The sequence below is a fragment of the Micromonospora sp. NPDC047465 genome, from assembly GCF_040643125.1.
Classification (GTDB): Bacteria; Actinomycetota; Actinomycetes; order Mycobacteriales; family Micromonosporaceae; genus Micromonospora.
Genome location: NZ_JBEYTP010000023.1, coordinates 55,971 through 113,641 on the forward strand (window position 1 = coordinate 55,971; position 57,671 = coordinate 113,641).

Sequence of the window (57,671 nt, forward strand, 5' to 3'; positions counted from 1 at the left end):
CGTTGCATCCTCATCGTGGATCTCCTTGTGTTGGTCGCCCGGCGGGCAGCGGTCTCGGGTCACCGCCGCGACGGTGCGCCTGGCCCTCGGCCGGTCACGGACTACCGGTCGCGGGCGGCGCCGCACGAGGCCCGGATCGCCAGGCGTGGTTGCAGTTGGGTCTGGTGCACGGGGGCCGAGGCGCCCTGCTCGATGCGTCGCAGCAGGACCTCGGCGGCGAGCTTGCCCACCTCGGTCTTCGGAGGGGAGATGGCGGTGAGCGGCACCTCGCCGAGGTCGGCGACCTCGTCGTCGTAGGCGATCACCGCCATCCGGTCCGGCACGGTCAGCCCGAGCCGGCGCGCGTGGGGCAGCAGTCCCGCGGCGTCCCGGTCGCCGAGGCAGAACACCGCGGTGATGTCGTTGTCCCTGCAGACCTGTGCGTACGCAGCGAGCTGGTCGGACGTCCATTCCTCACGTCGGACCGCGGCCGCCGGGAGACGAGGCAGGCCGAAGTCTGCGACCGCGCGGTCGAAGCCCTCCGCCACCATGTCGGCCGTCGCGGTCCGGATCCGGCCGAGGTGGCCGATCCGCTTGTGCCCCAACTCGACGAAGTGCCGTACCGCGGCGTAGCCCCCGCCGAGATGGTTGGTGCAGACGTACGGCGTCGCGTCGTCCGGCGCGGGAGCCGGCGGCCGCCGTTCCACGAGCACGTACGGGACCGGTAGCCGGTGCAGTTGGTCGACGTACTGCTGGGGCTTCTCGATCAGGTGCAGGTTGGGCACGAGCAGCAGGCCGTCGACGTCTGCGGCGAGCAGTTGGTTGATCTGCTGCGCCTCCAGATCCGGGTCGTACTCGGAGCTGGAAAGGATGATCCGGACGCCGGCGGTGGTCATCACCCGCTCGATGCCCTCGATCACCCGTGGGTAGAAGTACGAGGTGGACGGTACGAGCACCCCGACGAAGCGGGCGCTACGCCCGACCTGCGCTGGTATCGCCACCACGTAGGTGCCGGAGCCCTGGCGACGACGTACCAGCCCCTCGTCCACCAGCAGGTTGATCGCGCGGCGGACCGTGTTGATCCCCACCTCGTGGGTGTGGGCGAACTCCTGCTCGGTGGGCAGGCGTGCGTCGACCGACCACCGACCTTCGGCGATCTGTTGCCGAAGGTAGGCCGCCAGGGCTCGGAATTTCGTCCCATGAGGGAATGAATCCAAACCATCAATGCCGGTCATGGCTGAGGATTCTTGAGCAGCAGACATACCTCCGTCAATCCCTCCCGGCAAGAATTTTCCCTGCTTTACGCGGCTCGCCGGGCAGGTATGCTCCGGATTGCCATCGACTAGCGGGAATGAATTCATTCCCAAATAGATGCCACGGAAGGTGGGGTACGGCATGCCGACTCTCGGGCCCGAGCGCACCGGGGCACTGAACGGTCTCGTCGTGGAGCGGGTGGAGACCTTCGTGGTCGAACTCCCGACGATCCGTTCGTTCGAGATCGCCGGAGGGACCGTCGCGACCGTCGGGCAGCCCAGCCGGCGGGTGCTGGTGAAGGTGACCGCAGGCGGAGTCGTCGGCTGGGGCGAAGCCACCCCGACGCCGTCCTGGACCTACGAAACCACCGAGAGCATCGTCACCACCATCGATCGCTACCTCGCGCCCGCGATCCTCGGCGCACCGGCGTGGAACCTCGACGCGGTCACGGCAACCTTCGACCGGGTCATCAACCGCGGCTTCACCATCGGTGCGCCGATCGCGAAGTCCGCGATCGACATCGCGCTGCACGACCTCGTCGGACGGGCGGTCGGCGTCCCGCTCGGAGTGCTCTGGGGGCAACGCCGCGTCGGACGGATCCCACTCGGCTGGATCATCTCCGCCAAGACCCCCGAGGCGGTCGCCGACAGCGTCACGGAGGGCCACGCCCTCGGGTACACGGCCTTCAAAGTCAAGATCGGGCTGGCCGAGATCGACCAGGACCTCGCGTTCGTCGAGGCGGTACGCCAAGCGGCGCCGAAGGCGGCGATCTGGGTGGACGCCAACCAGGCGTACCAGGTCGACGAGGCACTACAGGTGGCCCGCCGGCTCGCCGAACTCGACGTCGCCGCGTTCGAGCAGCCGCTGCCGGCCAACCAGATCGCCGGGCTGCAACGGCTGCGGGACCACTCCCCCGTGCCGGTCGCGCTCGACGAGAGCCTGCGCCACCCCAGCGACCTCGCCACCTTCGTACGCCTGAACGCGGTCGATGTCGCGATCGCCAAGGTGCAGCGCAGCGGCGGCCTCACCCTGTCCCGGCGGATGTGCGCCCTCGCCGAGGACAGCGGGGTACGCCTGATGGGCTCCGGCCTCACCGACTCCGACCTCGGCTTCGCCGCCTCGCTACACCTGTTCTCGGCGTTCGGCATCGACACGCCCGTCGACCTCAACGGCCGGCAGTTCATCGAGTCCGCCTACGTCGGCGGGCACACGGTCGAGGTACGCGACGGGGAGGCGGCAGTACCCACCGGCCCCGGCCTGGGCGTTGACGTGGACGAAGCCGCGGTACGCGCCTTGGCCGTCGACGTGCTCCGCGCCGATCCGCCGGTCAGGATCCCACCGAAGTCGGGCAGGTGATGCCGAGTAGGTCCAGGCCGGGTCCGACGACTTGGGGTGCCCGTGCCCGCCGGCCACAGCGCCGCCCAGGTCCGCGACGCGCTCATCACCGCACCTGCGAGTCGGCCGGGCCATTACGGCATCTCGATCGTCCAGTCCAGGCGGCCGCCGGCATTGACGACCGGGCGGTAATGCTGCATGTAGGGATCGCCAGTCTCCAACGACCGCGCCACACCCTCCAAGAGCTCCGCGATCGACGCGGGCCAACCGTCGAAGCCGGTGCCCTCCTCGGGATAGAACTCGCCCACCCTGCCATGCCCGCCGGGACGCACGTCGACCAGCAGACAGCCGCCGTCGCCCGCCGTCGCGAACGGCACGAAAGCCTGGTGCCACCAGTCATCATCCATTGGTCCGCCTGCCAGGACGGAACAGGTCGCCTCCCAGTCGCCCACGATCTCGTCGAGTGGCAGCGGTCGGTAGAACGGTGGCAGATCAAAGCCGTCAAGGGCCGCGACTCCGTCATGCCGCCGCAGCGACGCCACCAGATCAGCCGGGAAGGCGACCGACATCCGTGCCTGTAGCGCGGCGATCCGCTCCGGTGGCGCGGGCGGCCGCAGCGAAGCCCGCGTGCGGGGCGCGTGCGTCGCTAGCCATTTCTCGATGCGTTTCCAGGCAGCGTTGACCCGGGCGGTGGTCGCCGCGTCGGGCTCGACGGCGACCACGGTCCCGGCATTTTGCGGGCAGACCTGGGCGGCCGAAGGCCGGGATGGCACGTCCGCACGGCCTGTGCTGGGAACAACGCGCTCGGACGGCACCGGCCGGCGTTCGGAAGCCACCGGACCCGGGTCGACGGACCCGGTCGCGTCGCCGACGCTTCTGCCCGCCGGTCTCAGGTTGGTGACGGCGCAGAGCAGCAACACCAGCAGGAGAAAAACCGCGAGCAGGGCTATCAGCAGCCGCTTGCCGATGGTCGTCGAGCGTGGCGCTTCTTCGTCACGCGTCGCCGCTGGCGCCGCGTCATCGGGCCGCTCGGCTGCGGCAGGCCGGGAGGGCGCGTCCTGGGCAGCCGCCGTCGTACCGCCGGTCGCCTGCAGCAACGGGGCGAGCCAGCCCGCCGCCTCCGCGCGAAACCGTTGAGGCTGGTCAGCGGCGCTGTCGGGAATTCGACCGGCCAGCCTGACCGGCAATCCTGAGAAGCCATCGGCGTCGCCGTCGCCGTCGCCGATGGCGATGACGCAGGCGGGTAGGCCACGGCCGGCGAGCGCATCGAGCGCGAGCGTGGTGTGATTGATCGAGTCCGCTCCAGAGCCGGTCACCACGACGACCGGTGCCTGTAGTGCCCAGGCCAGGTCTGCGAGGGTCCAGCCATCGCGACCCAGCGGAACGAGAAGGCCGTGGGCTGCGCTTACCAGGACTAGGTCATGGTTCCGTGCCAGGGCCCGGGTGATCCCGACGAGGTCGTCGGGCCGTGGCGCGCCCGCCCCACCGGCATGCACCTCGACGTACGTTGCGAGGCTTTCCCTCAGCAGTTGAGAAGGGGCTCTGCCGTCATGTTTGCGTTCGGCGACATGAAGCACCGCCACCCGCGCCTTCGACGCCGCGGAAATGGCCGCCGCGGCCACCTCCCACCTCGCGTTCGTCGAGGTAGCGGCAACTATCCACGCGCCAACGCCCGGCCAGGACAAGGACCCTCCCCATGATCACGCCAAGCCTACCGACCCGACCTTTGGGGATGGGCTCCGCCCAACCGATCAAGATCTGCGCGGTGTGATCTCCGTTGCCTCCCGGCCCGCGGGGGAAGGGACCAAGCGCCTGATGGAGGCGGTGCTACGCGACGACGCGGCGGTCGCCAGGGCCCTCCTGCGCGTCGGAGCGGACCCCAACGCGGCCGACCGCGAGGGCACGGCGTATGTGCAATAGAAGGTGCCGTAGCCGATGTTCGAGGTGATGGCGGGGGCGGCGACGATGCGCCACCCGTGGTGCCCGCCGACCGGCGGGTCGGCGGGCACCATCGTGGAGGTGGTCATCAGCTGGCGCAGCAGCCGCCGGTCTGGCCGCTGGTCGGGGTGTCGAGGCTGATCAGGTTCAGCGGTGTGGACAGCAGGCTGCCGGAGATTCCGGTGGCGAGGCCCCTGCCGGCCGGCCGGGTTGCCGGGGTGGTCCCGCAGCAGCTGTCGGTGCCCGTCGAGTCGGCGGGGTTGCTGTTGCACACGCCGGTTTCGGGCAGGTCGAGCTGGACGTCGCGGGCGGCGGTCCAATCGCCGGCGAGGGCGGCGACGACGGAGCGGACCTGCTCGTAGCCGGTGGCCATGAGGAAGGTGGGGGCGCGGCCGTAGCTCTTCATGCCGACGGCGTAGTAGCCGGTCTCGGGGTGGGCGAGTTCGTCGACGCCGTGCGGTGGGACAGTGCCGCAGGAGTGCTCGTTCGGGTCGATCAGCGGGGCGAGTGCCCGGGTGGCGCCCATGACCGGGTCCAGGTCGAGCCGTAGTTCGGCGGCGATCGAGTGGTCCGGGCGGAAGCCGGTTGCGGCAACGATCCGGTCGACGATCACCTGCTCCTCGCTGCCGTCGCCGTGGCGGACGAGCACCGCGACGCGGCCGTCGGTTGGGGTGAGGGTGTGGACGGAGAAGCCAGTGAGCAGTCGGATCCGGTCGGCGTCGACGTGCTCACGCAGCCGGGAGCCGAGTGCGCCGCGCGCGGGCAGCGCGTCGGCGTCTCCGCCGCCGTAGGTGCGGGCCGGGCTCGCCGAGCGGATCGCCCAGGTCACCTCCGTGCCCGCCTCCGTAGCGGCCAGCTCAGCCAGGGAGAGCAGGGTGTTGGCGGCGGAATGGCCGGCGCCGACAACGAGGGTGTGCCGGCCGGCGAAGCGGTCCCGGTCCGTGCCGAGCACGTCCGGCAGGGCATGCTCCAGGTACGCGCCGGCCTCCTTTTCTCCCCGGGCGGGCAGGCCGGAGGCACCGAGGACGTTGGGGGTGCCCCAGGTGCCGGATGCGTCAATGACGGCCCGGGCCAGCATTTCGTCACCGTTGGCGAGGCGGATCAGGAACGGCGTCTGCTCGCGGCCGGCAGTGCGCAGCCGGTCCAGGCCGAGGCGGCTGATGGCCTCGACGCGCGCGCCGTAGTACAGGTGGGGCTTGATCTGCGGCAGTCCCGCGAAGGGCTGGAGGTAGTCGGCGAGCAGCTCCGCGCCGGTGGGCAGGGCGTCCTCGGCCGGGGCGACCCAGCCGGCCTCATCGAGTAGCCGGCGCGTGGCCGGGTCGATGTTGTACCGCCACGGGGAAAACACCCGCACGTGCCCCCATTGCTGCACCGCCGCGCCAGCGGTGTCTGCGGCCTCAAGGACGAGGAAGGGCAGGCCACGCTCGTGCAGGTGGGCGGCGGCGGCCAGGCCCACCGGTCCTGCGCCGATCACCACGACGGGCAGCTCGTCCCGGACGCTCATCGAAAACTCCTCTATATTGACAGATATCGAATCAAGAAGGTGTAGTTGCTCTTGGGCGGGCAAAGCCCAAGGGGTTCAGATAACGGGGCTGCGGCGCTCGAGCAGGACGACGTCGCGCCACCGACCGTGGTGCCGTCCGATCCGCTCGCGGGTGCCTATGACGCGGAAGCCGACCTGCTGGTGCAGGGCGAGACTGGCGTTGTTCTCCGGGAAGACGCCGGACTGGATGGTCCAGATGCCGGCCGCCTCGGTCGAGGCGATCAGCGCGTTCAGCAGCAGCCGGGCCACCCCTCGGCCCTGGGCGCCCGGGTCCACGTAGACCGAGTGCTCGACCACCCCGGCGTAAACCGCCCGGCTCGACGTGGGCGAGACCGCCACCCACCCGACCACGGCGTCGTCCGCATCGACGGCTACGAGGCGGTGGTCAGGCGACTTGCCTGCATCGAATGCCGCCCAGGTCGGTGCGACGGTCTCGAAGCTGGCGTTGCCGCCGTCCAGGCCTGCCTGGTAAATCGTCAGCACCCGGTGCGCGTCGTCGGCTGTCATCGAGCGGAGGGTGATGTCGGCCATCAGCAGGCTCCAATCGGGTTGGGGGCAGTCGGCCCAGGACGACGTCGGGAGTGGACGGGAAGCAGCCGACGCAGCGCGTCGTTGATGCGGCGGTCGTGGCGGGCGGTGCCGAGCGGCTCGACGAGCACGAACCGCACTGGGGTGAGGATCTTCAGGGTTGTTGGGCGACGGTGGACTGGGCGAGCCCGACGGCGGGGACGAGCTCTCCCACGCTCATCTGGCGGGCGTGCCGGGCCAGGTACTCCACAGATGCGCACCTGGGTCGGCCGGGTTCGGAACCACGAGGCGTAGGTCTGTGCGGTTGCCCGGTCGAGCCGTTCGCCCACCACCACTCCTCCTATCGTTTTTCGCCGGCTTGCGATGAAGGCCTGACAGGAGCCGCCCCGGTGAGGTGGGCGGTGGTGACGACGAGGTGGGCGATCGCGGTCAAGGTGGCGGGGTCGACGCGGTCGGGGGTGTCGGCAGGGCTGTGGTAGCCGCCCATTCCTGCGCCAATGCCGACGGCGGCGAGGCCTGCTCCGCCGTAGCGGCGGTTGTCCGAGGCCATCGGTCCTGCAGCGAGCGGGACGCCGGTGTGCCGGCCGGCCTGGTCGAGCAGAGCCAGGAGGCGGTGTGCGGGACCGCCGGCCTCGACCGCCGCAGCCCCATCCGAGCGGCCGGCTCCGTCGACGTTGACCACCAGGGGTGCGGCGCCCTGATCGCGCAGCTGCGCGGCGTGGTGGGCCGAGCCGAGCGCACCGACCTCCTCGCCGTCGAGCAGGGCGACGCAGAGCCCGACGCCGTCGGGAAGTCCGCGGGCGAGGATGCGGGCGGCTTCGAGGACCACCGCGACGCCGCTGGCGTTGTCCGAGGCTCCTGGGTGACGGAGCCCGGGGTGGTCGCCGACGCCGTCGTAGTGGGCGGTCAGGAGCAGCTCCGTCCCGCCGGGAACGGCCCGCCGGAGTTGGGCGTGGATGTTGGTACCGGTGACGTCGTCGCGGCGAAGTGGCGTGGCACCGGCGAACCAGCTGGCGCTGCCGGTTGCGGCGGCGAGGACAGTGCGGTGGGTGTCAGGGTCTAGGGACAGAACGGGCAGCGGTCCCGGGTCCGGTCCGGCGAGGGTGGTGAACTGCCAGCCGTCGGCGTCGACAGCTCGACGGACGAGCAACCCGGCCGCGCCGAGGATGTCCTGGTAGGCGTCGAACAGGCTCATCTCCGCCGGCACCACGAGCCACCGCCCGGCCGGGTCGTGGGCGCCGGCGACGCCGAGCCGGCTGCGGCGGGTCTCGGCGGCGTCGACGGAGGCGGGATGGATCGCGACCTGCCGACCGAAAACCAGCCGTGTGGAGCGGTTCGCGTCGCCCCAGGTTGCCGTCACCGCCTCATACACCTGTGGCACCGCCCGGACCTGGAACTTCTCAGTCCAGACCGCGGCGCCGATAGCGTCGAGCTGCGTGATCAGCCACGCGCGGGCTGCCGCGCCGCCGGCTGATCCGACCCGCCGTCCTGCCATGCGGTCGGAGGCGAGGGTGGCGACGGTCGCGGCCATCCGGTCGGCACTGACTTCGCTAAGAAGGATCGCGAGGTCGTCTGGGATGGTCATCCGCAGCATCCCTGTCCCGTGGCCACGGCGTCGGCCTTGGCCTGTGTGCCGCAGCACGAGCCGGCGGCTTGCGCGGCTTCCTGCGTGCCGCAGCATGGGCCGGCGCTCGCGGCCTCGCCGGCTGGCGGCAGGATCGAGCCCACGGCCTGGGCGGGGCTGCCGCAGCAGGCGCCGGAGCCGGTGACCCGCAGGGCAGCGGTCGGGTCGCCCGCGAAACCGCCGGTGGTCTGGGTGTTATCGCTCATCACAGGTCCTCTCGTCAGCGAAGGCTGATCATGGTGTAGACGGCGGTGCGGGCGCGGTCGTAGCGGCGCTGCGCACGCTGGGCGGCCGTGGACACCTGGGCGCAGGAGTCACAGAACCGGATGCCGGCAAGAGGTGCTGGTGCACGGCGGGTACCGAGCATGGTGTTTCCCCTTCCTCCAGACGCCTGTCTTGACGTCCGTCTAAGCAGACAGTTGCATGTTGATTAGAGAAATGTCAACCTAGAGGCATGTCGAAGCAACAGGCGCCGCTCCCCCTCGTCGACCTCGACGCCGACGCGCCGTGCTGCCCCCCGCTGGCGCAGCGCCGGGTTCCGGCCGAGACGGCTGCGGTCCTCGCGCCCGCGTTCAAGGCCCTCGGCGACCCGGTGCGGCTACAGCTGATGTCGATGATCGCTTCCGCCGAGGGCGGCGAGGCGTGCGTGTGCGATCTGACGCCGGCGTTCAACCTGACCGGGCCGACGATCTCGCACCACCTCAAGACACTGCGCGAGGCGGGCCTGGTGGACGCCGATCGGCGGGGCACCTGGGTCTACTACCGGGCGCGTCCGGGGATCCTGCGCCAGTTGGCGGCTCTACTCACCGTCGCGCCAGCCGAGTCGTAACGCCACCTGACGCCGTACGCGACCGCCGCCGGGCGGTCAGCGCAATCTGCCAGCCGTGCTGCCGCTGGGCGCGGACGCCGGGGCACCTGCCAGGCGCGGCGGCCTGCGGCGCCCGGACAGGTGTGCAGCGAGGGCGCGCATCACGTGGGTGGCATCGCGACTGACGCCGCGCAGCGTGTTCGAGGCGAAGGATCGCTGAAACTCCAGCCCCACGTAGGCCAGCCCTTGATGGCTGGTGGAGAGCCCGCTCACCTGCCGGGGCATACCCTGCGCGAGGGCGCCGAGGGGCTCCAGGTAGCCCAGGTCCGGGCGGTAGCCGGTGGCGAAGATGACCGCGTCGACGGGCTCGATGGCGCCGTCGCCCCAGACGACGCCGTCGGGGGTGAAGGCAGTGAACATGCCCCGGCGCGCGAGCTGCCCGGAGGTGATGGCCCGGTGGTAGACACCGGTGTCGAGCACGATGGCGCGCCGAATCAGGCGGGTGAGGATGCGCCGAGGGAGGCGGTCCGCGCCGCTGACGCGCAGCCAGTGGTGTAGGTCGCGCCCGCCGATGCGCTGCGGCAGAAACCGGACGGTTTCCCGGGTGGCGAGGGTGACGTGCGCGTGCGCCGCGAGCTCGTAGGCGACCTGCACAGCAGAGTTGCCCGCCCCGACGACGATGACCCGCTTGCCGGCGTAGGGGCCGGGCCGACGGTAGTCGGCGACATGCCGTAGGTCGCCGGTGAAGTCGCCCCGCCCGGGCAGGTCGGGCAGGTACGGGTTACCGAAGGACCCGCTGGCGGCGACGACACCGGCCGCGGCGATCTGGTCACCGGCGTCGGCGCGGATGAGGTATCCGCCGCCGTCTCGCGGGTGGACCTCGGCGACGCGCACGCCGGTGCGGATCTCGGCGTCGAGAGTGCCGGCGTAGCGGCGCAGGTAGGCGACGACCTCGTCACGGTGGGGGTAGTGGTCGGGGTCCACGTCGAGAGCCATCCCGGGCATGACGCTGTAGCGGGCGGGCGAGAACAGGGTCAGGCTGTCGTAGTAGTCCGGCCAGGAACCAGCCGGGGAGTCACCGGCATGCAGGACAACCGGACGCAGGCCGACGGCGAGGGCGGCGCGGGCAGCAGCGAGGCCGGACTGGCCGCCGCCGATGATGATCACGGGATCAGCTCGAGCGGTCACGCTGACGATCATATCGACATTTTATTGAATGACAATATGATGGTGGCAAGGAAAGGTGTGACCATGAGCCAGACCGCCGCCGACCAGTCGACCGGGCCACAGAGCGACGCCCCGCCGGGTCTTGCGCCGCAGACACAGGACTTCCTCAAGGCCCTCGGCAGCCCCACCCGGCAGCGGATCATGCTGCTGTTCGCCCGCGGCGCCGAAATGTCCGTGGGCGAAGTGGCCGAGCGGATCGGCATCAGCCAGGCCACGGCGTCGCAGCAGTTGACGCTGCTGCGACGCGGCGGAGTGGCCACCTCGCGCCGCGACGGAAAGACGGTGTTCTACCGGGCCGACCGCGACGGCACCCTCGCCGCCCTGACGGACCTGCAGTCCTACCTGACGACCTGCTGCTGATCAGCCCAAACCCCTCACTCCGCAGGATCAGCTTGACTCCCAAAGCGTCACTCAGCGACCATTGAGTCAATGAACGCTGAGCCTTCCTCTCTCGCGCGGCGAGCCAGGATCCACGCCGCGCTCGGCGACCCGGCCCGCCTGGCGATCGTGGACGCACTCACCCTCGGCGACGCCTCCCCCGGCGAGATCGCCCACACCCTCGACATGCCGACGAACCTGGTCGCCCACCACGTCAAGGTCCTCACCGACTCCGGCCTGGTCATCAAGGGCCGCTCCGAGGGCGACCGCCGCCGCACCTACCTGCGGCTACGACCCGAGGCGCTTGCCGCCCTCGCCACTCCACGCCTTACCGGCGTCGGCCGAGTGGTGTTCGTGTGCACCCACAACTCGGCGCGCTCCCAACTGGCCGCCGCCTTGTGGAAGCAGCGAAAGAACAGCGAGGTCGCCTCCGCCGGAACCAAGCCCGCCGCCCGGGTGCACCCTCGCGCTGTGGCGGTGGCCCACCGCCATCACCTCGACCTCGACCCGGCCGCCACCGCCCACGTCACCGACGTCGTCCGCCGAGGTGACCTGGTGGTCGCCGTGTGCGACAACGCCCACGAGGAGCTGACCGGTCCGGTCCGGCCCGGCCTGCACTGGTCCGTACCCGACCCCGTACGCGTCAACACCGACGAGGCGTTCGAAGCCGCCTATGCCGACCTCGCCGATCGAGTCGACCGGCTCGCCCCCGCCATCCTGCCCGACAGTCCTCCATGACCGACGCGACCGCTAACTGTCATGCCCGCCCACCGGCATCCCTCGCATCACGGAAGAGAACGCACTGATGACCATCGCACTCCGGCGGCGCCTTCTGGCCGAGTTCGTCGGCACCGCTTTGCTGGTCACCGCCGTGGTCGGCTCCGGCATCATGGCCACCATCCTCTCCCCCGGCGACATCGGCCTCCAACTGCTGGAGAACTCGATCGCCACCGCGTTCGCCCTCGGTGCGCTGATCCTGATGTTCGGCCCGGTCTCCGGGGCTCACTTCAACCCGGTCGTCTCGGCGGCCGACTGGTTCCTCGGCCGCCGCGCCGGCACCGGCCTCACCGCCCGCGACCTGAGCGGCTACGTCGCGGCCCAGATCCTGGGCGCGATCGCCGGTGCGGTCCTGGCGAACCTCATGTTCGACCTCGCCGCCGTCGACTTCTCCGGCAAGGATCGCGCCGCCGCCAACCTGTGGCTCGGCGAGGTCGTCGCCACCACCGGCCTGATCCTGCTGATCTTCGCTCTTGCCCGCTCCGACCGCGCCCCCGTCTCACCCGCCGCCGTCGGCGCCTACATCGGCGCCGCCTACTGGTTCACCTCGTCCACCTCGTTCGCCAACCCGGCCGTAACCATCGGCCGCACCTTTACCGACACCTTCGCCGGCATAGCCCCCACCTCCCTGCCCGGCTTCGTCCTAGCCCAGCTCGTCGGCCTCGCCGTCGGTGTCGGCCTGCTCGCCGCCCTCTACCCTGACTCCGCCGAAGCCGCCGATCAGGTCGTCGTCCCCACTGACGAGGACCTTGCCCTCAGCCGCCGCTCGTGACACCCCCCGGGCATGGTCGACCGCCGCAGCGTTCCCGGCCGCTACCCGACGCTCGACCGCAACAGCAACCTGGAGCAGCTGTTCCTCGCCCCGACGGCACGCCTTCCCGGCCCCACAACTCGCACTGTGTGAAAGGCACCCCATGAGCGACAAGCCCAGCGTCCTGTTCGTCTGCGTCCACAACGCCGGCCGCTCCCAGATGGCCGCCGGCTGGCTGCGCCACCTCGCCAGCGGCACCGTCGAGGTCCGCTCCGCCGGCAGCGCCCCCGCCGACCAGATCAACCCCGCCGCCGTCGAGGCCATGCGCGAGGTCGGCATCGACATCACCGATCAGACCCCCAGGCGCCTCGAACATGAGACGGTTGAGGCGTCTGACGTCATCGTCACCATGGGCTGCGGCGACGCCTGCCCCGTCTTCCCCGGCAAGCGCTACGAGGACTGGAAGCTCGACGACCCCGCCGGAAAGGGCATCGACGCCGTACGCCCGATCCGAGACGAGATCCGCGCCCGCGTCGAGAGGCTCCTCACCGAACTGCGTCCCACCGCGTGACCCGACCCGCCACTGCTGCCACGTCCGCCGTCACCCCTCCGGCAAGGCATCGCTCATCCGACCGCTGACACGGCCGGGACACCTCAACACGGCTTCCCACCCACACTGACGGTGACCAGGTCATGGTTCAACCGGCCTATCGATGGTGTTGGTGCAACGATGGAGGCGTGGGACCTGTGAAAACTACGATGCCTGCGATCTCGCCGCTTGCCGGTGAGCCGATCAAGCGTGCCGATGCCGAGCGGCTCGCGGGAGTGCTGAAGGCGGTCGCCGACCCGGCCCGGCTCCGACTGCTCAGCCTGATCCAGTCCGCCCCGGAGGGCGAGGCGTCCGTCAGTGACCTCACCGCGCCACTCGGTCTCTCCCAGCCGACCGTGAGTCACCACCTCCGGATCCTCACCGAGGCCGGCCTGCTCGAACGCGAAAAGCGCGGCGTCTGGGCGTACTACCGCCTCGTGCCGTCCGCGATTGCGGCGATCGCGGATTTGCTGACGCCGCCTCGCAAGCGAGCGACGAAAAGGGCCCGCTGAGCGGCACTGTCGAGGCCGCACCGTTGTAGGGAACTGGCATGATCCGAGTGCCCAGCACCCCTCGTCTCGTCAACGGTGCTGTGTCCAGTGGTCCCTTGACCCTTGGGCAGCCCCACCCTCAAGCCGGTGACCCGCGGCACCACCGCTACGAGGGCACCAGGGCCCACGCGACCATCTGCCCGGCCCGGAAGAATCCGGTCTCGGCATGGAACCTGACCTTCGCCTGCCGCTCAGCCTTGTCTGGCGGCGTTGCAATGCCTCCACGTCTCGGCGCGGTAGGCCATGGGCGATCTTGCATGGTCCGTCCGGCGAACGGCCAGTGGCGCAGTGGGGCCACCGACCCGAACCGGGCCGGTCATTGGGCAGACCCGTGGTGAGTGCCCTGGTGCGGGATCAGCAGGGTGTCGGACGGCGGCGCGGGTGGGCGCCGGTCATAGGAAGATCTCGGCAAGGAACCCGATCAGGATGCTGCCGATAACACTGACGCCGAGGTACATGAGAAAGACACGGTTGGTGACGATGCTTCGGACCGCGGCCATCGCCGGGACGGTCGTCACCGCACCGCCGAGCAGGAACGTCACGACCGCTCCGGCGGACATGCCCTTGGCGAGGAGTCCATCAACGATGGGGATGGCACCGACGCCGTTCATGTAGAGCGGCACACCGATGAACGCGGCGAGCGGAATGGCGAGGAAGGGGGACGCTCCGAACAGCCCGCCGACCAAGTCTTCCGGAACGTACATGACGACCAGGGCCTCGATGAGGCATGCCAGGAGCAGCCATTTGCCGAGTTCGATGCTGTCCCGGCCCATGTTGCGGAAGGTGATGCGCCAGTTCCTCCCGCTGCGCAGGCTGGCCTTGGCCGTCGGCCACCAGGCAAGGTCGTCATCGTCATCGGGCTCCTGCGGCTGTCCGGCGCTGGTCGCTGGCGGCTGCGGAGCGGGTTGAGCCGATGCCGGTTGTCCGGTAGCCGTCCCGACGAGCACCGGCTGGGTTTCCTCCTGTTGAGCGTCTTTGACCTGGGGCTCTGTCCGGTCATCGACGCGGGTGGCACGCAGCACGTGTTTGAACATCCCGCGGCGTTCCATGAGCAGCACGGTGAACCCGGCGCCGAGACTGAGCAGCACCGCTCCGACCAGACGTGCGGTTGCGAGCGGCATGCCGATTTGGGCTGCTGTCATCGCGAAGATCTCAGGGTCCATGGTGGGCGAGGCCACCCAGAACGCCATCACCGCCGATAGCGGGATACCGCTGGCAAGCAACTTGCGGATGAGCGGAATGACGATGAAGGAGCAGAAAGGGCTGAAGGCTCCGACGGCTGCTGCGGCGACAACGCCAACCCATCCTTTGCGTCGGCGCAGGCTACGGCGCGCCACGATGTCGAGGTAGAGCAGGTCCACCATGGCGCTGATGAAGATCGCTAGGGCGAACCACATCGCCAGGTGGAGCACGTAGTAAAGCGTGAGGCGCACGATCTCTACGACGTCGTTCACGGCTTCTCCTCGAAGGACGCACGTCAGCGGTGGATCGCCGCCACGCGCACTCTATCAATCACCAACGATGATTGATAGAGCGCGCACCTGTCGTGGTTGCGTACCGGGTGATGGCGCCGCGTGGTGTCCCGGCTGCGACGAGGCGGGGACCCGGCAGGCGCCCGGGCCGGCCGAAGACATCGCATGCGCCGACCGAGGCCAGGCTGCTCCCGTCGGCCGGCGCGGCGTTTGTCAGCGGGCAACCGCGTAGGCCGCAGCCGCAACGACAGCACCGAAGACCGGCGTGATGAGCCAGGCGATCGCGAAGTCCCGCAGGGTGCGCCCGGACAGGCGGTTGAGCTGGCCACCGGCCGCGCCGACGATCGCGCCCGTGGAAACCTGGGTGGTCGACATCGGCCATGCCAGCAGGGCACCGGCGCCGACGAGCCCGGCGGTGGTGAGGTTGGCGGTGAATCCTTCGGTGTGCGACATTTTCAGCACGTTGCTGCCCAGGCGGCGGGCGACCCGGACACCGGCCAGTGAACCGACGGCCATCGCGGCGGCCACGATGAGGCTGATCTCGGTTGCGGAGTAACCGGCGGGCAGCAGAGCGAACCCGCCAATTGCCGCGATCTTCGGCGTGTCGTTGAGGCCGCGAGCGCAGCTGGTGGCACCGCTGGACGCCCAGTGCAGCAGGGAGATGACGCGGTCCTGGGTTATTCGCTTTCGCGCCGGCGTGGCCACGGTCGGCATGGCCTTCAACGCGGCGGAGGCGCCGCCGGATCCGACGGGTACCGGTTCGTGGACCGTGCTTTGGGACCGCTGGTCATCGCGGCCGAGCAGCCGCTTGGCAATGAGGCCCAGCACGACGGAAATGGTGTAGGCCACGACGATGCTCAGAAGCAGCGGCAGCACCACTTTGCGCGCCACACCCTGCCACTGCACGGCGGACGGGGCGAGCACCAGACCGGCGCCGACGAGCGAGCCGACGATGGCATGGGTGGTGGACACGGGCAGCCTCAACAGGCTGGCCAACCCGACCCACGATGTCGTGCCCAGCAGTACGGCGAGCGCGAAGGCGGCTGTCGGGTTCGCGTCAACAATCCCCTTGGAGAACAGTGAACCCATGTTGCGGCCGAGCTGGATGGACAGGAGCGCGCCTACCAACGTCGTGACCGTGCCCCAGACGATCGCCGTGCGATAGGCGGCCACACCGGCGCCGGCGAGGGTTGCGACTCCCTTCGACACGTCGTTGGCGCCGTTGGCTGCGGCGAGACCGACGAGCATGATCATGATAGCGACGGTCATAGGAACTCCCCGCGTCCGGCTGATGACCGGAAAGTGTTCACCTCCTATTCGAATCCTGTCAATATCTAACTTGATCACTTTATGTGCGTGCCGATTTGACCGGCAAATCAGCAATCAGCAGCCTTGGGCGCGACGTGACCATTTGCCGCAGACGAGGCCCCCGCCGCCTCGGAGCGGCAGCACTAGATCAGTCTATTGACATGGATTGGTGAAGGTGTCATGGTGGCCGTGCGCACTGGATCACTCGCTGTCGCCGACCCAAGGGACACGTCATGCCCAACCCCCGGATCATGGTGGTGTCTTCCTTTGAAGCCGAGCTTCAGCCCCTGGCCTCGGCGTTCGCCGCAGCCGCGATGCGCGAGCACGGCGCCCACGTCACCGGTTGGGACGCCTACCAGTTTCCCGACCTGCGCCCACGCGGCGACGTCGACATGATCCTGCTGTCCGTGCAGCAGTTCGAGGGGCTGTATCGGGGCGTCGATCTGGCTCGCGCGCTGCGTGCCGAGCATCCCGGTGTGCCCATCGTGGCCTTCGGCCAGTACGCCCAGATGAACAGCTCGGCGTTTCTGGAGACCGTCAACGCGGTCGTCTTCGACGAGCCGGAGCGGATCGCCCCGCAGTTGTGCGCCGCCGCCGCCAAGGAGATTCCGCTGACGGAGGTGCCCGCCCTGCGTACCCGACACGCGATCGCGCCCCGGCCGCCCCGGCGGCGCATCGGCACGACCGCCCCGGCCCGCGACCTGTTCCCGTCGGTGGTGCACTATCCGGCCCACCACACCCCGTACGGGCTGACGGGCAACATCGAGGTTTCCCGCGGATGCCACCACAAGTGCACCTACTGCTCGGTGTACGGCGCCTACGACGGCGGGGTGGCGGCCTACGAACTCGACACCGTCCTCGCCGACGCACGGCGGCTCGCCGAGGAGGGCATCCGGCACTTCCTGTTCATCGACGCGGAGTTCTTCAATTCCCGGACCATGGGCATCGAGGCGATCCGGCGCATCGGCGCGGAGTTCCCCGGCTCGACGTTCGAGTTCACCACACGCGTGGACCACATCCTGGACTACACCGACCTGCTCGAGGAACTCGTATCGCTGGGACTGCGCCGGGTCACCTCGGCCCTGGAGTTCCCCTCCGACCGAATCCTGCGCATCTTCGACAAGGGCATCGACGTCGCGCACATGCGCGCGGCGATCGCCGAGGCCGCCCGCATCGGCTTCGAGCTCAACCCCACGTTCATCCCGTTCACTCCGTGGATCCGCTACGAGGAACTACTCACCTTCGAGGACTTCCTCGTCGAAACCGGCCTGGCGCGGGTGGTCGAACCCACCGCCCTGCAGACGCGACTGTTGCTGTTCAAGGGATCCCCGCTGCTGGTCTCCCCGTGGATGCAGGACGTCGCCACTGTCGACCGTGGCTTTCACCTCGACTGGACTCACCCCGACCGGCGGGTGGAAGAACTATGGCAGCAACGTCGCAGCGAGGCCGAGGGCGCCGGTGCTGGGCGCTGCTGCGTGAAGTGCTGAGCGGGAAGAAAGGATCTCGATGAGCGGATCCCATCGGCTCACGGTGACCACCGGACAGCCGCTGCCGCAGATGAGCTGGGCACAGGAACTCGACCTACTCACCGACGCCTGGCCATACGTCAGCCCGCCGTTTCTGGCCGCCAATGAGCAGGCCATGCCGGAAGCCAAGCCATGGCACACCATCGCCACGCGAGCCCGCGGCGAACTCGCGGTGCTTCCCGGATATGTGCTGACCGCCGCCCCGGCCGTCGACCACGATCCACGCACCTACCTGGGCTGGCAACCTCCGACCGGAGACACCGTGTGCTGCGGCGTGGATGTCGCGGCTACCGTTACCGCTGAGATCGACGCGCTCGACCCCCAGGCGTTCTTCCCGGCCCTGCTACTGGGTAGCCCGCTGGGCTACCGCACCGAGGTCGCCTACAACTTCTGGACCCCGACCCTCTTCGCCGCGATGGTCGACAAGCTCGTGCCCGCCGCCTTCGCTGCCGGCATCCGCAGCATCGTCGCACCCTGGATCTGCGCTCGGGCCGGCAACGACTCACTCGTGACCGCCCTCAAGGAAACCGGCGGACACGCCACGTTCTGGGGTTTCGAGGACTACCTGCGGCTCGACGCCGACTCCTGGGACGGCCACCTGACCAACCTGCCGGCGAAAAAGCGGCAACGCATCACCGGCGACGCGCGCCGCGCGGCAGCCACCGGGATACGAATTCAGCGCGTCGACGGCGAGGCGATCCGACCGCATGTCGCCCGCATCGCCGAGCTGACCTGCCTCAACCGCGAGAAGAACGGCGCCGGCGAGCGGCCCGAGCATATCGCCACCATGCTCACCGTCCTGCTCGACGCCGGCGCCGACCTGCGCGCCTACCTCGGCAGCCTCGACGGCGACGTTGTCGCCTCCTGCGTCGTGTTCCGCAAAGGCCACCACCTGTTACCCAAGTGGGCCGGCTTTGACTACCAACGTCTGGGCGAGCGCAGTGGGATCTACTTCGCCCTAGTGCTCAACGCCCCGGTGCGCGACGCGTATGCCGAAGGGTTGCGTACGGTGGAGTTCGGTGCCGGCGCGCATGAGGCCAAGACGCTACGCGGTTGCCAATCACGGGAGATCACGACGGTGATGGTGCTCGCCGACCAGGCGTTGCGCCCTCGCGTCGCTGAGTTGCTTGACGGATTCGGTGCCGCCCGCCGCGTCGCATTCAACGCACCGGCTGCGCCCTTGGCCGGCCGGGCCCTAACCACCCTCCCAGCAGGCGGCAGCGCCTGCTGTTCCAACGGCTAACGAACGCAGAAGGGCAGCCCCAGCAATGAGCGATACCGCCGCACCACCGCAGGAGGTGCAGGAGTACTACCGGGACAAGGCGGCCAGCGCCGCGGCCGGACAAGCCTGCTGCGCGCCGGATCTCGACGCCACCTTCGGCGCGGCCAACTACACCGGCATCGGACCCGGTGAGGCCCCCGACGCCGCGCTGCTGGCTAGCCTGGGCTGCGGCAACCCCACTGCGGTGGCCGAGCTCCGTGAGGGTGAGACCGTCCTGGACCTCGGCTCCGGCGCGGGCCTGGACCTCATCCTCAGCGCGCGTCGTGTCGGTCCCGACGGCCAGGTCTACGGGCTGGACTTCCTGGAGGAGATGCTGGCCGTCGCCCGTCGCAACATCACCGACGCCGAGATTGACAACATCGTCCTACTCAAAGGCGTCATCGAGGCTATTCCCCTGCCCGCTGACACCCTCGACGTGATCATCTCCAACTGTGTGGTCAATCTGTCGGCCGACAAGCCGGCCGTGTTCCGGGAGATGTACCGCACGCTGGTGCCCGGTGGACGCATCGGCGTCACGGACGTGGTTGCTGAAGACCGGCTCACCAGCGCCGACCGGGCCGCCCGTGGCAGCCTCGCCGAATGCGTCGCCGGGGCGCTGTCCGTCACTGAATACCGGGAGCAGCTGACGGCCGCAGGCCTGCGGGACGTCGAGATCACCTTCATCCAGGAGGCAACCGACGGGCTGCACTCGGCCATCATCCGCGCCCGCAAGCCAGCACGACCTGCCACTGCCGATGACAGCGCCATCGTTTAGTCGACATGATCCAGGTAGCGTTGGGCGAACCACCGCGGCGCAGACCACGCCGTCCGGGGGGTTAGCCACGCGAGGGAGACACCGTGTCGAGCAGCCGTACCGACGTCCCGCTGGCGGTGGACCGGGAGACCGCCGAAACCTACGCCCGCTGGTTCCAGGCGCTGTCGGACCCGACCCGGATCATCATTCTGAGCTACCTCAGCCGTTGCACCAGCCCGGTGTCGGTCGGCACGATCGTCGAGGATCTGGACATGGGCCAGTCGACGGTCTCGCACCACCTGAAGACGCTGCTGGCCGTGGGGTTCGTGACCCGAGCCAGGGAGGGCACGACTCGACTGTACGCGGTGAACCACAGCTGCATCACCATGTTTCCGACGGCGGCCGACGTGGTGATGGGCAGGTCGCCGATGCCGACTCCGAAACCGGTCGGGGTGAGCTGACGCCCCTGCTGGCGCTGGTCGGCAGCGGTGACCGCCGCTACCGTGAGTATTTGGTCGCCGGGCTGCATCGCCGATACCGGCTGTGGCTGCTCGATTCGATCGCACCCACCTGGCAGAGTCCGTATCTGGTCGGCTCCACGCTCGTGGATACCCGAGACCCGGTCGCGCTGGCCGAAGCCGCCGCTGGGATCCCGGGACAGCACGGCCGGCTAGCCGGGATGCTGAGCTACGACGAATGGTCGGTCGAGGCGACCGCCCAGGCCGCCGAGCGCCTCAAGCTGGTCACGAGCGCGCCGTCGGCGATCACCGCGTGTCGGGATAAGGCGACAACGCGGGCCGTCCTGCGTGCCGCTGGAGTGCCGCAGCCCGAGTCGGTTCCGGTCAGCACCGTTGACGATGCTCAAGCTGCGGCCGAGCGGCTCGGCTACCCGGTGGTGGTCAAGGCACGCCGGCTTGCCGGCAGTATCGGCGTGGTCCGCGTCGACAATTCCGAAGCGTTGCGGCAGGCCTACCGCAACGTCGACGCCGTCCGGTTCCCCGGTGTCGTCCGTGATGGTAGCGACGTGCTGGTCGAGCAGTACCTCGACGGGCCCGAGGTGAGCGTCGACAGCGTTGTCGTCGACGGCGTTGTCAGCCCGCTCGTGCTGGCACGCAAACAAATCGGCATGGATCCGTACTTCGAGGAGACCGGCCACGTCGTCGACGCCGCCGACCCGCTCCTGAATGACGAGACGCTGCGCGACCATCTCAGTCGGGTGCACGCCGGCCTCGGCATCACCCACGGCATGACCCACACCGAGTTCCGACTCACCCCCCAGGGTCCACGGTTGGTCGAGGTCAATGCTCGCCTCGGCGGCGACTTCATCCCGTACCTCGGTCAACTCGCCACCGGCATCGATCTCACGGCCGTGGCCGGCGCCGTCGCGACCGGTGCCGCACCGGACCTAACCCCCACCACACGGCGTGTCGCTGCGATCCGCTTCCTTTACCCGCCGCACGACTGCCAGGTCCTCGACGTCACCGTGCATGACGCCCGAATGACCCCGTCGATGCACGCCGCCGTCGCCACCGCCACAGCCGGGCAGGAGATGGCGCTGCCGCCACGCGGCTACATGTCCCGCTACGGCCACCTCATCGCCGTCGCCGACACCGTCGAGCAAGCCCGGGCCGTACTCGATCTCGCACCGCACGTCATCGAACTGCACCACAAGCGCTTGGAACGGGAGAAGTGACATGATCACGTTCATCGCGCTCAGCGGATTCCTCGGCGCCGGAAAGACCACCACCATGGTCGCCGCCGCCCATCTGTTGGAGCGGCAGGGAAAACGGGTCGCCGTCGTCACCAACGACCAGGGCACGGACCTGGTCGACACCAAGGTCGTACGCAGCAGTCTCGACGCGGTCGCCCAGGTGACCGGCGGCTGTTTCTGCTGCCGATTCGAAGACCTCGTGCACGTGGTCGAACAGCTCATCACCGACGGCAACGTAGACGTGGTCATCGCCGAGGCTGTCGGCAGTTGCACCGATCTGCAGGCGACCGTGGTCCGGCCGCTACGCAAGTTCTACGCCGATCAGTTCGTGGTCGCGCCACTGGCAACCGTCGTCGACCCGCTGCGGTGGCGGGCCTTCGCACGGGCCGCCCAACGCGGCGAACCCGAATCCGACCTGTCCTATTTGTTCGGGCGGCAGCTACGTGAAGCCGACGTGCTGGCCATCAACAAGACCGACCTCGTCGGACCCGCCGAGACCGAAACCGTCGTCGCCTCACTGCGCGCCCAGAACCCAGACGCCGTTATCGTCCCCTACTCAGCCAAGAGCGGTACCGGACTGACCGACCTCATCGAGGCGTGGAGCGGACAAGCCCGATGGAGCGGTGACCTCGACGTCGACTACGACCGGTACGCCGCTGCCGAAGCACAGCTCGCCTGGCTCAACCAACAAGTCACCGTCGCCGCCACCAATGGCGGCTTCTCACCGTCCCGCTGGGCCACGGCAGTTCTGACCCATCTCGCGGCGACGGCGGCGGACGCCGACGTCGAGATCGGCCACGCCAAGTTGACCGTTGACAGCGGTGGCCGGTTGACCAAGATGAGCGTCACCGGAAACGGCACGACTCCCTCAGTCGATTTCGCCGTCGACGAGCCCACCACACAGGCAGTCGCAACCGTCAACGCCCGGGTGGCCTGCGAACCGGCCGTGCTCGACGAAGCGGTCCGGCAAGCGATCGCGCACGCCGACGCCCTTACCGGCGCGACCTCCCAGGCTGCGGACACCCAATCGTTCAAACCCGGATACCCCACGCCGATCCACCGCATCTCCGCCACCACGATGGAGGAAGGGGCAGCGAGCCAGAAGGTTGCCAGCCCCCAGCCTTAGAGGGCGTCTGATTCACGTAGTTTGCGGCCGATGCGCGTTTAGGTGACTCGCCAGGTTGGGGTGATTTCGTGGGGGACTCGTTTCGCGAGGTTGTCGATTATCGCGATGCGGATCATGCTGGCGGAGTTGCCGGATAGGGCTTCGTAGTCACGGGCCAGGCGCCGGTGCATCATGATCGAGCCGAGGGTTACCAGAGCGGGTGGTCGGCGGGCAGCGGCTCGGGTCGGGTTCGCAGCCGGTGATCGACACGCAGCGAGGTCCCCGGTAGATGGTTCAGCGACCAAGCAGAACCTGAAACCGGAGACCTCGTGGACACCCTAGCGGTGACGAGGCGGTTCGACCTGACCGACGTGCAGTGGGCGGTGCTGGAGCCGTTGCTGCCAACGCCGAAAAGGCCGGGTCGACCGTCGTCGTGGAGCAGACGCCAGTTGATCGACGGGATGCGGTGGCGGATCCGGGTGGGCGCCCCGTGGCGGGATGTGCCGCCGCAGTACGGGTCCTGGTCGGCGGTGTACGCGTTGTTCCGGCGCTGGCAGCGTGACAGGACCTGGAAGCAGTTGTTCACCGCGTTGCAGGCCCTCGCTGACGCGGCCGGCAGGGTCACCTGGGACGTCTCGGTGGACTCGACCAGCGCCCGCGCCCACCAGCACGCGGCTGGGGCGCGGAAAAAGCCACGATCGCCGCGGCCGGGGCGGCTCCACGGGTGATCCACGCCGACCGAGGCACCTCGATGGCATCCAAACCGGTCGCGCTACTGCTGGCCGATCTCGGTGCGCAGCCACCGGCCGAAGGTCAGCAACGACAACCCCTACAGCGAGGCTGCGTTCAAGACGTTGAAGTACTGCCGAATATTTCCCGACCGCTTCGGCTCGATCGACGACGCCCACACATTCTGCGAACCGGTTCTTCAGCTACTACAACCACGAACACCGCCACGGCGGCATCGGGCTACACACTCCCGCCTCGGTCCACCACGGCACCGCCGGCCAGATCCACACCATGCGCACCGAGGTCCTCGCCGACGCCCACGCCCGCCACGCACAACGAATCCGGCGTCCTCCTCAACCGCCCAGGCTGCCCGCCGCGCGGTCTGGGGTCAACCCAGGGAGATCACCAGGCGCATTTGCATTGACCCGCGCTGCAACCAGCCCAACAACAGAAGAACTAAAACGATCTTTCCTCATTGATCTTGATAGGTTCCGTTCTGGGATGGGGCGGGCCCGTGCGAGGCATGGACTCGCGATGAGCACCACAACTAACTGACGGTCTCGCTGCGACGGGGCAGCTTCCAGTCCGGCCGGACGTAGTGGCATGTGTAACCCAGCCGCCCGCCAGGATCGCCTTCTCAGCCGTGTCGGTCATCGCTTCGCTCCGCCGTCCGGGTGCTCAAACACTTTGCGGTACTCGCCATAGCCTTCATGCTCGAGGTCGTCGCGCCGAATGAACCGAAGTGCGGCTGAGTTCATGCAGTAGCGCAACCCGCCAGTCTCCACGGGACCATCGTCAAACACATGGCCAAGGTGGCTCTCCCCATGCGCTGACCGGACCTCGGTGCGGACCACGCCGAGGCTCGAGTCCTGAACCTCGACCACGTTCCTCGGCTCGATCGGCATGGTGAAGGTCGGCCAGCCGGTACCGCTGTCGTACTTGTTAACGGAAGCGAACAGGGGTTCACCGGACACGACATCGACGTAGAGACCCTGCTCCTTGTTGTCCCAATAGGCGTTGTCGAAGGCTGGCTCTGTCCCGCCTTCCTGAGTGACTCGGTACTGCTCCGCCGACAGCCGAGAAATTGCCTCGGGGTTCTTGCGATACTCGTGTGACACCGTTGTTCCTCCCGGATGGGTCGTCGGCAAAAACGGCCAGGTTCAACTGGCCTCCACACGCGTCGCGAGGGCGTACCCCGTCCTGAGGCTGACTAACCACGATCTCGCCCGGCTTGGCGAATGGGTGTGGCTGTCCGGTCATCGCCGACAGCGCGTCGGCCACCTCGTGGAGGCCCGCTTTGATGTAGGTGGTGGTGGACAATCTTGGACTGTCGGTGCAACTTGAGGCGGTCTCGCTGGTTGCGGGTTCCGTCTCGGCCGCCACGGTGCAGCGGACGCTCTCGGCGGTCTTCTCCAACTGCGGAGAGTCGGCCTTGACGGTGTAGACCTCCGAGGGCTCGTTGCCAGGGCCACGTACCCAGACCTTGTCCTGGAGGGCGTAGCAGCACTCGGTGTTGTTCTCCTCCAGGGTGATCAGACCGGCGTCTGTGAGGCGCGTGGTGGCGGCGTTGACCTCGTCGGTGCTGAACACCTCGACGCCAGGTGGTGATGAAAGGATGGACTCATCGCCGTACACGGTTCGCTCGCCCCGGCCAACGCCCGTGAGCGTCCCCACCTGCCCCGGCGTCCGGGCGGCACCCCCACCCGCACGCCGGTATGCACGACGGGGAACATAGGGCATGCTCGAATGCCTTGATGACATCGAGTGGCGGCGGCTCGGCCACGCCTACGGGGCGGCCGACGACGTGCCCGGCCAGATCCGCGCCCTGCGATCGCCCGATCCGGCTGAACGAGACAGCGCCCTCGGCACCCTGTACACCAACATCTTTCACCAGGGCAGCCGGTACCAGGCGAGCGCCTACGCAGTGCCGTTCCTGCTGGAACTGCTCGCCGACCCCGCCACTCCGGACCCGGCGGCAATACTCGCCCTGCTGACCTCCCTGGCGGTCGGCTACGACGAGAACTTCCTGCCGGACGGCTTCCCGGTGACCGACTACCGCCGGGCCGCCGAAGGCGGGCGAGAGCTGCTCGCCGCCAAGCCACCCCCCTGGACCGGCGAGGACGAGGCGAAGAAGGAGTACGTCGAGTACGCGTACGTTCAGTCCCTGACCGCCAAGGAGCAGAACCGGCTGTGGTCGTACATCGAACTGGCGGTGTACGACGCGGTACGGGCCGGGGTGCCACTGTTCCGTAGCCTGCTGGGCCACCCTGATCCGGGGGTGCGAATCGGGGCGGCGCACGCCCTCGCCTGGTTCCCGGAGGAGGCCACCGGCAGCCTACCCACGCTGACCCACGCGATCGCGGCCAGACTGGAGCCCGACCTGGCCGAGGTCGTACCGGAGCCCGCGGTGGTGGCCACCATGCTGGTGGCCTCCGGGTTGCTTGGCGCCGCGCCAGACGTCCGGTTGCTGGCCGACCCGCACCCGCTGGTCCGCTGGGCCGCCGCGATCGGGCGGGCCCGGGTTCTGGGTGCGGAGGCCGACGAGGCGACCGTTGACGAGCTGTTTGCCTGGACGGCTGTCCCGCCCGATGACACGGTGAACCCGCCGGCGGACGCGGGGTGGGTGCCGTTCCTCAATGGGGATCTGGGTGGGTACGCCGGACTCGCCCTGCGGCAGCTCGGCCCCCAGCACACGGACCGCGCCTTCGACGCGCTGCTCCGCCGGCTGCCCACCGTCTGCGGCGACCAGTCGTTGATAGTGCTGGGAGAGGCGTTGCGCCTCGCGTTCCCGGATGGGCCGCTGCCGGCGGCGACGCCCGCTGCGGCGTTGGCGCCGCGACAACGACGGCTCATCGAGGTGCTGAGCCGGTCACCGGATCCCTGGCTGATCGACGGCCAGGACTTCGGCAACGTCGCCATGCTCGTTGACGAGTACGGGCTGCCGGACAGCCGCGCGGCGCTGCTCGCGTACCTCGCGCGTCTGCCGTAGACCGCCGCGTGACGGTCACAGAACAGGCTGGACACCTGCGCCTACCACGCGATGCGCTACTCACTGACGGCGAAGTCGACCGCCGCGAGCGCTGTCCCGTATGGGTGGCGGAAGTCGAAGACGACCACCGCCCCCGACGCCAGTGTCGGGAAAGACATCGGCGAAAATGAGACGCGGCGCCGTCCGAGTTCGTCGCCTGTGTCCCAAGGACCGACAGAGTCCTGGCCCGCGGGTGAACCGGGATGTCCGCAAGAACGGCAAGGGCGTGCGGCATAACAGGGCACGGCCAACCAGAAGTGGCGCACCGGCTGAGGCCGGGTCGCGGACCAGACCCGACGGCACTCGCCGCCGGTCCAACCGCGATCGTGCCCGCCGACCTCCGCAGGCGAGCGGAACCCACGCCGGCCGTGCCGGGGGGCCAGGACCCGCAGCACGGTCACGTCCGACCGGGTGTGCGCGGTATTGACCCAGCCCGGCTGGGCCCGGATCCCGTCGATGACGCGAGGCGCCCGTTGGCCACCCAGGTCGCCGGTCCGCTTGGTGACACCGTTGGCGCTCGGGGATCTGGCAACATCGCAGCGCTGATCGGTCGCGCAAACGGTGACCTTTCATCAGAACTGATGTCAAGGGGAAGGCCGCGTGGGCCTCGACGTTCATGACGTCGCTCGCCCAGGTTCCCGGCGGCCGCGGAATTCACTGAGGCCCGCGCGGACGTCCTGAGACAACGCGTCGCCGTGACGGTGGAGGTCACCGCCACGGCGAGGCTCTGGCGTCAGTCGCGGATCGACTCGCTCAGCACCCGACCCTGCGCGCCTGACGGCGGCTGGATGCCGAGCAGCGCGGCGATCGTCGGGGCGATGTCGACGTGGTTCGGGTCAACGGGGTGCAGACCGGGCAGGACGCCGGCGCCGGAGAGCACCAGCGGGATGTGCAGCTCGGTCGTGGCGCCGTGACGGCCGGCGACGCCGCCCGCCGGGTCGCCGCCGATCGACCAGCCGGGCTCCGGCTCGATGACGAGCTCACCGAAGCGGGGGCTCATGTGCATCGCCTGCTGGGCGGCCTTGTCGAACACCTGGCTCACGTGCGGGGTCGCCTCGAGCGCGGCCTTGATCTTCGCGACCGCCTGCGGGTCGTTCTTCGCGGCGCCGACCAGATGCAGGCTGCCGATGCCGCCGACGACGATGACGGCGTCGGTGTCGGGCTTGGGCGTCCTGCCGGTCCCGAGAAGCTCGGCCTTGTAGCCGGCCTTGGCGATCGCGTCGATCATCTGCGTGCCGAAGCCCTTGGTGAACGTGGTCATGCCGTGGTCGCCGGTGATGACGAAGGTGGTGCGACCAAAGATGTCGGCGTCCTTGGTGGCCTGCACGATCCGGCCGATCTGGGCGTCGAGATCCGCCAGAGCGCTCGGGATCCGCGGGTCGAGGTCGCCACCCTCGTGGCCGATCGCGTCGAGCGCGTCGCAGTAGACCGCCATGAGGTCGGGGATCTTCGGGGCCGTGACCATGGTGGCGCCGCTCTTGACGGGCTCGCCCTTGATCACCTTCACGATGTCGTCGACGCGACGCGAGCAGTCACCGCCGGGCTGGGTGTAGATGCCCTCCGGGTCGCCGTACGCCGTCCCGTGGTTCTGCACGATGAACCACTGCGACGACATCACGGTGCCGCCCTGGGCGCGGACCGCCTCCGCGATGGTGGGCACCGCGAGATCGCGCTCCTGGCCGCGGGCGGTGTGCGACACCGGGTCGTAGACGTAGGCGGTGTTGAGGTGCCGCTCCGGCCAGGCGCCGGTCGCGATCGAGGACCAGGACGGGTTGGTGATCGACTGCATGACGCCGGTCGACTCGGTGACGCTGCCACGCTTGACGAGCTGGTCGATGTTGGGCGTCGGCACCTCGCCCAGGTAGTCGTAGTCGAAGCCGTCGAGGCCGATGAGGATCACGTGGTCGGCCGCCGGCGCCGCCCGCGCCGGTAGGGAGTCCGGCACGGCGGCGTACGCCGGCAACGAGGTGAGCAGAGGGAGGGCGAGGGCCGCGGTGACGTGGCCCAGGGTGCGGAGAGTTCGGATCATGGAGTGCACTGAATCGGGTCGGGTTGGCGCCCCCGTGAGCCCAAGATGGCGACGTCGTAAACGTGCAACGTGGTTTCGCGTCGTTCACACCTCGTCGCCGGGGAGCCTCGCCGGGCGTCCGGTCGGCAGGCCGCGGGCCTGCTTGGCCGCGCGGGCGCCGGCGGCACGCTCCGGCCGGAGCCGCCCGGCGGATCAAGGACGGTGCGATCCCCGAGCACGTCGCCGCCGACCTCGGCATCAGCCGCTCCAGCTGTACCGAGGACTCCGCAAACACCGCGAAGGCTCCGATGCTCCGTGCGCCCGTCACTTCGGTGGCTGTTCGGAATTCTCGGCTGCTCACCTGCAGCCCGGAGCGTTAGGGTCTTGCCCGTGGAAGCAGGGCGGGTGCCGACCGGGCCGTTCTTCGACCTGCTCAGCGGCGCACTCTCCGGCACAACGTGGCGGGACCGGTGTCACCGCCTGCCGCTGTCACTGTGGAGCGACCCGGACACGCTGACCCCAGCGGAGGTCGCCCAGTTCCGCACTGAAGGACGTCTCGTCACTCGGTGAAGGCGTTGCCCGGCAACGGTTCTGGTATCACCCCGCGAGGATGATGTTGTGGAAATGGGCGACCGGATGCGGTGTCGGTCAATGTGTGGGCGGCGCGGCGGTAGTCGTGCAGGATCTTGAAGCACTTCATGCGGGCAAGTACGTGTTCGACCTGCGCTCGGACGGTGCGGTGTTGCCTGGATGGTGGTTCGCCTCGGATGATGTGCGTGAGCCAACAAGCGGGAAATACTGTCATGTTTCGTTGAGAGCCCGACGATTCTAGGATCCGGGATAGGCCTACCGGCCGGCAAAGCACGACGCTGCGAGCACATCTGTGACGATAAGTGATATTCAACCGTATTCGAACCCGGGCGTTCAGGTGGTGGATGTCATGCCGATCAGTGGACAGAACCTGCGCGCCGCGCGGGTGAAGGCAGGGATTTCGATGCGGGGCATGGCCCGCCGCACGGGAATCTCCTACAGTCACTTGTCCAATGTGGAACGCGGCGACCGGACGGCCACTCCGGCAGTGGTAATGGCATACCGCCGTGCGCTGGCTGCTAAGGGCCACGCCCTGAATGTCGGAAGCGAGGACTTGCAAAGCCGCGCACCTCTGGAGCTGCTGGGCGATGCCGACGCCGGTCCGCTGGCCACCGTTCCCTCGCTGGCCGCTGTCGAGACGGTCCGCACCCGTCTGCACGACACGGTCGGCCGGCACTCCCGAGCGGAGTGGTGGCAGCAGGTGATAGCCGACTACGGCGCCGCCCACTATCTGACCCCACCCGACGAGCTGCTGCGTGATCTGCTCGCCGACACCGCCGTGCTCGAGAAGCACATTGCCGACGGTGCCGATGCCGACCGCCGCGGCTTGCTGCGTTCGGCGGGATATCTGGCAGGCGCCACCGCGTATGCGTGGTCGAATCTAGGCGAGCGCCGCCAGGCCCGCCGTTGGTGGCATACCGCCATCGACGCCGCAGACAATTCCGAGGATCCAGCCGCGCAGGTGTGGGTGCGCGCGTGGGCGGTGGCCAATGGGCCTTATGTCGGCCGCCGGCCGGACGAGGATCTCAGCCTGGCCCGTGAACGGCTTGGCAAGCACATCGCCCCGGACGGTGCGTCCTGCGCATTGCTGAGTGGGCTCGCCCAGACCCAAGCCGACCTCGGCGACCCTGCGGCCGTGACGACGTTGCGGCAGCTGACCGAGCTCACCGAGCGTGTCCCCTACGAGATTGCCGCTGATCGGGGGTCATTGTTCGGCTGGCCGGAGGTGCGGCTGCAGTATACCGAGTCCCATGTGCACACCGCTCGCGGCGACACCGCAGCCGCCTATGCCGCCCAGGACCGCGCATTGGACCTTTATGGTACCGACATGCCCCGCGACCGGGCGTACTCGCCGCCGTCCCACCCCGCGCCCGCAAGCTGGCCTCCGTCGTGGCCCTTCACGACAGATTGAGGGCTTGGTGACGGCATGAGCACCTGCCGGCTGTCTGCGGGGAGCCGCGGGGCTGATGTGCAGCACCCCCCGGGGCTCTGTATTCGCTGCGGTCAGCGCTTAGCCGATGAGCAGCAACCTATTCGGCGAACCGGCGCCGGGGTTGGTCACCACGTTCTGGGTGGCGTTCATCGACCTGGTCCACGACGGGCGCACCTACGCCAACCTGTTCCTCCTGCTGCGGCGGTGGATCGCCGAGGAGAAGCGCCGTGGGCGGTGACACGCACCAAGCTGCGGTTCGTTGGCATCACCGTCCGGACCAAGACCAGCCCGAACACGTGGCGCTGGTACCAGGCCGCCCCATGGGCGGCGCACCTGCCGCGTAGCGCCCTGATCGGGATCTCCCTGGACGGCAGCGTGTGGAGCTACCTGGGCGACCAGCAGGCCAAGACCACCCGGCCGTTCCCCGTCGCGCGATGGCTCGACCAGGACGCCAGCCGACCGGCCCGCGATTCGAAAGCGTTGGCAGGCCTGGCCGAAGCGGTCGCGGTGGTCGCGCACGGCCGCTCCGCCGAGGGACGCGCCGGACTGGTCGCCGCGATCACCGCGGAGGCGACCACGCGCGAGGTATGGCTGCGGTCCCTGGTCATCGAACTTCGCCGGCCAGCATCCGTCTATCAGCAGGGGCGGTGAAGCGATGGGACTGTTGCCGGACCGGAAGCTGGAGATGTCCTCGGTGGTGGCCAACTGCGCGATGAACCGGGAACGGACCCTGACCGGCTCCAACGGATACGGCCGCGAGCTGGGCATGGACCTGCTCACCGAACTACGCGGCCGGACCGCGGGCTCGACGGGCCCGGTGCGCTGGCTGGACCTGTGCTGCGGCTCGGGAAGGGCGTTGACCGAGGCCGCCAAACAACTCAGCACGCTCGGTCTTGCCGACCGGGTCGAGATCGTCGGCGTCGATCTCGTTGACTACTTCGCCGCCGCACCGCATCCCGCCGTGCAGCTCGTCACCGCATCAGTGACCGCCTGGACTCCGCCGGCCGGACACCGCTTCGACGTGATCACCTGCGTTCACGGCCTGCACTACGTCGGCGACAAGCTGTCCGTCCTGTCCCGCGTCCCGTCCTGGCTGACCGCCGACGGCATCTTCGCCGCGAACCTCGACACCGCCGGCATCCGACGGGCCGACGGAAACGCCATGGGTAGGCCACTCACCGCGGCTCTGCGCCGCGCAGGCTTCACCTACGACACCCGCAACCGGCGGATCACCTACCGCAGCGGCGGCAACCCGGTGAACCTCCCGTTCACCTACCTCGGCGCCGACGACACCGCCGGCCCAAACTACACCGGCCAACCCACCGTCAACTCCCACTACACGCCAACAGAATCACCGTCCCTCGATGAGGCCGCTGGCAAGGGACAGGGCGAGGAGTCCGTCGTCGTGCCCGATCATCAGCACGTCACCAGCGCTGAGCAGGCAGCGCGGTCGGATGTCGAGTGGCACGAGTGCAACGCTGCCACGCAGCGGCTCCCACACCCGTAGGTTGCGGTCCGCCCGGCTCGCTGTCACCACGGCGATGCCGTCGCCGGCCGCCGGTAGAGCGACGATGCCGACCACGTCGCGGTGGGCCAGGTCGGGCGGCAACGGGTCGCCCAGCCGCACGCCGAAGGTCTCCCAGATCGATACCGCGCCGTTGCGGTCGGCCAGCAGGACCGGCTTGCGATACCCGAGCCGTTCAGGTGACACGGCAACGCCGATGAGGCGCTGGTGGCCGATCGCGACGAGCTTGCGCGAGTCGGGTGCCATCGTCGAACGGTCGCCGTGAACGGCTGTCGACCCCCACACGTCGACGGTGCAGTCGCCGTACACAGTGACGACGTCGGTGCCGCTCCACGGCGGCTGATTCACGAAGTCGACTGCCGTCATTGCGGCCACGGGCCGGCCGGCACGGTGGAACAGCTCGATCAGCGGCTCGCGGGTCACCGGGTCCCACAGCCGGACCGCGCCGTCGGTGTCGCCGACGGCGAGCACGGTACGGCCGTCGCGGATTTTAGCCAGCCAGTCGACGGTTCCCGGATGCGGGTCGGGCGGCATGAAGATTGGGGCGAGCGACCCGATCTGTGTCGTGCCGGCGGCCACCGGACCGTCCAGTGGTCGACCGGTCGAGGCATCCCACCAACGCAGAGTGCCGCCGTCGCCAGCTACGACGATGACGGCACGGCCGTCGGGCAACGCGACCGACGCCACCGCCACGGCCGGGCCGTCGAGTAGCGGCCCGATCGGCGACCCGGAAACGACGTCCCACAACCTGGCCGCATCGCTGCCAGCCGCCGCGACGACTGACGGTCGGCCCGCCACCAGCGTCAGCGCATCGACCGGGCCGGCATCGGAGCGCCACATCGTACGCGCCGCGACCTGCGCCCTGAGCAGTTTCCGACCGGGGGGCGCCCGGAACCCTGCGACCCCGTCGGCGATCGTCGCCGACGAGACACCCCCGCAGGACTGCGGCCCGTCGACCTCGTCGTTCCGGTCCACCGTAAACAGCACACCCTGCGCGTTCGCGTACCGGCTCTGCGCATCGTCGGCGACGTCGACCGGCTCGGCGTCATTCGCATCGCTCATGACGTCGGCGATCGCCCACACCACGCCGCAGTCCAGGCAACGCACATGCCCGGCCAGCCGGGCGAGCGTCCGCGCCCATGGCGCGGCGTCGGCCGACCTGGTCGCCACCATCGCGGCAACCAGGCACCAGACCGCGCTCGGCGACGCCTGCAACGGCACACCTGCAACGGCGAGTCGCCGGGCGGTCTCGAAGAAGCCAGTCCAGCCCGAGCCCAGAACCTGGTCGTGGTGTGCCCGTTCGATCGCGTCCGCCACCGCCTGCCACGGCCCGGCTGTGTCGGATTCCGAGGCGACCGTCGGCGCAGCGCAAGGTGGCGCCAACGGGTCGGCGAAACCGTCCACCTCGTACTCGGCGTCGCATTTGGGGCAGACCACCCGCACGTACCCGGAACTCGGTGAGGGAAACTCCCACATCGCGCGGCCGACCCGGTGGCCGGCGAGCGCGACACAGGCCAGCGCGTAGTAACTGCTGTCGTCGGGGGTCATTTCGGTGTCGGTCAGGAAGTCCCGCACCGCCAGCGTTTCCGCAACGCGCAGTGCGGCGGTAAGGCCCTCCTGCAGGCCCGGCGCGGGCGGAGACGGGAAACGGTCCGCTCCCGCCGTGACCAGGAACCCGATCTCGATCCACAGACCACGTCGCGACGCCGCGGGCAGGTGCGGCGCGACGTCGACCAGGTACGGGATCACGGCCGCGGACACCCCATAGACGGAACCCTGGTGCAGGATCTCGTCGCGCAGATCGCTCCACGCCTCCCCGAGCTGCCGGGTGGCGACGATCTCCCGGAGCCGGACGATCGCGTTTTCCGTTGAGTAGCAGGCCGACAGTTGATTCCAGAGCGGGCTGTCCAGCGGCAGCTTGTCGACCATCACCACACGAGCGTACGGGCCGCCGGACGGTCGGGCGCCTCATCCTGCCATCGGGTTACCGCATGCCACGGACCGTCTGCTACACCCGCGACGTCGACCTCGAGCACACTCCCATACGCGAACCGCAGATCGTACGGACCGCCCAGATCGCGCAGAAGCCGCCACGCCTCCGGATCGGGCTGACCGTCGCGGAGCCGCACGTTCCAGCCCTCCCCATCGACGACCTCAACATGCACCGGATGGGTGATCGCCAACGAGGAGTCCATGACCCATTCCAGGACCGCAGCACCCTCGAACGCGAGGACAGCCTCATCGACGGCGTCGCCGGTCCGATCACCCACTGGCGTCCTCCGCTGTCGTGTTCAAGCTACCGACCCGGGCCAGTCGACGTCACCAGGGCGTCGACGTTTCCGGGCTGTACGTGGCAGAACGAGCAATCATCCGTCGGGGCGGGTACGCGCCAGCCAGGTCGCGAGCTTCTGGCTGGTGTCCTCGCCGAGCACCGTCGTCGCTCGAGCCGCCAACGCGACCAGTTCGGTGTGCTGCGTCGCGGTGACCGACAGCTGCGGTCGTGGGTTGCGGCACCAGGTCGTTCGTTCGACGCCTCGAGCGAGGCGGGTTACATCGGCTTTGCCACGTCCAGCCAGGCGAGGATCCGGGTCGAGGGCCAGCACCAGGGCGGCGCGCAACTCGACGCCGACACCGCGGCCACGCAGCAGCCGGTAGCCGGCCCGACGCAACTCCACCCGGCCATCCGCGAGCAGCTCCCACGGTAAGTCCGGCGGCACGGCACCGGCCAACGGCCGCAGCGCGGCGGTCACCTCTCGGACCACCGCCGGCGACGGATCCCGCAACAGCGAAACCAATTCCCCGACAACGACAGCATCCAGCATCCGCAGACCCCTGACCGTTTGGGCGCGAACCTTGGCCAGCGGGTGGCTCAGCAGCGGCCTCAGCAGCGGAGCATCCGCGGCCGAGCCGGACTCGGCGAGTCCGGCGATCGCCCCCAGGAGCGGCTCTGTGGCACTGACCGCGGTCCGGTACCGCTCCCGCGCGTCGATGCCGAGGCGGCGGGCCGCGTCCCGGGCCACCGCCCGCACAAGCGGCGCGTCATCGTCCAGGTGCACGGCAACGTCAGAGTCACGGCCGACCCGGACCAGCCCGGTCAACGCCACCACCCGCACCTCGGGCCGCCGCGACCCAGCTAAGCGGCGCAGGACATCGAGCCGGCGGGTCCAGACCGCCTCACGGCAGGCCGCCTCCGCCGCCCGGACCCGGATCCCCACATCCGGGTCAGTCTCGGCGTTGGTCACGTAGTCGGGCAGACGCAGCCATCCCTGCGACAGGGCGATGTCGAACACGAACCGCCGCTGCCGGCGGCCACCCGAGCCGAGCAGGCCGCGCCACACCTGCTCCCTCGTCGCCAACACCGCCGCCCGCACCTGGTTGACAGCGAAGCCAGCACGCAGGCGCGCCTGGAGACGCAGCGCCATCGGCAATACCGACGGCAGGTAGACAGCGGGGTCGTCGGCGAGCAGCACCGCGAGCCCGGCCCGCGCCTGATCCCGCACCGGCTTGGCCCAGTCAGCGGTACGCAGCACCAGGAACGGCATTATCTCCGTGCACGGACGGCTGACCATTGCCGCGACCGCACGCTTGCGGATCCGCCCGTCACCATGCATGCTCGCCAACGCCGTCGCCGCTGGCCCCGACGACGCACCCGTGAACCACGTCGCGGCTTGCCGTAACGCGGGCTCGCGGTAGTGGCCGTGCCACGGCGCTGACCGCGCGTGCTCATCAAGCCGAACCACCAACTGCGGCATACCAGCCACCAGCGCCAATGCCGACCGCGCCACCACCTCATCCCCTGCGGCGTCGACCTCGAGCAGCACCTCGACCAGACAGTTCAACGCGTCCCACTGGCCTACCCCAGCCTCGTCGACCGCGATCCGCGCCGCCCCAAGCAGCCCGCTCTCCCCCACCGTCGAAGTCGGGAGGACCGGACCGTCGCGTCTGCCCCAGATCACCCCGACATCCTGCCTCAGCCGATGAACCCGACCGAACTCGATTTCCGGGCTTGGCGGCGAGCCGCCTCGACACCCGGGTCCCGCCCCGCTCCCCGTCGGGTGGGTCAACGGCACACGGCATGGCAATTCACTGGCGCTCGATTGAACTACGGGGGGACGGGGGAAGGGTGGTCTGAGGTCACCACGCCTGCAGCGCGGGGCCGTGATCATCCGGTCGTCGAGACCTCTCCGCCGATTCCGGTCTCGTTGCCGTCGCTGTCGTGGAAGACGTACTTCCAGACCGAGTCGTGCTTCTCAACGTCGACCGGCTCCAGGCCCTGTCCGGAGATCCTCGCAACCTCGGCGACTGGGTCGTCGACCCAAATCATGCTGACAGCTCCGCCGGCCCGGTCGGGATCCTGGATGATGTACACGTACCGATCCTCGGCCAACTGCCAGACCGCCTCGATCTCGTTCGGATAGAAGGCCGGTTCAGCACCGAGCAGCCGCTTGTACCACTCCAGGGCTTTGTCATAGTCGCGCACCGGGATGCCCGCAAACACTCCTACCGCCATGTTTGTCTCCTCAGTCGATGTCGAGCCCGACCGGCGCCGGGCCCTGAAGGACAGACCGGACCTGGCAGCGAAACCTAACCGGGCTCGACCCGCTCGCCTTCGGACGGGTCCCGCGCCCAGGCTACCCCTCGCAGTGGCGGTGTGCGCGGTGCTGGCCGGCGCAGTCACGTTCGCCGCGATCGCGGACTGGGCACGGGATCTGGACCGGACCATCGGATACCACCACAGCAACGGTGAACCCCAACATCGCCAGAGCCACCAGACGCGCCAACGCCGACCCAACGACCTCATCGACACCGCGACCAGGAGCAATCCGAATACGCAATGCCCCTGATGTCGCTGCGGAGGCGTGGGAGGAGCTGATCGCGGACAACATTCGAGCATTCGGCACCCCTGCGCCGCAGGCACTCATTGCCATGCCCAACTGGCTATGTGGCTCGCGAGCGAGGATGACGCAGTCGACCCACTGGGTCCTCTTCCGAATCGAGGAGGTGGCGGCCACCCGGTCGGACGAGTTCGACGGCCGCCTCCGCCTGGTCGACGCTCCCGCCGACGTCCCGGTGTACGACAGCTCACTCGCGCGGCTGCTCGACGCCGCCCTCGACTCCGATGGCGACATCACCCACCTCGAAACCGGCCGGCTCGATCAACTGGACCGACCCACCGGCTAATCCATGTTCGACTGGCGAGAGCTGTGGCCCTACACGGCAGTGACGTTCCGAACCACGCGAGCCGGCTACGACATAGAGATGCACATCGAGCCAAGGATTCGGCGTCGTTCGGCTACGGTTGCGGACCGTTCTCGACGGATCCGAGCTGCTCGACCTGGATCTGCGTGGCGTTCAAGGTATCGGAGCCGAACAGATCCCTGGTTACGAACTGCTACGGGTCGACTGCCCGGACGACTCGCCGGCCTCCGGCCTGTGGCTACGGATGAGGACCGACGTCGCACCGCACTGGTCGTACGGCCCGGCAAGTTGACGTGGCTGCTCGGAGAGCGGCACGGGCGGATGCTCGCCGCCCTGCCGGTGAGAGCAGCAACCGGCCACTCTGGTACGAACGCCAAGTGGCCTACTTCGAGGACCTGAGCGCCTACAGCTACAGCGACGTCGACACCATCGAGATGGACTGGGGATGGCTTCGGTTCCAGCCCGGATACGACCGGATCAACGTCGGATGGCTCGATGCCTCGCACGCGTTCGAGGAAGGAACCACCCCGAACTGGTTCGCCGACGCGCTGCTCGACATCATCGCGGCACCCCCTATCAACACAATGCGTGGATATCACCGGTGCCCCTTCTGCCCGAAACCGCAGGAGGATTCGATGCTCTCTGTGGACCATTCGAGCGGTGCCGTCTTGCTGGGTCACACCGAGATCAGGGTGCCGTCGGGGCGGGGCGTGATGTTCGCCGCGCCCTCGCTCATCTGGCACTACGTCACCGCCCATTCCTACCGGCCGCCGGCGGAGTTCATCGAGGCCGTGGAGCAGTACGACCACCGCTGGACTGCGGAACCAAGCCCGTGGATACCCCACGACGCACAGCGCATCACGTTCGACTGAGCCGCAGGCGCGCGTGACGTCGCGCTCATCGCGCAAGACCAGGGCGAGCGTGCAGGTCCAAGGAATCGGATTGCCCGTCGTAGACTCCGCGCTCGTGGAAGATCCGTTTGTGCTCGGCGAGGTCACCTGTCCGTCCGGCGAGCTCATCCTGATGGACGGCGGCTACCTCGGGATATGGTCGGGCGACCGCTCCCCGGAGGAGACTCGTGGACCGGATGCCGTCGCGGCGGTTGATTTCGAAGTCGTTGGTCGCGACGCGGAGACCGCGGCCAGGTCGTTCGACCGCCAATCAGGCCTTTACCTCTACGACATGCCGCAGCACGGGGTACAGCAGATCGTCGCCATGTTCGGTGAGCACTACCGAGAACGTTGCCTCGAGGCATCCCTGCGGCCCTACACCCGCCAGGTCCCGCACCGAGACCGGACCCGGCGGGCGGTGACCGCCGGGGATCCTGACTTCCTCATCACCGGCGTTCCGGTGGTTCCAGTGGGGAATGTGCCATCCGACCGCCCGCTGCAGGTCACCGCAAGCCGGGGAGAGTGGGGGTGGCAACAGATCCGTATCGAACTCGGAAAGGCCACCGTCGGGAGCTCACGCCGGCTAGGCAATATCTACGTAGATTATGCCCGGTTTGTGCTTGCGGACGCGGACGCTCTCTCATCCTGGGTACACGACGATTCCATCGACGGTCTCGCCGACGTGGCCTTCTGGGGCAGGGACGAGGAACTGATCGCCGCCGAGTTCGGCGCATCACGCACCGGCGCACCTGGAGACGATCACTACGGCTGGCTCGACCTGCCGATCCGGCAGGCATACGAGCGGGCCGTCGCGCTGAACAAGCGGCGAAGGGTCGAACCCCGCGCCATGTTCGCCTTCGACTTCCGCCCCCACTCCCACCACTGGCAGGTGATGGCAGGTATGCGCGCCTCCGAGCACGAGGCGGCCACCATCACGGTCGGCAGCGCCGAAATCATGATGGCCATGACATCAGTTGGCGACGGCGCCTTCCCGGTGCACCTTGACCTGGACGCGTCAGGCATCCCGACCGCCGTTCGCATCACCGTCGAAGAGTAAGGACTGAACACGGTCGCCTCACCACGTCGCCGCCGCCGGCGTCGTGGCGGTCACGATGATCCTGCTGGGCTGGTAATGCTGTTGGCCCAGAACGAGCGCAACGTCGCGGTGACCGACGGGATGACCGGTACAGAGTTCGAGCACAACTCAACAACCTATGGCGCCGCCGAGCGACATTCGGGGATGATGCGTACTTGTAGAAGCGGGCTCGCTGCACCTCGAGGCGGCCTGCTCCGTCATGGATGACGCACTACCCGGGGTGCCCATCGTCGTTGGTGTCGAACGACTGCGTAGTGAACTTCGAGAGGAACAAGCAATACCGCCCGTCCGGTAGGTACACCACCGTGCCGCCGTCCTGCCACGTGCCGTTCTCGGCGTACCACTGGCTGCCCAACGGGTCGCCCTGGTTCTGGTGAATGTTGTGCATGCCCAGCCCGGCGGTGAATGGCTCGCCAAAGATCGCGATCCGGGCACCGATCGTGAGAATCGACTCCAGCGCCGTGGCCGCCTCTAGATTCGACCCGGTGCGCCAGGCTCGAACACCCGAGAGCCGCCCCAGAGAAGTCTGTACGGGACGAAACACCAAGCTGGAGATGCAGCCTGCACGGGTCCTCAGGGCGGGATGGCGCATGTAGTCCAGCGCCCCGGAGGTGGGCGTCGTGGCGAGTGGGTGGTAGCCAGCAGAAAGATCGTAGAGCGCTGGAAGCTGTGCCCGGTCGAGTGTTAGCACCCGCCACTGCACGCCGGTCACCGACTGCTTGCTGTCCACGTCTACCGCGCACCGATACCGGCCCGCCGGTGCAGTCACCTGAAGGTTGACGTGAAACCATCGCCCCTGATCGTCCGGGGTGTCCCGGTGATGCGATTCCAGCGTCCCGACGAACACACCGTAGTTACCGAGCGCCATCACAGCAGTATCGGCTGCCAGGCGATCCAGCGTGGCTGAACGCGTCGCGGCTGGGCCACATACCCGCGCGGCGGTTGTCGCGCAGGATTTTGAAGCACTTAACGTGGGCCGGGCTCTGGGCGGAGCCCCGAGGTCTTCACGTGGTGGGGCTGGGCCGACAGCGAGCGGCGAGCCAACCCCACCGGCTCGCGCCCGCTGCGCCGTGCGGATCCGGCCTACCGCCCGGCGGCCGTCAGCTCGTCGACGCCAAGGAGGTCCCCGACGATCTGCCGCACCGGCTCGTGATGCCGCCGCGTCATGTGCACGTAGACGTTCATACTCGTGGTCACGCTGGCGTGCCCGGCCATCGTCCGTAGCGCCGCAAGGCCTGGATTGTCCACCCGGCGCCGCACAGCATTCCGCTGAGGCCGCCCTATTCTGGTCGCTCTTACGCCCCTGTGGTGGTGTCGAACCGAATGCCGCTGGAGCCTTCGCCGCGGCCCGGGCCTTTGCGGCGTGCCCGCCACAGGTGACTCCGGCCATCCGCAGACCGACCCAATGTCCACAGTCGGGTCAGCCTCACCCCTGTCCGTGGCACCTCCTCGTCATAGATTTCCAATGGGGTACCAGGCTCCAGGAGTCTTCCGCGCGGTGGGATGGCGGCGCCGCCGACTGGTTCACGCATGGCGCCCCGCGCCAGCCATCGCCCGGTGACGCTACCGGTCCCGTCGCGGTCGAACCTGGGCAGCAGCGGAACCCAGTTGCGGGGTACCGGCGTCTGCAGCAGGTACCGCCGAAGGCCGTCGCCGTCGGGGCCTTGTCGCCCCGCCCGCCGGGTCACCTCGTCCTCGTGCAGATCCAGGGGGCGGCCGGTACGGCTCTGGACGGTCTTCTCCACCGCCCAGGCCATGTTCGCCATCTCGTCGCGTAGCAGCAGGACATCCTCCAGCGGACGGGATTCCTGGGTTGTCGGCAGCGCGTCGAGCAGCAGCATGGCATTGCCGGCGTCCGCTGCGCCGTCGTCGCTCGCGAGCTCGAACATCCGCCAATCGGTGCCGGCTCCGTCGCCGAACGGGCTGATCGTGATCGATACCCCGAACGCGTCGGTCACGGTCACCGACGTCAGTTCACACAGTGTCCCCACGGCCACTGCGTCCAGGGGCACAGTGAACCAGTCGTTGCCATACACGGTGGCGAACTCGACGAGGACGAGAGTCAGCAGGTCGCTCGGCGCGGCCGCGATCGAGCCGAAGTCCACGCGGCCGTCTTCCAGTTCCCACCATCGAGGCATCGGCATTCCGGGATAGCTGACCGGATTCGGTATGGCTACGCGGGTGAATTCCTCTGGTTCCCGCCCCGCTGCAGGTGCGCCCAGGGATGTCGCGGGTGTGGGGATTCGTCGCGAGAAGGAATACCAGTCGAGGTGCCCACCGTCGTGTTCTGGTGCGGTCAGCAGCAGATCGCCGGAGCCCGCGGCGAATGCGTACTCCATGCGCTGCCGGTCCCAGGCGGAGGTGTCCGCCACGGGTTCGCTGAACAGCTCGGCGCACCAGGCGTACCACTGCCGTACGGCGGTGAGGACGGCGGCGCGGTCGTTACCGTTGATCGGCGGCTGGTTCGGCAGGGTCGGGTTCGCGCCCAGCGCACCCTGGTAGGCGGCATAGATCCGTCCACCGTCGGGCGCTCGACCGGCGGTGACGGCGAGAAAGCGGCGGCTGCGCGTGTCCAGTGCCGCCGGGTCGGCCGGTGGCTGCAGCGGGAAGGCGCGAAGGAACCGGGCGCGATAGTCGTCGCTCTTGCGCGCGTCACGTAGGTTCGCGGTGATTAGACGCAGCAGGTGCAGACCCGCCTCAGCGGCCAGCCGCAGGTCGTCGAACGGGGCGGAGGCGGACCCCGTCGGGGGGATGACCCGCTCGCGTTCCACGACGGCTTCCAGGGGTACACCCGCTGGTGCGTCGTCGGGCTGGCCGTTGGCGGGCCGCCAGCGGGCCAAGGGGGTCGAGATGCCCTCCACCCGCACCGCGACCGGGGAGCCGGCGTCGCTACCGCGCAGTTCCCTCATCTGCCATTGCCTACCGAGCAGCCACAGGGCGTCGTACACCTGCGCTTGCAGCCCGAGCTGCAGCCCCTGTTGCAGGTCAGAGGTTCGGGCGTGCGGCTCGAGCCGGGTCCAGGAGGTGATCGAGGCACGGCTTTCGATCAGGATGCGGCTGGGTTGGTTCGGGAGGCTTGGTCCCCATTCGCTGGTGACGATGACGTCGCGGGAACCAGTGGTGCGCAGACCGTGCAGGTCGGGCAGTTCCGCCCGGATCTCGGTGTCGGTCCAGGACAGGATCGTCGGGGCGGTGGCGTGTGGCGGTCGGGGATCAGGCGTGGCGTAGACGGCGACCAGGTCGAGGCTGCCGGCGTCGGCAGTTCCGAACGCCCGACCCTGCACCGTGATCGTGGCGCCAGGTGCCGGGATGGACGGAACCACGCCGGTCACCTGGGGCAGTTCGCCGAGCAGGAAGGAGGCTGGTTCGGTACGCCCCCACGGGGTGGTCATCACCAGGGGGCGCTCACCGGCGCCGTCGAGTGCGTCGAGGGCGGGCACCCGCACGGTCACCGACGTCGGCGTCCACGCCTCGATGGGCGCCGGCACGTCTCGGGGGCCCGGCGCCCGGAACACGACCGCCGAGCCTGCGCTGCGCCGGCCGAAGCGTTCGCCGGTGACGGTGATGGTGGTGTGCTCGAGTCCGCGTGCCGGGTCGACGGTGGTGATCGCCGGTGGAGCCGTCTCCTCGATGAGAAACGGTGCGGGAGCGCTGTCGCCGGTGTCGGTGTGCACGACGACCTCGAGGGGTCCGCCGGATCCGAACGACACCAGCGACGGGACGCGGACGACGATGCTGGTGGCGGACCAGCTGTCGACCGTTGCGATCACCGGCGCGGCGGTGTCGCCGGGGACGCGGAACCGTACGGCTGAGGCTTCCGTACGGTCGCCGAACGCGGCCCCGGCCAGGGTGAGTGGAGCCCCGGCCGGTGCCGAGGCCGGGGTGACGGTGTCCAGCCGCGGCGCGTCAGGCATGTTGTGGTCCCTTTCAGGCATCGTGCGGGTGAGCGGATGGGAGGTTGCCGAGGCTCGACGCGCGGTCAGGCCAGCGGCACTCCCCTGCCGGCCAGGAAGTCGGTGGCAACGGTGACCCCCTTGCCGTTGTAGGCCAGGTATGTCGCCGGCAGGAACTGGCCCACGTCCTGCAGCGAGTCCAGGTCGACCATCCGCAGCTTCGCCAGGTCGAGGGTGTCGTCGACCGTCGCGCCCAGGGTCTGCAAGGTCCACTCCTCGCCGGGCCGCGGCGGCACGGCGACGACGATCGCCTGCGGGGGCGTGGCGTTGGGCTGGTCGTAGTGCAGCGCCAGACCGGTGGTCTTCGCCCGCGCGGGCAGCACCTCGCTGTACTGCTCGATGATCAGACCGGTCATCGTCGTGGCCGGTCGCAGCTTGCCGGCGGGTAGCAGCGCCACGAGCGAGACCCGCCCCGCCGGTGGTGTGCTGCCGAACGGCAGGCCCAGCCAGCGGTCTCCCGGCGTGGCGGGAAGCTGGGCGACCGCGAAGGCGAGCGGGTCGACGCCGCCGAGCGCGTCGGCGTAGAGCATCAGATCGCCCAGACGCTGGGCACCGTCTCGAACCCTGGCGAGTTGCTGGAACCAGCGGGTGGCGGCGAACGGGTCGCCCGCCAGCAGCGTCTCGGTGGTGGGGAACCCGACGTCGACCTGGGCCGGGTGTCCGGCTGGCGGCGCGGTGTAGCGGGGCAGGGCCCGGAAGTCGCTGCCGAGAACCGCACGCAGCCGGGCGAGCGCGTCGGCGACGCGGCCGGCTGTGTCGTCGGGTGCCGGTGTGGGCAACCCGTCGAGCTGGTTGAGCCGGCGGCGCACCTCCGTGGCGACGACCGCGGCCTGCGTCAGCAGATCCGCGCGGGCCGAGGGCGTGTCACCGGACGCGGACACCGGCACCGCGCCCGGCACGCCCAGCGCGCTGGCCGCCAGCAGCGCCGCCCGCATCGGCTCGCCGGCGGGCGCGGCCATCGCGCTGGCCAAGGCGGCCTCCGCGGTGTGCAACGCGGCCACGGCCGCGTCGGCTCGGGCCCGGACCTCGGCGAGATCGACGACGGCGGTGCCGGGCACCTCGGGCAGGGACAGGTCGTCGGGGGTCATCGGACGCGCGCCGGCGATGGTTTCCCGCACCGCCTGGGCCAGTTCCATGAGTTCGAGCAAGCCGATCTTGTGGGGGAGCTCGGGTTGCCGGCTTGCCGTCACCTGGATCCTGGCGTCCGCCGATACGGTGGCGGGTCGCGTGCGAGCCGCGTCGTAGACGATGCGCTGCTCCAGTTCGGAGAGCTGGTGTTGTTCGGCGGCCACGGCGGCGTACACCACGTCCAGCGGGGACAGCGCCGGCACGAGCTGGTCGAGCCGGCGTTCCTCTTCGTCGAGGACCTCGCCGCTGGCGGGGTCGAGGTAACGCACGCGGTAGTGGACCCGCTTCGGGTCGCCGAGCAGCCGGCCGGCCCATGCGTCCAGCCGCGGCTCTGCGGCCGCTCGTCGGGCGTACCCGGCGTCGGGGGTCCAGCCCGGCGTGGCGGCGAGATCGCCGGGCAGCAGCACGGCGAGTCGGTGGGTGGCGGCGGTCCCGGAGTGCGGCGTGTAGATGGCTTCCAGTTCCGGCAGCGCACCATCGGGATGGGCGGCGGCGCGCAGGGCGGCGGCGGAACGGTCGGCGTTGCCCCGGCCCAGCTGGAACACGCCCTCGGTGAGAAGGATGTCGCCCAGGGCGTCCACGGCGTCGTCGATTTGCTCGAACACCGGCTGGAGGGCGTCGCTGGCCGGCCAGCCGGGGGCGGGGACGCGCCCGGCGGCCACCCACCGGCGGTGCAGGTCGAGGCCGTCGGCGACGTTGCGTGTCGCCACGGCCTCCGCGGCCGTTCCGGGCGGGACGGTGCCGGTGACCGGCAGCGGGGCCAGGGTCCGGAAGTCGTCGATGAATCGGGCCAGGCCCCTGTCCTGCAGCAGCCGTTCGAAACGGTAGCCGAGCAGGGCGCCGAGTTGTTGGCCGGCGCGGACCCCGTCGAGAAGCGACAGGGCTGCCCGTACCCGTTCGGATGACAGGTCGATCCCGAAGGGGTGGCGGTGGCCGCTGCCGTCGGGGTGGGAAAGGTAGCCGCTGGCGAGGATCGCCGCTGCGGTGGCGTGTGCCGGCGAGGGGGTGTGGACGTAGCCGACGCTGGTGCCGCCGTCGCTGCGGCGGATGTCCTCGACGATGCCGTACGCGCCCAGGTGCACTCCCCCGGCGCCGTGGTCGCCTCGGATCGTGTGCAGCCGGCGCTGCGCGAACGACGTGATCCAGGCGTCCAGGCGGTACGCGCACAGGTCGAGGGTCTCCGCGGCGACCTGTTCCAGGACGTGCACGGGCGCGCCGGCGAGCCTCCTGACCGCTGCCCGGACGGTGGCCAGCGGCGGTTGCGGGTCGGCGTCGAGCAGGTCACCTTTCGCGACGCCGGTCGTGGTGGTGGCGGTGAGCCGCTCCCAGACCATGCGGGGACGGGGTGCGGCGAGGTTGTCGTCGATCTCGTCGATGCCGTACATGCTCGGTTCGCCGCCGTGCCACGGTTCGGCCGGGTCGAGTTGCGCGGCGGCGAAGAGGTAGGCCACCAGCAGCGAGTGACGCAGCAGCAGGTACAGCAGGGGCCGCTCGTCCAGCGGGAACGCGTCCTGGCGCAGGTCCCGCCAGTGGGCCTCGGCCAGGAGGGTGAGCCAGTCGGTGCTCGGCGGCTGGGCCCGGTCGCCACCGGATTGCACCAGCGGGAAGGGCACCGGGAAGTAGCTCGCGGCGAACACCGTCTGCTCGAGGTTCGGCTGGGCGTCGGGCAGGCCGTGGGTGTCGAGGGCGGCGCGGGCCAGCGACGCCTGTTCGGTGCGCCACTGGGTGGACAGGCGGTTGCCGATGAACCGCCATGCGGCGTCGACGAAGGGCATGGCGAGTACGCTGCGGCCGCGGATGCTCACCGAGGTGGGCTGCATCGACAGCACCGTGAGCAGTGGGTTCTCGCTGGATGTTTCGCCGGGCGGCTGGTCGCCGATGCGGGGCACCGACGCCGCGGAGGCTCGCCAGACCGGACGCAGCGAGTCGCGCAGGAACGTGGCGAGGGTGGCGACGGGGCGCTCCTCGTCGCCTGGTGCCCACTGGTCCAGTGGCAGGACCGGCAGCACGCCGTACGGCTGCTCGCCGATGCGCAGCACCGCCTGGGGGCCGGCGCCGCGCACCCAGTCGGTGAAGTGCTCGCGCACGGGTTCGACGGCGTCGGGTGGGACGACCGGCGCGAACATGTGCGCCAGGAAGTAGCCCAGGGTCGCCGGCCACAGGGCGGTGTTCATGTCGTGGCGGGCACGACGCAGGGCGGCGCCGTCGTCGGCGGACGGTGTCGCGGCGAGCACTTCGACGTCGTCCGCGGCGAGTCCGAGGGTCCACGCGGTGGCGGCGGCGTTGCCGAGATCCGCCACCGGTGTCTGGGTGTCCGGTGGGCGGGGGGCGCCGGCGGGGCCGGTGCCGGCGTCGGGGGTGAGGTTCGTCGGGGTGCCGTCGTTGAGGAAACCGATGCCTCGGGTGTACCGGTGGGCGGCGAGGGTGTCGGCGAGTTCACGGGCGCCCTGCTCGGGGGTGAGTGACGTTTCGGCGCCCACGACGACGAGTCGGGCGATCCGCTGCGGTGGCGGGTCGGGCAGCCGCAGCTTCATCGCCATGCCGCAGGCATGGGCCTCCTCGAAGTCCACCATCCAGCGCATTCCCGGGTCGCGGCTGGGGTCGCTGGCGGTGGCGGCCAGGTCCGGACCGATGGGCAGTTCGAACGGAATCGGCTGGCCGTGCTGCTGCGCGATGACGTTGCCCACGTCGTCGTATGCCGTCGCGTACAGCCGTCGGGGCAGGAGTCGGGTGCGGGCCGCCCGTGCCCACGGGCTGTTTCGCACCACGACCGTCCCGGACAGGGTGGCTCGCACGATCCATTCGGCGCGCGGCGCGCCGAAGCGGGTGGTCAGGTCCAGCCAGATGTCGTCGCGGTCGCCGGCGGCGTCGCGGTAGCGGCGTCCGAGTTCGGCCTCCTCCGCGGTGAGCCGTTCGTCGTGGCTGTTCACGTGCACGGTGTCGGGCAGGACCCGTACCCACAGTTCCTGCCCGTCGGCCATGAACCGGGTCTGCACGCCCAGCGGCAGCAGCGCCACCGGCGCGGCGGAGAGCCGCAGGGTGTCCTCCAGCATCACGCTAATCGCGGTGCTCGTGCCGATGCTGGTGCGTACCCTCACCTGCTTGGGCCCTGGGGCGCCGGTGGCGTCGGGGAACGCGAACCGGATCTGCCCGTCGGTCCAGGTGATGATCCGTGCCGGCAGCGTCGGGCCGCTGTCGGTGCTGACGAGCACGGCCGCCGCGGTGTCGGTGCCGGAGCCGAATCCGGTTCCGGTGGCGATGAGATGGTCGCCGGGCAGTGCCCGGGCGGGGTCGGTGGGACGGGCCGGCGCGCTGATCCCGGTGAGCGCCGGCGGTGGCGACGGCGTGGGTTTGGGTGCCGGCGTCGGCTTCTGCGGCGGCCTGGTCACGGTGTCCTCGGCTTCTGCTGGCGGGCGTCGGCGGGCCGGGTCTCCCAGGAGTTGGCTGCCCCGGTGAGACGCGGCCCGACAGGCTCGATGATCATGGGTTGGGCAGGGCGGTACGGGCGTGGATCGCGACCCGCATGGGCCGCTGGTAGGTGATGGCGGCCATCTGTGCGGCGTCGGCGCCCCAGGTGGCGGTGGGCAGGGCGCGGCCGGACAGGACGGGCAGGGTCGTCGGTGTGGCCGCCAGCGGCCCGGCCACCGCAGCGTGGGTGCCGGTGGAGCCGGCGGGGCTCACGTGGGACCAGTCCAGGTCGGACCAGCTGTTCGGTGTCGTCGGCGACGGGCCGGGTGGTTCGTCGAGCCCGAACCGCGGGGCGGTGGGCTGTTCCTGGATGACGAAGAACCAGCCGAGGTCGCCGTCACCGCCGCGTGCGGCCTCGATGGTGAGGTCGAAGCCCAGGTAGGTGACGTCGGGATCGATGGTGCCGCGGAACTGGGGATAGCGCTGCAGCGGGCCCGGGGTGGGTACGGGACTGCCGTCAGGGCCGGGCACCGGCGCGCCGGTGGCGTCGATTTTCGGCACCGCCTTGGCGGCGTACACGACGGTGTGTGGGTAGCGCAGCAGCAGCCGGCCTCTGATCATCAGCACGAGCATGCCGGGACCGCCGACGGCGGTGGCGTTGTCGCCGAGGTCGGCGGTCCAGTTTCCGATCGGTGGCAGTTGCGACGGCGGGTCGCCGGACTGGTCGGGGTTTCCCCGAGCGTCCCAGAACCGGTCGGCGAAGGTTGCGCCCGGGTCGGTGGGCAGTCCTCGCCACAGCAGTTCGCGGCTCAGTTCGTGGTTGAGCCCGGTCATGTACGCCTCGATGAAGCGGGCGTTGCCGACCAGCACCGCCACGCTGTCTTCGGCGATGCCGTCGATGCCGGGCAGCATCATCTGGCGGTCCACGGCGGAGAGTGGGCCGCTCATCGGCTGCGGGAACCGGGGCGCCGCCGCGCGGGGTCGCAGCGGGTCGCCGGTGGGCGGCGCTGCCGGTACGAGAGCGACCACCTCGCGGGCGACGCTCGTGTCCGGTTCCAGTTGTCCGCCGGCATCCACCATCGCCGAGGCGACCGCGGGGAGGCTGAGCTCGGGGCCTGCCGCTGCCAGTGTCTCGACGGTGGCGGGCAGGTGCTGCAGGAGGAACTCGGCGGCGGCTTGGAACCGGTTGTTAATGCCGCGGAGCCGGTCTCCACGCCGCCCCGGTTCGTCGATCTGCCACCGGTCGTCGACCGGCAGCAGCCCGGCCGCCGGCTCTGCCGCCTCGGCGGCCAGGAGTGCGGGCGGCCGTTCGATGTCCCCTGCGCCGTCGGTCGGGTCGGTGGCGGGTGGCGGGGGCGGCGGGTTGGGGTCACCGCCGACGTAGAAGCCGCCGGCGTCGGGGTCGTCTCCGGCGATCTTCCGCCAGCCACCGGCGTGCGGCACGGTCTCGCGCAGGTGCAGCATCCGTGGCCGGTTCTGGCCACCGACCCGGTCGCCCACCTCGTCGAAGTCGGCGCCGCCGCGGGGCGGGCGGATCGGCACCCGCAGTCGGCCCCGCGACAATCCTGTGGCGAGTTCGGCGGTGGCAGCCTGGGCTGATCCGGGGAGCCGGCGGCCGAGCGGGCCCGCCGGACGGACCGCGCGACGAAACGGCGCGGAGAGTGCCGCCGACGGGAAGACGCTGGCCTTCACGCTGGCTCGCAGGGTGTGTCGGGCGTCCGGGCCGGGCGGGGATCCGTCGGGAGTGAGGCGGACCCGGCTGTGCACCGGCGCGGTGACCCGCACGGCCGCGTCGGGGGGCAGCCCGTCCAGGTGCTTGTCCCGGACCGCCGCGGCCGTCGCGCGGGCCAGCTGCGCCTGCCGCAGCAGGCTGTTGGCCCGTTCCAGTTCGCCGGCCTGTTCCCACGCCGAGGCCATCAGCTGTTCCTGGTTGTCCTGCACCACCTGGGCTCCCAGGGCCGCTGCCGCCCGCCAGCCAGGGTCGATGTTCAGCTCCCGCAGCCATGGCCGGCCGGTCTCCGGCAGCGTGTCCGGGGCCGCGGCCTGGTACGCGCCGTAGATGGGTGGGCGCAGCACGGTGAGGTCGACGCCGGGCGGCGCCTCGATCAGGTCCTCCAGCCGCTGCGCGACCGGCTGCTGCACACCGGGCGGCCATTGCCGGGCCGGCAGGTCGGGTGAGGTGAGCGCGCCTTCGAACGGCAGCACGGTCGGTTCGGTCAATGCCAGGTCGGCGAAGTCGGGGCCGGCGGCGGAGATGTCGACCGGCATCGCGCCGACGTCCGCGCCGACCGGCCGGGGACGCAACCGGCGTACCAGGGTCTCGAAGTCGCCGGCTTCGGCCGTGGTGAACTCCCAGTGGTCGTACACCGGCAGTTCGATGGTCCCCGTCGCGTCCTGCCAGCCGCCCGGTGGCGGCCAGGCCAGTTCGGCGCTGGGGGTGACCGGCTGGCCGAGTCCCGCCTGGACACCGGCCCGGTACACCGGCACGAGGCAGGCCACGTACGCCGTGTGCGGCTGTAGCCGGCGGGGACACACCAGTCGGGACAGGGTCAACTCGGGTGAGCGTCCGTCCAGCGCCTGCTGTGGCGCGACGGCGCCCCCGGTGATCTGGGCGTGGGCCCACGCCCACGACTCGGTCAGGTCCGGCAGCTCGTCTCGGGCGTCGCCGGCGGTCAGGCGCAGCGACGGCAGCGGCCGGCGCGGGTCCGCCACGATCTGCGTGACCTGCCGCCGCAGCACCACCAGCGCCAGCCAGGGGCGCAGTCGGTCGCCGCCGGGCTGCGGGCTGAGCAGCCACGGCAGCTCCGGGGCGTCGAACTCCACCAGCGGGAAGTAGTTGGGCTCGAAGTCGCTGGTTCCCGGTCGGGGTTCCCGGCGGATGATCTGGCTGGTGTCCAGTCCGACCACGTCGCCCGGGCCGTACAGGCGCACCGTTCGGCTGATGTCTTCGGTGCCGGACTGTCCTTGGGCGACGGTGAGGGTCACGGGCAGCCGCACCGCCGCGTCATCGGCCGGCGGAGCGTTGTGGGTGGGGATGGCTGCGGCGAGCCCTTGCCGGGACCAGGCGAGGAATCGGTAACTGCCCGCGGGATCCGTCATGCCAGCTCCAGTTCCTCGGCCCGTACGATCTGCAACTCGTCCCGGTCGGTCCGGCCGCGCAGCCGTTCCGCAGCGGCGGTGTAGCTGCCGTCGAGCCCGTCCAGCGGGACCGGGGTGAGCGTGTCCCGGTCGACCACCACGTAGGTCGGGTCGGCCACGGCCGGTCCCGGTACCGGGGGTGCGAACTTCGCCCGCCCCTGCTCGCGGGACGGCGCCGTGCCGGCGGGTCCGTGCTGGGCCAGAGCGGCCACCTCCCCGTCACGGGGCGCGTAGCGCTCGTCGAGCCGTTCTGCGCTGGGCTGGTCGACGTCGAGGATGACCGACTGTTCGTAGTCCAGCGGCATGTCCTGGACGTATCCGACGGCGATTGCGGTGTCGGGGGCGAGGTGGACACCGGAGATCATCCGCTCGTACGCGGGGCTTGCCAGTTTCTCGGCGTCACTCATCTGCCGGAACTGCGCGGGTGCGAAGTACTCGGTGGCGACGCCGACGATGTCCAGTCCGTCGGCGGCCACGATCGCGAAGCGGTCGTGGTCCTTCGGGGGAACCGAGCCGAACAGGCCGAGGGTGCGCTGCAGCGGCACCAGTTGCTGGGAGACCGTCAGGGTGCCCAACGGATGCGCGGTCAGTTCGCCGTCACCGGCACCGTCGCGCAGGACCACCAGCCGGCCGCCCTGCGGTGGCAACTGCGCGCTCCAGTTGGCGTCGGCGGTGAGGCTGTCGCGCAGGATCGGCCACACCTGCTGCCGTTCGATGGCCGGTACGTCCTTCGTCCTGCCGAACTGTGCCCGGAACGGCAGCGAGAAGCTCACGAAGAAGATCTTGAAGGTGGCCTCGCCCCAGATCACCCAGGGTGATGGTCCGGTGAGGTACACGTGGATGTTCAGGCCCATCAGGGTGGTCGCGCCGCGCTTGAGGGCGAGTTGCGCGTAGATCTCCGCGAGCAGCCGGAACGGCGTGAACTGGATGAGGGTGTCGAATCCGAGGTTGCCTTCGAGGCTGAACCCGCCGACCTCCACAGCCAACTCGAGCCGGGCGCCCACCTGGACCGTGTTGGACGTCAGCGCGAAGTACGTCTCCATGCGCAGCCGCGGGTTCTGACCCGTCGAGAGGGCCAGGGTCAGCCGGCGCAGCGCCGGGAAGCCGGGCGGGGGCGTGTACGCGGGATGGAACCCGCCCAGCGCCATCGCGAAGTCCGGGTTGGTGCCCCAGTTCGCTCGCGCCGCCATGTCACCGGTCAGCGCGAACGGGCCGACCATCGAGTCGTACAGGGTAGCGTCGACGGAGAGTTCACCGCGGTCGAAGTCGACGACACCGACCACGTCGAGGTTGATGGCCACGATGGGGTGGTCGGGGTCGGGCAGCGCGGCCCGGATCCGGCCGAGGACGATCAGCCGCACCGGCGACGGCAGCTCCAGGATCAGCGCGAGTTCGATCGTGACCAGCGTGACCGGGGCGCCCCACCCGATCAGCGCCATCGGGCCGAACACGTGCTGGCCGCCTGCGGGCGGGAACACCGACTGGAGGGCGGTGACGATCTGGGGGGCGCGCGGTGTCGGGTCGTCCGGGGAGAACAGGATCGCGTCGAGGGTGCGGTTGCGAACCCCGGCGCGCAGGACGTCCACGGCCACGGTGCGGTTGATGCCCAGCAGGCCACCGACCCCGTTGAGGCTGAACCCGAAACCCAACTGGATCGGGGTGAAACCGGACGCCTGGACGATGACCAGCAGCGAGACGCCCGGCGATCCGTCCGGCAGGCGGGTGGTCAGCAGTCCGACCGCGTTGAGGGTGATCTTCTCGAACTGCAGGCGCAGTCCACCGGCGTACTGCTGCTTCACCGGGTCGAAGAAGAGGAAGCCGCCGCCGGAGACGGCGGGAGCGTCGATCGCCACCACGATCTCGGTGGGCGGGACGAACACCAGCGCGCCATCGGCGCCCACGGCGAGGCCGAAGCGGCCGGCCCCCAATGTCACCGGCCCGAGTCTCGCGACCAGCGTGTCCCGCACCCGGACGCCCCCGGCCGGCATGATCAGTGAGCCGTCCGAGCCGATGCCGAACTCGTCGAACTCGACCGTCGGCCAGGTGATCGCGGGTTCACCGAACCGTATGCTCACGACTCCGGAGAACAGGAAACGCACGACGCCGTCGGCGATCTCGATGCGCAGGGCCCGGAGTCCGAGCCTGGCCACGTCGGCCAACTCGACGGAGACGAGGTCGCGCGGATCGTCGGAGGCGCCGGGCGGCTGGGCGGCGGACAACGCGCCGCTCAGCTGCCGGCCGGCGGCGAACCCCACGTCGACGGCGACCCACTTCTCCTCGCCGGCCTGCTCCAACGGCGTCAGCCGCAGGTCGACGCCCAACCGCGCGGTCCGCACGGTGTTGCGGTGGATGTCGAGTTCGAAGGTACGGAAGCGGTACCGGAATCCAAACAACGTGCCGGTAACGGGGTGCTGCGCGTCGGAGCTGGCGCTGAGCCGGCCGGTGAACCCGTCGGCGTCGATGGCGGCCTCGCTCAGCTCCAGGCGCAGTTCCGCTCCCGGGTCGCTGTGCAGGTACTCGTTGGGCAGGGTGACGGAGAGCACGTCGATCGCCAGGCCGTGGAAGTCCGGGCGGTCGCTCAGCCAGCCCGGCGGGTCGATCCCACCGAAGACGGGTCGCACGTCGTGGGCCTCGACCACGATGTCGGTGTCGGCGACGTACGCCGGTGCCAGTGAGGCGCCCTCGAAGCGCTCGAGAGTGAAGCCGTCGGCGGACACCCGCAGATCGGCGGTGATGGTGATCGAGGCGGGGTCGCCGGTTGCCACGTCACGCAGGATGTCGCCGCGCAGCCGCAGCCCCAGGGTCACCTCCTCGAGCAGGATCGACGGCTCGGCGCCGATGGTCACGGTGGCCCGCACCCCGGTCCAGCCGACTCCGGCCGAGCCCAGCACCAGGGCGATCGCATCGGTGCCCGGCGGGGTGAGCGCCAACTCGCCCTCGAAGGCCAGCTCGAAGGCCACCACCAGCGCGGTGTCGTCGAACGCGGCGTCGGCGCTGAGGTAGTAGATGCCGTCGAAGGCGTCGGCCGGCAGCATCGAGACCAGCGGGAAGTCCGTGGCGGCGAGCGCCTCGCCGAGCGGGTACAGCGCCCGACCGTCCACCTGTATGGCCATGCTCATTCCGTCCAGTTCGCGGTGGTCCAGATGGCCTGTTCGTCGCCGTGCCACTCGATCCGTCGGCTGCCGGCAGGTCCTTGGATGGCGCAGTTGCGTTCGCCACCCTGATCGATGATCCGGATGGCGGTGACAACACCGCCGGTGCGTACGTAGCGAAGGAAGACCGGCGAGTGGCCGTAGTCGTTCATGGCGTGGGCGGTGGCACTGGTCTGGGTGGCCTTGATGCCCTCGAAGTCGGCGTCGTTGTACCAGAACTGCAGCACCGCTCCCGGCTCCAGCCCGGTCAGCATGTCGCCGACGATCCGGTCGAAGTAGGCGTCGTCGGTCTCTCCGGCGTTGCGGGTCGGGTCGAGGTGATAGCCGGCGGCCAGGCCGGTGGCCACCAGCGCGCCCGCGCCACCGCGTCCGACGTGGGCGGTGGGGAAGTTGCGCTTGGCGCCGGCGGCGTGGAACAGGTCGATTCGGCTCTGCCACAGGTGGTAGGCCATTTCGCCGCCGTCGAAGACGGTGGTGCGGTTGGTGCTGCCGCCGATGGTCTGCGCCGGCACCGGGTCGGGGAAGAACGCCTGCAGCACCGGGATCATCCGCGGCGCCCCGACAGCTGGGTCGCTGTTCGGCAAGGGCTGGTTGTTGCGCAGGATATTGGCTCGGGCGGGCACCGCAGCCCAGGCATCGTTCATCAGCCGGACCGTGTCCGCGTTGGTGGCGCTGCGCCCGAAGTTCAACCGGCCACCACAGATGCGGTTGTCCACGAGCGCCCGCACGGAGCGCCGCATCGACATGAACGTGCAGCGGTAGCCGCCGGGTCGATCGCGGGGCTCGACCAGCATCGCCTCCCGCATCCGCAGCCGAAGCTGTACGTGCGGGGCGGGCGTGGCGGCGAGGTCCACGGCGATCGGCGTGTCCCCCGCCGGCAACCGCCATACGTCGGGGGCGGCGCCGTCGATCCATCTCATACCGCCGACGATCGAGAGGCGGATGTCGGTCACCGGCGCGTCGGCGGGGTAGCTCCAGAAGAACATGCCGTGCGCCGGCAGCCGCTGGGTCGCCAGCTCGGTGTCTGCGGCGTCGGCCACGCGTACCCGTTGGGCGGGAAAGTGGACCGAGCAGTCGGCGACCGGTTTCCAGACCCGGGTGAAGCGAACCGCACGATAGACCGGTGTGGTGCCGCCGGTCGCCAGGACCGCATCCGGCACGGTCGCGCCCACGGCGCCGTCGGTGAGCTGCGGGCGCAGCACCCGCAGCACGTGGCGGGCGGGGATGACGCCATTGGCGGCATGGGCGGGGTCGTCGAGTTCGGCGCCCGGGGTGAGCGCGTCGAACTCGCTCGACGAACCGTCCTTCGGGGCGGGCCGACTCGCCATCGTGATCCGCAGCGCGACATTCGACTGCGCGTCAACGGGATGTACGGTCGGCATCGCGTTGGCGATCCGGTCGTCGGCCGCAGCCGAGGCCCCGGGACGCAGGACCGGCTCGTAGCGTCCCTCGAGGAATCGCGCGACGGCGTGCTGCGCCCAGTTGGCGTGGGTCGGTGGGATGGACGGCGTGCCTCCGACGCGACCCCGGCGCAGCGCCGTCCGTAGCGTGTTGAAGAGGAATTCCTCGGAGATGCGGACCGGCCCGTACCACACGACGGCCGGCAGGATCTCAAGACCGCCACGCACGGCGGGGTCGTTCATCGCCTTGGCGGCCTCGAGATCCACGGCGACCCGGATCGTGCCGACGGTACGCCACTTGGCGTACTCGGCGGAGGTGAACTGCACGGCGCTGGGCTCCGGCGTGATCCCCGGTGCCGCCGGATCGGGGATGAAGCGCAGACGCCCCGGGAACAGCGGCCGAACCTGCGGCAGTGGTGACCCGGCCGTCAGCCGGAACGCCAACTGCATCGCCTGCGGAAATGGGCCGCCGGCGACCGGGGCCGCGGCGAAGGCGACATCGGAGGCAGTGAGTGACGGCGCACTGATCCGTCCCTGATCGGCTGCGGAGAACGGGAACAGAAGGAAGCCGCTCCTGATCGGCATGCATGCCCCTTCCGTGCCACGCTGGCGTTAGGTGATCCCGTTCTGCGATCGTTCAGGTGGCGGAGATCAGCTGTCAAGGCAGCCGATCGTTCCGCAGATATCCGACGCAACGTTGTGCTTGCGGAGCCTGAGATGCGGCTCCGTCTCTCCATCGTCGACGGCTCGGACCTAAGCGGTCAGTCGCTCCCTCCGTCGAATAGCCATCTTGGAGGGAGGCCGAGTTCCGGCGAATTCTGGGCATCCCTCCTGGCCACTACGTGTTTTCCGAGCCGCCGAGGTCTCCCTCGAACCATCGAGTGCGGATCCAGGTACAGCGGCCACCAAGGCGGCACGACAAGCAACTGCGCAACTTTTAGCGGCTACGATCCACGTCAATCAACGGCGTGCAGATGGAGCGGATCCGTCCAAAAACCGCCAGGCAAAGCTCCGAGACCGAATGCTGGTTTGGAGGGCGGTCAGCACGGCGCGGGCGGCCTGTTCTCCGGCGTGGAGCGCGCCTTCGATGTGGCCGGCGTGGTCGGGGGCGGTCTCGGTGGAGGCCCAGTGCAGCCGTCCGCTCAGGGCAGGGCGCTGGTAGCGGGGGTGTCCGAAGAGCCCGTAGTCCATCCGCTGCTCCGCCCCGGGTGGGGAGGTCCACCGCTCGGCGCTCCAGTCCTGGACGTGCAGCGTCTCGGGCCGGACGGCTTCCGGGCCGAACATGCGGGTGAGCTGGGCGGTCACCGCGGCCTCGAAGCCGGGGCGCAGGACGGCGGCGGGGGTGAAGCCGAACAGCGCGGCGCGGGAGCCGTCCGGGCCGGACATATCGTGGATCTCGCGCAACGGTCCGGTCCGGCTGATCGCCGCGCCGGCAAGTCCCTTCGTACGCCAGAACGGGGTGCGGTAGCAGGCGACGACCTTGGCGGCGGCACCCATCCACACCGGGGTGGCTTCGGCTATGCGGAGCAGATCGGCGTCAAGTCCGTCGTGGAAGTCGATGCGGGCCACAGCAAGCGCGGGCGGGACCGCGAGAACGACCTGCCGGGCGCGCAGGGTCTCGGACGCCGCGCGCAGTTCGACGGTGTCGCCGTCGAGGCGGATGCCGGTGACCGGGATCGACAGACGCAGCGCCGTTTCCGGGAGTTGGGCGGCAAGACCCGCGGCCAGGGCATTGGCGCCGGGACCGAAACGGTAGGCGACCACGTCGATCGGGTTGCCGGCAAAGCGCCGGGTCCCAGTGTGGTCCTGCACGATCGCGTCGCCGAAGCGATGCTGGTCGAAGACCGGGACGCCGAGCCGGGCGACGAGGTCGGCGATCCGGTGTTCGCCGTCCCAGAACCAGGTGGCGCCCAGGTCGTACCCCTCAGTCGTGGCCAACCGGCCACCCACCCGGTCGCGAGCCTCCACGCAGGTCGCGTCGAGACCGGCCGCGCGCAGCGCGGTCGTCGCGGTGAGCCCTGCAGCGCCGGCACCGATGACAACGACGTCGTTCATGGGGTCAGCACCATCCGGAATCGGCCGTCGCCCGCCTGCTGGACCTTGAGGGCCCGCTCGACGTCGGCCAGCGGCAGCGTCTGCACCAGCGGGCGGAGCCCAGTGGCGACCGCGAAGCGCATCGCCTGTTCGGTGTCGGCCGGGCTGCCGGTCAGGTGGCCGGTGAGGCTACGGGCGTGCATGACGAGCTTGACCATCGGCAACTGCACGGCGGTCGCATCGAACCCGGCGACGGTGAGCCGGCCGTGCGGGGTCAGCCCATCGATCAGGCTCGTGAGCTGGCTGCTGCTGGCGGCGGTGGAGACGATCAACCGGGCCCCACCGAGGTCGCGCACCGCGGTGCCAGGATCCTGGGCACGGGAGTCGATGTAATGGTGGGCGTCCAGGTCCTGGGCCGCCTGCCGCTTGTCCTCGCCGCGGCCGATCGCGATGGTCTCGTAGCCCATGGCCGCGGCGAACTGCACGGCGAGATGTCCGAGCCCGCCGATCCCCGCCACCGCGACCCGGTCACCGGGCCGGG

General features: G+C 69.8%; 46 protein-coding genes and 6 pseudogenes (2 of these 52 cut by a window edge). 24 read left to right on the forward strand and 28 right to left on the reverse strand.

Going from position 1 to position 57,671, the window contains the following annotated elements; translation table 11 throughout:
• Together ABZ793_RS21035 and ABZ793_RS21040 are read right to left on the reverse strand one after the other, a co-directional pair.
• Positions 1–14: the 5' portion of a sugar ABC transporter substrate-binding protein gene (locus ABZ793_RS21035; RefSeq protein ID WP_357459746.1), read on the reverse strand. The gene continues 1,306 nt to the left of window position 1, outside the view; 14 of the gene's 1,320 nt are visible here — the first part of the coding sequence; its start codon is at positions 12–14; its stop codon lies beyond the left edge, outside the window.
• An 87-nt stretch (positions 15–101) separates the two neighbouring features.
• A complete protein-coding gene (locus ABZ793_RS21040; RefSeq protein WP_357459749.1) occupies positions 102–1,214 on the reverse strand; it encodes a GntR family transcriptional regulator in 1,113 nt (370 codons plus the stop codon).
• Positions 1,215–1,374: 160 nt separating this feature from the next.
• Here ABZ793_RS21040 and ABZ793_RS21045 point away from each other — a divergent pair, with 160 nt between their 5' ends.
• On the forward strand, positions 1,375–2,589 hold the full coding sequence (locus tag ABZ793_RS21045; RefSeq protein ID WP_357459752.1) for an enolase C-terminal domain-like protein: 1,215 nt from the start codon (positions 1,375–1,377) through the stop codon (positions 2,587–2,589).
• Between the two features lie 113 nt (positions 2,590–2,702).
• Here the strand turns inward: ABZ793_RS21045 and ABZ793_RS21050 are convergent, their stop codons facing one another.
• The 7 genes and pseudogenes from ABZ793_RS21050 to ABZ793_RS21080 all read right to left on the reverse strand — a co-directional run bounded on the left by ABZ793_RS21050 (position 2,703) and on the right by ABZ793_RS21080 (position 8,568).
• Entirely contained in the window at positions 2,703–4,190 is a 1,488-nt protein-coding gene (locus ABZ793_RS21050; protein WP_357459755.1) for an SMI1/KNR4 family protein, read from the reverse strand.
• Positions 4,191–4,594: 404 nt separating this feature from the next.
• Positions 4,595–6,010, reverse strand: a complete 1,416-nt coding sequence (locus ABZ793_RS21055; RefSeq protein WP_357459759.1) for an FAD-dependent oxidoreductase — start codon at positions 6,008–6,010, stop codon at positions 4,595–4,597.
• 75 nt (positions 6,011–6,085) lie between these two features.
• On the reverse strand, positions 6,086–6,580 hold the full coding sequence (locus ABZ793_RS21060) for an N-acetyltransferase family protein (RefSeq protein WP_357459762.1): 495 nt from the start codon (positions 6,578–6,580) through the stop codon (positions 6,086–6,088).
• A gap of 28 nt (positions 6,581–6,608) precedes the next feature.
• A pseudogene (locus tag ABZ793_RS21065) lies at positions 6,609–6,909 on the reverse strand (ArsR family transcriptional regulator); the annotation flags it as partial.
• A gap of 8 nt (positions 6,910–6,917) precedes the next feature.
• Positions 6,918–8,162, reverse strand: coding sequence for a M28 family peptidase (locus ABZ793_RS21070; protein WP_357459764.1), 1,245 nt, complete (start codon positions 8,160–8,162; stop codon positions 6,918–6,920).
• Positions 8,159–8,407, reverse strand: coding sequence for a hypothetical protein (locus ABZ793_RS21075; RefSeq protein ID WP_357459767.1), 249 nt, complete (start codon positions 8,405–8,407; stop codon positions 8,159–8,161). Before ABZ793_RS21075 ends, ABZ793_RS21070 begins: the two co-directional genes overlap by 4 nt.
• A 14-nt stretch (positions 8,408–8,421) precedes the next feature.
• Positions 8,422–8,568, reverse strand: coding sequence for a hypothetical protein (locus ABZ793_RS21080; RefSeq protein WP_357459770.1), 147 nt, complete (start codon positions 8,566–8,568; stop codon positions 8,422–8,424).
• Positions 8,569–8,655: 87 nt separating this feature from the next.
• Here ABZ793_RS21080 and ABZ793_RS21085 point away from each other — a divergent pair, with 87 nt between their 5' ends.
• Positions 8,656–9,030: a metalloregulator ArsR/SmtB family transcription factor gene (locus ABZ793_RS21085; RefSeq protein ID WP_357459773.1), complete on the forward strand. Its 375-nt coding sequence runs from the start codon at positions 8,656–8,658 to the stop codon at positions 9,028–9,030.
• Positions 9,031–9,066: 36 nt separating this feature from the next.
• On the opposite strand, the gene ABZ793_RS21090 is transcribed toward ABZ793_RS21085, so the two are convergent.
• Complete coding sequence (locus ABZ793_RS21090; protein WP_357459775.1) at positions 9,067–10,197, reverse strand: NAD(P)/FAD-dependent oxidoreductase; 1,131 nt, start codon at positions 10,195–10,197, stop codon at positions 9,067–9,069.
• A gap of 63 nt (positions 10,198–10,260) precedes the next feature.
• Here ABZ793_RS21090 and ABZ793_RS21095 point away from each other — a divergent pair, with 63 nt between their 5' ends.
• The 5 genes from ABZ793_RS21095 (at position 10,261) to ABZ793_RS21115 (ending at position 13,243) form a co-directional block, all read left to right on the forward strand.
• Positions 10,261–10,596 (forward strand): metalloregulator ArsR/SmtB family transcription factor, encoded by a 336-nt coding sequence (locus tag ABZ793_RS21095; RefSeq protein WP_357459777.1) that lies wholly within the window; start codon positions 10,261–10,263, stop codon positions 10,594–10,596.
• Between the two features lie 69 nt (positions 10,597–10,665).
• Complete coding sequence (locus tag ABZ793_RS21100) at positions 10,666–11,352, forward strand: helix-turn-helix domain-containing protein (RefSeq protein WP_357459779.1); 687 nt, start codon at positions 10,666–10,668, stop codon at positions 11,350–11,352.
• A gap of 67 nt (positions 11,353–11,419) precedes the next feature.
• Positions 11,420–12,163 carry an MIP/aquaporin family protein gene (locus ABZ793_RS21105; RefSeq protein WP_357459781.1) on the forward strand — a complete coding sequence of 248 codons (744 nt, stop codon included), beginning with the start codon at positions 11,420–11,422 and terminating at the stop codon, positions 12,161–12,163.
• A 142-nt stretch (positions 12,164–12,305) separates the two neighbouring features.
• Positions 12,306–12,713, forward strand: a complete 408-nt coding sequence (locus tag ABZ793_RS21110; protein WP_357459784.1) for an arsenate reductase ArsC — start codon at positions 12,306–12,308, stop codon at positions 12,711–12,713.
• Positions 12,714–12,901: 188 nt separating this feature from the next.
• Positions 12,902–13,243: a metalloregulator ArsR/SmtB family transcription factor gene (locus ABZ793_RS21115; RefSeq protein WP_357459787.1), complete on the forward strand. Its 342-nt coding sequence runs from the start codon at positions 12,902–12,904 to the stop codon at positions 13,241–13,243.
• Positions 13,244–13,674: 431 nt separating this feature from the next.
• Here ABZ793_RS21115 and ABZ793_RS21120 read toward each other — a convergent pair whose 3' ends face one another.
• Positions 13,675–14,736 carry a permease gene (locus ABZ793_RS21120; RefSeq protein ID WP_357459790.1) on the reverse strand — a complete coding sequence of 354 codons (1,062 nt, stop codon included), beginning with the start codon at positions 14,734–14,736 and terminating at the stop codon, positions 13,675–13,677.
• Between the two features lie 231 nt (positions 14,737–14,967).
• On the reverse strand, positions 14,968–16,008 hold the full coding sequence (locus ABZ793_RS21125) for an inorganic phosphate transporter (RefSeq protein ID WP_357459792.1): 1,041 nt from the start codon (positions 16,006–16,008) through the stop codon (positions 14,968–14,970).
• Positions 16,009–16,295: 287 nt separating this feature from the next.
• Between ABZ793_RS21125 and ABZ793_RS21130 the strand changes: the two genes are divergently transcribed.
• The 6 genes from ABZ793_RS21130 to ABZ793_RS21155 all read left to right on the forward strand — a co-directional run bounded on the left by ABZ793_RS21130 (position 16,296) and on the right by ABZ793_RS21155 (position 22,440).
• On the forward strand, positions 16,296–17,549 hold the full coding sequence (locus ABZ793_RS21130) for an RCCLKC-tail radical SAM protein (RefSeq protein WP_357459795.1): 1,254 nt from the start codon (positions 16,296–16,298) through the stop codon (positions 17,547–17,549).
• Positions 17,550–17,568: 19 nt separating this feature from the next.
• Entirely contained in the window at positions 17,569–18,831 is a 1,263-nt protein-coding gene (locus tag ABZ793_RS21135; protein WP_357459797.1) for a GNAT family N-acetyltransferase, read from the forward strand.
• A 25-nt stretch (positions 18,832–18,856) separates the two neighbouring features.
• Complete coding sequence (locus ABZ793_RS21140) at positions 18,857–19,624, forward strand: methyltransferase domain-containing protein (protein ID WP_357459800.1); 768 nt, start codon at positions 18,857–18,859, stop codon at positions 19,622–19,624.
• 83 nt (positions 19,625–19,707) lie between these two features.
• Positions 19,708–20,064 (forward strand): metalloregulator ArsR/SmtB family transcription factor, encoded by a 357-nt coding sequence (locus tag ABZ793_RS21145; protein ID WP_357459803.1) that lies wholly within the window; start codon positions 19,708–19,710, stop codon positions 20,062–20,064.
• Between the two features lie 50 nt (positions 20,065–20,114).
• Positions 20,115–21,296 (forward strand): ATP-grasp domain-containing protein, encoded by a 1,182-nt coding sequence (locus ABZ793_RS21150; protein ID WP_357459806.1) that lies wholly within the window; start codon positions 20,115–20,117, stop codon positions 21,294–21,296.
• Position 21,297: 1 nt separating this feature from the next.
• Entirely contained in the window at positions 21,298–22,440 is a 1,143-nt protein-coding gene (locus ABZ793_RS21155; protein ID WP_357459810.1) for a GTP-binding protein, read from the forward strand.
• Positions 22,441–22,478: 38 nt separating this feature from the next.
• Here ABZ793_RS21155 and ABZ793_RS21160 read toward each other — a convergent pair.
• Positions 22,479–22,628: pseudogene (locus tag ABZ793_RS21160) on the reverse strand (IS5/IS1182 family transposase); the annotation flags it as partial.
• Between the two features lie 120 nt (positions 22,629–22,748).
• Between ABZ793_RS21160 and ABZ793_RS21165 the strand changes: the two are divergent.
• Positions 22,749–23,114 (forward strand): annotated as a pseudogene (locus ABZ793_RS21165) (IS5 family transposase); the annotation flags it as partial.
• A gap of 23 nt (positions 23,115–23,137) precedes the next feature.
• Positions 23,138–23,487 (forward strand): annotated as a pseudogene (locus ABZ793_RS21170) (integrase core domain-containing protein); the annotation flags it as partial.
• A gap of 311 nt (positions 23,488–23,798) precedes the next feature.
• On the opposite strand, the gene msrB reads toward ABZ793_RS21170, so the two are convergent.
• Together msrB and ABZ793_RS21180 are read right to left on the reverse strand one after the other, a co-directional pair.
• Positions 23,799–24,266 carry a peptide-methionine (R)-S-oxide reductase MsrB gene (gene msrB, locus ABZ793_RS21175; protein ID WP_357459812.1) on the reverse strand — a complete coding sequence of 156 codons (468 nt, stop codon included), beginning with the start codon at positions 24,264–24,266 and terminating at the stop codon, positions 23,799–23,801.
• A 253-nt stretch (positions 24,267–24,519) separates the two neighbouring features.
• A pseudogene (locus ABZ793_RS21180) lies at positions 24,520–24,747 on the reverse strand (glyoxalase/bleomycin resistance/dioxygenase family protein); the annotation flags it as partial.
• 139 nt (positions 24,748–24,886) lie between these two features.
• On the opposite strand from ABZ793_RS21180, the gene ABZ793_RS21185 reads away from it, so the two are divergent.
• On the forward strand, positions 24,887–26,137 hold the full coding sequence (locus ABZ793_RS21185; protein ID WP_357459815.1) for a hypothetical protein: 1,251 nt from the start codon (positions 24,887–24,889) through the stop codon (positions 26,135–26,137).
• Between the two features lie 772 nt (positions 26,138–26,909).
• On the opposite strand, the gene ABZ793_RS21190 is transcribed toward ABZ793_RS21185, so the two are convergent.
• Positions 26,910–28,205: an alkaline phosphatase family protein gene (locus ABZ793_RS21190; RefSeq protein ID WP_357459817.1), complete on the reverse strand. Its 1,296-nt coding sequence runs from the start codon at positions 28,203–28,205 to the stop codon at positions 26,910–26,912.
• A gap of 369 nt (positions 28,206–28,574) precedes the next feature.
• Here ABZ793_RS21190 and ABZ793_RS21195 point away from each other — a divergent pair, with 369 nt between their 5' ends.
• Positions 28,575–28,754 carry a hypothetical protein gene (locus tag ABZ793_RS21195; protein WP_357459819.1) on the forward strand — a complete coding sequence of 60 codons (180 nt, stop codon included), beginning with the start codon at positions 28,575–28,577 and terminating at the stop codon, positions 28,752–28,754.
• A gap of 27 nt (positions 28,755–28,781) precedes the next feature.
• Here the strand turns inward: ABZ793_RS21195 and ABZ793_RS21200 are convergent.
• Positions 28,782–28,926 (reverse strand): annotated as a pseudogene (locus tag ABZ793_RS21200) (IS5/IS1182 family transposase); the annotation flags it as partial.
• 198 nt (positions 28,927–29,124) lie between these two features.
• On the opposite strand from ABZ793_RS21200, the gene ABZ793_RS21205 reads away from it, so the two are divergent.
• The 4 genes from ABZ793_RS21205 to ABZ793_RS21220 all read left to right on the forward strand — a co-directional run bounded on the left by ABZ793_RS21205 (position 29,125) and on the right by ABZ793_RS21220 (position 31,714).
• A complete protein-coding gene (locus ABZ793_RS21205; protein WP_357459821.1) occupies positions 29,125–30,186 on the forward strand; it encodes a helix-turn-helix transcriptional regulator in 1,062 nt (353 codons plus the stop codon).
• A gap of 106 nt (positions 30,187–30,292) precedes the next feature.
• Complete coding sequence (locus ABZ793_RS21210) at positions 30,293–30,445, forward strand: hypothetical protein (RefSeq protein ID WP_357459824.1); 153 nt, start codon at positions 30,293–30,295, stop codon at positions 30,443–30,445.
• Entirely contained in the window at positions 30,442–30,858 is a 417-nt protein-coding gene (locus ABZ793_RS21215; protein WP_357459827.1) for a hypothetical protein, read from the forward strand. The genes ABZ793_RS21210 and ABZ793_RS21215 overlap by 4 nt, the downstream gene beginning before the upstream one ends.
• 4 nt (positions 30,859–30,862) lie before the next feature.
• Positions 30,863–31,714, forward strand: a complete 852-nt coding sequence (locus ABZ793_RS21220) for a class I SAM-dependent methyltransferase (protein ID WP_357459829.1) — start codon at positions 30,863–30,865, stop codon at positions 31,712–31,714.
• A gap of 1,946 nt (positions 31,715–33,660) precedes the next feature.
• On the opposite strand, the gene ABZ793_RS21225 is transcribed toward ABZ793_RS21220, so the two are convergent.
• From ABZ793_RS21225 to ABZ793_RS21235, 3 genes are all read right to left on the reverse strand, one after another.
• Positions 33,661–34,002: a hypothetical protein gene (locus ABZ793_RS21225; RefSeq protein ID WP_357459832.1), complete on the reverse strand. Its 342-nt coding sequence runs from the start codon at positions 34,000–34,002 to the stop codon at positions 33,661–33,663.
• A gap of 96 nt (positions 34,003–34,098) precedes the next feature.
• A complete protein-coding gene (locus ABZ793_RS21230; protein WP_357459835.1) occupies positions 34,099–35,688 on the reverse strand; it encodes a hypothetical protein in 1,590 nt (529 codons plus the stop codon).
• Positions 35,689–35,894: 206 nt separating this feature from the next.
• Positions 35,895–36,242 (reverse strand): VOC family protein, encoded by a 348-nt coding sequence (locus ABZ793_RS21235; RefSeq protein ID WP_357459837.1) that lies wholly within the window; start codon positions 36,240–36,242, stop codon positions 35,895–35,897.
• A gap of 449 nt (positions 36,243–36,691) precedes the next feature.
• Here ABZ793_RS21235 and ABZ793_RS21240 point away from each other — a divergent pair, with 449 nt between their 5' ends.
• The 3 genes from ABZ793_RS21240 (at position 36,692) to ABZ793_RS21250 (ending at position 38,878) form a co-directional block, all read left to right on the forward strand.
• Positions 36,692–36,913 carry a hypothetical protein gene (locus tag ABZ793_RS21240; RefSeq protein WP_357459839.1) on the forward strand — a complete coding sequence of 74 codons (222 nt, stop codon included), beginning with the start codon at positions 36,692–36,694 and terminating at the stop codon, positions 36,911–36,913.
• A gap of 395 nt (positions 36,914–37,308) precedes the next feature.
• Positions 37,309–37,803: a hypothetical protein gene (locus ABZ793_RS21245; RefSeq protein WP_357459841.1), complete on the forward strand. Its 495-nt coding sequence runs from the start codon at positions 37,309–37,311 to the stop codon at positions 37,801–37,803.
• Positions 37,804–37,897: 94 nt separating this feature from the next.
• Positions 37,898–38,878, forward strand: coding sequence for a hypothetical protein (locus ABZ793_RS21250; protein ID WP_357459843.1), 981 nt, complete (start codon positions 37,898–37,900; stop codon positions 38,876–38,878).
• Between the two features lie 250 nt (positions 38,879–39,128).
• Here the strand turns inward: ABZ793_RS21250 and ABZ793_RS21255 are convergent, their stop codons facing one another.
• From ABZ793_RS21255 to ABZ793_RS21290, 8 genes are all read right to left on the reverse strand, one after another.
• Positions 39,129–39,785 (reverse strand): DUF2278 family protein, encoded by a 657-nt coding sequence (locus tag ABZ793_RS21255; RefSeq protein WP_357459845.1) that lies wholly within the window; start codon positions 39,783–39,785, stop codon positions 39,129–39,131.
• A 427-nt stretch (positions 39,786–40,212) separates the two neighbouring features.
• The gene (locus tag ABZ793_RS21260; protein ID WP_357459847.1) at positions 40,213–42,831 is read right to left on the reverse strand and encodes an IPT/TIG domain-containing protein; all 2,619 of its coding nucleotides are present in this window, start codon (positions 42,829–42,831) and stop codon (positions 40,213–40,215) included.
• A 65-nt stretch (positions 42,832–42,896) separates the two neighbouring features.
• Positions 42,897–47,387: a hypothetical protein gene (locus tag ABZ793_RS21265; RefSeq protein ID WP_357459849.1), complete on the reverse strand. Its 4,491-nt coding sequence runs from the start codon at positions 47,385–47,387 to the stop codon at positions 42,897–42,899.
• 91 nt (positions 47,388–47,478) lie between these two features.
• Complete coding sequence (locus tag ABZ793_RS21270; RefSeq protein WP_357459852.1) at positions 47,479–50,505, reverse strand: hypothetical protein; 3,027 nt, start codon at positions 50,503–50,505, stop codon at positions 47,479–47,481.
• Positions 50,502–53,657, reverse strand: coding sequence for a DUF6603 domain-containing protein (locus ABZ793_RS21275; RefSeq protein ID WP_357459855.1), 3,156 nt, complete (start codon positions 53,655–53,657; stop codon positions 50,502–50,504). The genes ABZ793_RS21270 and ABZ793_RS21275 overlap by 4 nt, the downstream gene beginning before the upstream one ends.
• 2 nt (positions 53,658–53,659) lie before the next feature.
• Positions 53,660–55,681 carry a hypothetical protein gene (locus ABZ793_RS21280; RefSeq protein ID WP_357459858.1) on the reverse strand — a complete coding sequence of 674 codons (2,022 nt, stop codon included), beginning with the start codon at positions 55,679–55,681 and terminating at the stop codon, positions 53,660–53,662.
• A 375-nt stretch (positions 55,682–56,056) separates the two neighbouring features.
• Positions 56,057–57,151 carry an FAD-dependent oxidoreductase gene (locus ABZ793_RS21285; protein WP_357459861.1) on the reverse strand — a complete coding sequence of 365 codons (1,095 nt, stop codon included), beginning with the start codon at positions 57,149–57,151 and terminating at the stop codon, positions 56,057–56,059.
• On the reverse strand, positions 57,148–57,671 hold the 3' portion of the coding sequence (locus tag ABZ793_RS21290; RefSeq protein WP_357459880.1) for a zinc-binding dehydrogenase. It continues 316 nt past the right edge of the window; 524 of the gene's 840 nt are visible here — the last part of the coding sequence; its start codon lies beyond the right edge, outside the window; its stop codon occupies positions 57,148–57,150. Before ABZ793_RS21290 ends, ABZ793_RS21285 begins: the two co-directional genes overlap by 4 nt.

Bases quoted from the DNA above. Each gene is read 5' to 3' on its own strand.
- ABZ793_RS21040 (WP_357459749.1), bottom strand. From the start codon at position 1,214: ATGACCGGCATTGATGGTTTGGATTCATTCCCTCATGGGACGAAATTC.
- ABZ793_RS21045 (WP_357459752.1), top strand. From the start codon at position 1,375: ATGCCGACTCTCGGGCCCGAGCGCACCGGGGCACTGAACGGTCTCGTC.
- ABZ793_RS21055 (WP_357459759.1), bottom strand. From the start codon at position 6,010: ATGAGCGTCCGGGACGAGCTGCCCGTCGTGGTGATCGGCGCAGGACCG.
- ABZ793_RS21060 (WP_357459762.1), bottom strand. From the start codon at position 6,580: ATGGCCGACATCACCCTCCGCTCGATGACAGCCGACGACGCGCACCGG.
- ABZ793_RS21070 (WP_357459764.1), bottom strand. From the start codon at position 8,162: ATGACCATCCCAGACGACCTCGCGATCCTTCTTAGCGAAGTCAGTGCC.
- ABZ793_RS21075 (WP_357459767.1), bottom strand. From the start codon at position 8,407: ATGAGCGATAACACCCAGACCACCGGCGGTTTCGCGGGCGACCCGACC.
- ABZ793_RS21080 (WP_357459770.1), bottom strand. From the start codon at position 8,568: ATGCTCGGTACCCGCCGTGCACCAGCACCTCTTGCCGGCATCCGGTTC.
- ABZ793_RS21085 (WP_357459773.1), top strand. From the start codon at position 8,656: ATGTCGAAGCAACAGGCGCCGCTCCCCCTCGTCGACCTCGACGCCGAC.
- ABZ793_RS21095 (WP_357459777.1), top strand. From the start codon at position 10,261: ATGAGCCAGACCGCCGCCGACCAGTCGACCGGGCCACAGAGCGACGCC.
- ABZ793_RS21100 (WP_357459779.1), top strand. From the start codon at position 10,666: ATGAACGCTGAGCCTTCCTCTCTCGCGCGGCGAGCCAGGATCCACGCC.
- ABZ793_RS21105 (WP_357459781.1), top strand. From the start codon at position 11,420: ATGACCATCGCACTCCGGCGGCGCCTTCTGGCCGAGTTCGTCGGCACC.
- ABZ793_RS21110 (WP_357459784.1), top strand. From the start codon at position 12,306: ATGAGCGACAAGCCCAGCGTCCTGTTCGTCTGCGTCCACAACGCCGGC.
- ABZ793_RS21115 (WP_357459787.1), top strand. From the start codon at position 12,902: ATGCCTGCGATCTCGCCGCTTGCCGGTGAGCCGATCAAGCGTGCCGAT.
- ABZ793_RS21125 (WP_357459792.1), bottom strand. From the start codon at position 16,008: ATGATCATGCTCGTCGGTCTCGCCGCAGCCAACGGCGCCAACGACGTG.
- ABZ793_RS21130 (WP_357459795.1), top strand. From the start codon at position 16,296: ATGCCCAACCCCCGGATCATGGTGGTGTCTTCCTTTGAAGCCGAGCTT.
- ABZ793_RS21135 (WP_357459797.1), top strand. From the start codon at position 17,569: ATGAGCGGATCCCATCGGCTCACGGTGACCACCGGACAGCCGCTGCCG.
- ABZ793_RS21140 (WP_357459800.1), top strand. From the start codon at position 18,857: ATGAGCGATACCGCCGCACCACCGCAGGAGGTGCAGGAGTACTACCGG.
- ABZ793_RS21155 (WP_357459810.1), top strand. From the start codon at position 21,298: ATGATCACGTTCATCGCGCTCAGCGGATTCCTCGGCGCCGGAAAGACC.
- ABZ793_RS21185 (WP_357459815.1), top strand. From the start codon at position 24,887: ATGCTCGAATGCCTTGATGACATCGAGTGGCGGCGGCTCGGCCACGCC.
- ABZ793_RS21190 (WP_357459817.1), bottom strand. From the start codon at position 28,205: ATGATCCGAACTCTCCGCACCCTGGGCCACGTCACCGCGGCCCTCGCC.
- ABZ793_RS21205 (WP_357459821.1), top strand. From the start codon at position 29,125: ATGCCGATCAGTGGACAGAACCTGCGCGCCGCGCGGGTGAAGGCAGGG.
- ABZ793_RS21210 (WP_357459824.1), top strand. From the start codon at position 30,293: ATGAGCAGCAACCTATTCGGCGAACCGGCGCCGGGGTTGGTCACCACG.
- ABZ793_RS21220 (WP_357459829.1), top strand. From the start codon at position 30,863: ATGGGACTGTTGCCGGACCGGAAGCTGGAGATGTCCTCGGTGGTGGCC.
- ABZ793_RS21235 (WP_357459837.1), bottom strand. From the start codon at position 36,242: ATGGCGGTAGGAGTGTTTGCGGGCATCCCGGTGCGCGACTATGACAAA.
- ABZ793_RS21240 (WP_357459839.1), top strand. From the start codon at position 36,692: ATGACGCAGTCGACCCACTGGGTCCTCTTCCGAATCGAGGAGGTGGCG.
- ABZ793_RS21255 (WP_357459845.1), bottom strand. From the start codon at position 39,785: ATGGCGCTCGGTAACTACGGTGTGTTCGTCGGGACGCTGGAATCGCAT.
- ABZ793_RS21260 (WP_357459847.1), bottom strand. From the start codon at position 42,831: ATGCCTGACGCGCCGCGGCTGGACACCGTCACCCCGGCCTCGGCACCG.
- ABZ793_RS21270 (WP_357459852.1), bottom strand. From the start codon at position 50,505: ATGACGGATCCCGCGGGCAGTTACCGATTCCTCGCCTGGTCCCGGCAA.
- ABZ793_RS21275 (WP_357459855.1), bottom strand. From the start codon at position 53,657: ATGGCCATACAGGTGGACGGTCGGGCGCTGTACCCGCTCGGCGAGGCG.
- ABZ793_RS21280 (WP_357459858.1), bottom strand. From the start codon at position 55,681: ATGCCGATCAGGAGCGGCTTCCTTCTGTTCCCGTTCTCCGCAGCCGAT.
- ABZ793_RS21285 (WP_357459861.1), bottom strand. From the start codon at position 57,151: ATGAACGACGTCGTTGTCATCGGTGCCGGCGCTGCAGGGCTCACCGCG.